The organism is Streptomyces sp. NPDC003456 (genome assembly GCF_042878735.1).
In the GTDB taxonomy this organism is placed as follows: Bacteria; Actinomycetota; Actinomycetes; order Streptomycetales; family Streptomycetaceae; genus Streptomyces.
This window is the reverse complement of the sequence record NZ_JBIAOK010000011.1, coordinates 1-55,327: the sequence shown is the minus strand read 5'-3', so window position 1 is coordinate 55,327 and position 55,327 is coordinate 1. Positions and strand designations below refer to the sequence as shown.

Genomic DNA, 55,327 nt, shown 5'->3' with positions numbered 1-55,327 from the left:
ACTCCCGGGCGAGGGCCTTCACCGCGGCGCCCTCGTCCTGGTAGGCGGCGACGATGGCGGCGGCCTGCTCGGAGCTGAGGCGGGCTGGCCTGCCCAGGACCTTGCCCGCGCTCCGCGCAGCCGCGACGCCGTCCCTCGTGTTTTCACTGATCATGTCCCGCTGAAATTCGAGCACCCCGGCGAGCATCGTGACGAACAGTTTCGTCATCGGGTCCTCGGAGGTGAGGTCCATCCCGGACCAGGCACCGGACGCAATGCGCAGATGCAGGCCGCGCCGCCGGAGAACGTCGCGGACATCGAGCACGTCCTGGACCGAGCGGAAGAGGCGCGCGGCGTCCGCCAGGCGCACGACGTCACCGACTGCCGCCTCGTCGAGCAGGCGCTGAAACCCGGGCCGCTTCAGCGGGTGCAGGCGGCTTGAGGTGGCCGGGTCCTCGTAAACCGGCGACCCACTGGCGAGGTAGGGGTCCATGTGGTGCTTCTGCCGCAGATTCGTCTGCTTGTCAGTCGAATGCCGCATATAGAGCCGGTCCACGATCGAGTCCCCTCCGAGAGCGGGCGGGCCGCAGGGCAGCAACGGCCGTTCCGAGCACTCTACGGGGGCGAAAAGGGGAGGCGCAAAGATGCCGCACGCCGCATTGGATTGATCACGGGATTTCCGTAAAGGCTGATTGGATCATCCAATCGCGACAGAAGGGGGCGCAGACGACCGTTTACGCCCCCTGGGCGTTACGGATTCCAGGCCCAGGGAAGTTCGACTGCGGCAGGAACGGGAGTACCCACGGCGTCAAGAAGCCCTTGCGGGGGTGACCCCGCTGCGGTGCCGAAGGACACCATGCTGCCGGAGAACGTCGCGCCGCCGAACAGCACCGTGCCGCCGGAGAAGTGCGCGTATTCGAAGGACACCCCGCCGCCGGAGAACAGCACGTCGCCGAAGGACACCGTGCCGCCGGAGAAGTTCGCGAAGTCGAAGGACACCGTGCCGCCGGAGAACAGCGCGCCCTTGAAGGACACCGTGCCGCCGGAGAACGTTGCGCCACGGAAGGACACCGTGCCGCCGGAGAACGTCGCGCCGTCGAAGACCACCGTGCCGCCGGAGAACCTCGCGCCGTCGAAGACCACCGTGCCGCCGGAGAACCTCGCGTCGTCGAACAGCACCATGCCGCCGGAGAACCTCGCGCCGTCGAAGGACACCCTGCCGCCGGAGAACCTCGCGCCCTTGAAAGACACCCTGCCGCCGGAGAACCTCGCGCCGTCGAAGGACACCCTGCCGCCGGAGAACCTCGCGCCGTCGAAGGACACCCTGCCGCCGGAGAACAGCGCGTCGCTGAAGTTCATAGGGCCGTCGATGATGACGTCGGTGAGGTCGAGGTCGTAGCCCTGCCAGGAGCGGTGGGTCCCCTGGGGGCGGCGGTAGTGGTCGCCGATGAGGCGCAGGATCGTGTGCCGGACTTTACGGAGGGCGAGGTAGCGGTGGTGTTCGTCTTGGTGGGCGGGGTCGTCGCCGGGGTCGGGGGTGAAAGGAAGCTGGAGGTAGGCGCACAGGACGTCGATGCAGGTCTGGCGCAGGCTGTGATCGGGGGCGTCGTCGGCGAGTCCGGCCAGGGCGTGGACGCCGCCGAGCTGGACGGCCGGGGAGTCCGAGCCGAGTTGCTCGACGGCCTGGGAGAAGCGTTCGGTGTGGAGCCGGGTGGCTTCGCGGTGGGCGCCGGCCTCGTCGACGCGCTGGCGGCGGTAGGCGACGACCAGGGCGACGAGCGCGCCGGCCCCGGCGACCACGCCGAAGGAGAGCTTCACCAGGTCGAAGAGAGTCTTGGCATCGAGTTTCTTGGTGGTGTCGATCGCCTGGAAGTCCAGCAGGTACACCAGGCCGTAGAAGACTCCACCGGCCACCAAGACCGCGGCCACGAAGGTGACGGTCAGGGCCCGGCCGACCTTCCAGAGCCGCAGCTCCCGGTCATCCGCGCTTGGCCGCGGCCGTCGGTTGGCTGTCATGAGGGGAAGGACGGAGACCCGCGAGCCCGCGGTTGCGGTGCTCACGGTTCAGGCGGAGCTGGCCGGACGTCCCCGTGGTGTCTCTGATCGCTCCTGTGAGTGATTGCGAGCCTGGCCGCGTACCCGCTCGATCGAGGCGCGGGTTAGCCGCTCATGCGACCTCTTGCGATCAAGTCGGCCGTCACCGCGGCGGCCACCGTCCTGCTGCTGGCCCCCTCGGCGTCCGCTGCGGTGCCGATGAGCGCGAACGACACCAACGAGGAGGTGACGATCTCCGTGAAAGGCCGAGGCCTGCACGTAGACACGATCACCGTCACCAGCAGCAAGCAACGCAACTACGAGGCCTTCCGCGTCTACCGGCACACCGGCTCGTCCGCCAGCCAGTCGAACGTCACCCGCTGGAAGACGGCCCGCTTCCACAACGCCGGCATGACCCGGCTCGCCGCTGCCTCCTGGAAGGTCAACCGGACTTTCCCGCACGGGACATGGCTGTGCGCGATGGCCAAGCAGTCGTCCGGCAGTCCCTGCATTCGTGTCCACCGTTGACCCGGCTCGCACACGAGAGCACCCGGCCCCGTAAGGCGGGCCGGGCGCTCGGTCAGGACCCGGGCTCATGACCTAGGCGTGCCCGGAGTCCTGCTCGCGCTTCCGCACGGGGGACGGCGTGACGCGATCACCATGCCAACGTCAGGGTCGTTCGACGCCTTACGGTCGGCACCTCAGGCGTTTCACCGCCTCGTCGGGGTACTGCTGCAGGGCACAGCGCCCTGTCCACGGGTACGGCCTCTCCGGGGGGACGCCCCTGCTGCGTGGCCGACCGCCGGGTGCCGTCCCGGTGTGACCATTCCACCCACATGGGCGGCGCTCGGAGGGATCCATCGACAGCGCCCCTTCCGGTACCGCTATCAGGACTGCATGGTCACTTTCGTGCTGCGCGGCCTGGCCGCCGCCCTCGTCGTCCTGTCCACCACCGTCGCCTCGCCCACCCACGCCGCCGACACGCTGCCCCTGACCGACGCGGTCGACCGGCTGTCGCTGGGGACGGAGTCGCGTGACGGCTATACCCGCGACAGCTTCCGCCACTGGAACGCCGGCCAGGACCCAGCGGACGGCTGCCACACCCGCGCCGAGGTCCTCCTCCACGAAGCCGTCGAGCCGCCCACGGTCGGTGCCGGCTGCCGTCTGGAGGGCGGCAGCTGGTTCTCTTACTACGACGGTGTCACCGTCACCTCGGCCTCCGGCCTGGACATCGACCACATGGTGCCCTTGGCCGAGGCCTGGGACAGCGGCGCCTCGGCGTGGAGCGCGCAGCACCGCGAGGCCTACGCCAACGACCAGGGCCAGGAGGCGTCGCTGGTCGCGGTCACCGCCCGCTCCAACCGCAGCAAGGCCGACCAGGACCCCGCCCAGTGGCTCCCGCCCGCGGCCGACGTGCACTGCCGCTACGCAGGCGACTGGGTGGCCACCAAGCTGCGCTGGAACCTGACCGCGGACGACGCCGAGCTCGCGGCCCTGCGGCAGCTGGCCGGCGACTGCCCGCTGCAGAACGTTGCCTACGAACCGACCGCCTAAGTAGGCGAGTCTCAGCGCTGCGGGGCGAGTTCCTGGCGTACGTCCAGGTAGCAGCGCAGCCGCACACCGGGCTCGCCCGGCACCCGCGTCGTCCGGTCGGCCGTCGCGGTCGCCCAGCGCCCGGCGAGCAGCTGCTGGATGGCGAACGCGGTCCGGTCGTCGCACGCCGCCACCTCGACGACGGCCAGACCCGGCTGGGCCACGTGAGCTTCGTTGATCGGTTGCATGCCTGGCATGACGAGGCCTTACCGGTGCGGGTTGCCGCCCGCCATGACGCTTCACTCGACCGAGTACTTGCAGCCGGGTCCGGCTAGGGATGAGCGGCGGACCACCCGGCACGGTGACGCCCCCGGCCCGACGGTCGGGGGCGTCACCGGTAGGTCAGCGCGTCGGCGAGGTGGTCAGCTCACCGCCGGCTGCTGTCGGTCAGCGGTGTCCGTGGCCGCCGCCGTGGCCGTGTCCGTGGCCGCCGTGGCGGTGGTGGCCCCAGGAGGCTTCGTCGATGAGGCGGTCGTTGTGGTTGCGCAGGGTGGCGGTGTCGGAGCGGTTGTCCCAGACGTAGTGGCGGCGGTCCTGATAGAGGTCGGTGGCGCGGTCGCGGCCGACGCCGGTGTGGATGCGGACCGTGGAGCGGCCTTCGAGGCGGTAGCGGTCGAAGGTGTAGGTGTGGCCGTCCTCGTCCTCGAGGGTCCAGCCGTCGAGATTGACCGCGCGGCGGGCGGTGTTGGTGATCTCCACCCACTCGCGGTTCAGGGAGCGGTTGGAGCGGTCGTCACGCCCGGGGGAGTCGTACTGGACGGCCGTGATCTGGACCTTGGGACGGTCGGGGCGGGCGTGGTCGGCGGCGGATGCCGGCAGCGTCACCACCGAGACCAGGGCGCCGGCGGTGAGCGCGGCGGCGGCGATACGGCGAGCGGTGACAGAAGCGAAAGCGGACATCAGGTCCCCTCACGGTGCGGACACCCTCCCCGGGGCCAGTAACAGTGACTGCTCCGGGGACGTTGGTGCGGTGTGCGATCGCGGCCGGCTGGCCGCACACACACTCTCGCCACGGCATGGAGAACCCGTGGGGAAAACATGACCCCTGTTACCTCTTGTCCAACTTTCTATGACTCTCAGATGCAATACCCACCTATTCGCCTCGGGCGCGAAGTTGACGCGACGACACCCCGAGGACACCTTGCGAGGACCGGGCTGTGCAGTTCTTCCGCCAGGATGCGCCACCCCGCAGCAGGTCAGGCCGTCACCCGAAAGTGAGTAACAGGCTTCCGCTCGGGTCGGTCCGCACCGTCGACTCTCGCCGGCCAGCACGGGCACGGCCGCATGCGCGGCCTCCTGCCGGGGCGGCGCAGCAGGCGGGTCCTATCCCGGCCAGGACACGGCAAGGCGTCGGCGAGACCGTTGGGCGGCAAGGTGCGGTGCGGTCGTGAAGTGCGGCGCACGGGTCGCTTTTGCCGACTTCCGCAGGCGCCATCAGATGGACGGAGGGCGTACCGAGTCTGCGATGGAGAGCGCACACGCCACAATTCGAACTGCGCTCCTCCAGATGAGGTGAGGGAACCTTAAAAACGGGAGTGGAATCCCTCCAGCGAGGGGTTTTCACTGATCCCTAACGGAAAAGCCCTCAGATCAGGGACTTTCACGAGGGCGCTTGGTGTTTCCTAGTCAGCGCTGGACACACGGCTTTTGGGAGCCCTCGCTCAGCACTGGCCGGCGGCCCGTCGGGGGTGGCTCCCCCGATACGGCCCCGGCCCAACTTCTTCCAGCGGCCGTTGATGATGCCGCATGAGAGGGCCCCGCCCAACCCACTGGGCGGGGCCCTCTTCGTTCGCCGGGCCGCGGAACGGCGGCGGCTGAGTCCTTCCGGACGCCGGTATTCCGGACTCCGCATATGGGCCGTCAGGAGCCAACCGAGTTTTATTCGTGACGGTCCTTCGGATTGTCACTTACAGGGAAACCCCTCACCACAGCACGAATTGTGGCCGGGTGACACCGATGGCGTAACATTCACGCTCAGCCGGTGACGGACTGTTAGCCGCAGTCCCGATGTCACTGGTCAGAGCGAGGTTTCCCAAAAAACCCGCGGTCGAGCTTCGGACATTCGATCGAAGCTCGACCGCCTCTTGAGAGAAGACGCGTGTGTTCAACGATGTCCACGTCGCGGTCATTTTGATCTTCGGGATCGTCCTGGCCGCCGCCTGCTACGCCATCCGCCGCCTGGAAACCAGGCCTGCCCGGATCGCTTCCGCTCTCGCAGCACTTGCCCTCCTCGTCGGAGCCCTGGTGCCCGTGGTGCGCATCCTGACCGAGTCGGCGTCCCCGTCCGCCGAGGTCGTCGCCCCCGCCCCTCCGGCAACCACTGTTTCCCCGACGGTGCCTGCTGCCTCCTCATCGACCCTGCCCGCCCCGGTGATGACGCCTCAGGGCCCGGGGAACTGACGATGGCCGCGACAACTAGCCGAAGGGCAAGCGAGGCCAGGGCCATCACTGACTTCTTCGCCCTGCATGGGCTGCCGCACTACTCCGCGGACGCCCTCACCGATGTCTCCCGTCTCCGCCAGCGAAACCGCGGCCGCCCCCTCGTACTCCCCATCACGAAGTCCGCCTTCTTCCTCGTCGACGGGCGAGTGTCGGAGCACGTCCAAGCCGGCAAAGTCCGCCTGTGGCGCGAGCTGATGCTCTTCGAGAGCATCAGCAGCACTGCAGTCTTGCCCAGCACGTACGGCGAGGAGAGGGTGAACGCGAACTCGAAGAACATGATCTCGGGCTCCACCCTGTCCCGGTGCGTCTTCGTGGAGGTCCCGAACTCGAAACTGAACGCGCTGGCGATGAGCGACCCCGCGATCGCCCTGATGCTGGCACGCATGGCGGCCAAGCGACACATCCTCACGGAACGGCTGTACACCGCGAGCAGGGCAACGCCGGCCGCGCGGGTGGCAGCCGTGCTGAACTATCTGGCCGAGCCCACGCGGAGGAACGTCATAAGGCCCAGAAGTGAGGACGGCGCCTTGGTCATGACCACCACGGAAGAGTTGGTCGCCTCCGGCCCGAGCCAGGCCGACCTGGCGGACGCCCTTTGCCTGGGCCGGGCAACCGTCGAGAAGGCCATCGCCGAACTCAGGCAACTGAAGGCGCTGAAATCGTTCGGCCCCGGGGAGCGGGCGAACCGCTGTTACCCGATCGAGGATCGGGACCTCCTACGGGGTATCGCCCTTGGCGGGTGAGGCACCCACTGCCGCACCACGCAGGCGATGTCATCTCGTCAGGCCAGGCCCGCACCGATGAGGTGCGGGCCTTCGCCTCGGCCTCCCCGCAAATGCCGGCCGCCCCTCTGCCGAGGGTCATCCGGATGCGGCGTGCCCAACTCTGAGCAAACGGCGCCCGGCGTGCCCCCGTGTGTCTCGAAAGGCCGCCCGCGCTAGGGCCTGTCTGACAAATGATCACGAGCTGGTTTCGCGGAGCCAGAGGATCAGCGAGGCCAGAACGACTCCGGCACGGTAGCGGTCGGCGAGCTTGTCGAATCTGGTCGCGATCGCGCGGAACTGCTTGAGGCGTGCGAAGCATCGTTCGACCACGTTGCGCTCGCGGTAGACCTCTGCGTCGAAGGCAGGCGGCCGGCCACCGAGGCGCCCTCGGCGCCGGCGGTTGGCCGCTTGGTCGCGGCGCTCGGGGATCGTGACGGCGATGCCGCGGCACCGCAGCAGGTGCCGGATCGCCCGGCTGGAGTAGGCCTTGTCGCCCAGGACTCGGGTCGGTGTCCTGCGCGGGCGGCCGGTGCCCACTCTCGGAACGCGGACCCCGTCGAGGACCTGGCCGAAGGCGGTGGCGTCGTTGACGTTGCCGGGCGTGAGCACGATGGACAGGGGCAGGCCCCGGCCATCGACGGCCAGGTGGACCTTGGTGGTCAGCCCTCCTCGGGACCGGCCGAGGGCCTGGCGCGTCTGCGAGCGGCCCGGATCTTCCAGTTCGTCCTCGTCTGTGGCCCCTTTTTGCGGGCGCCGGCGGCGTGCTGGTGGGCACGGTTGACCGTGGAGTCGACGGCGACGGTCCACTCCACCAGGCCCACCGCGTCGTCGCGGACCTGGACGTGTTCCAGCAGCTTCGCCCAGGTTTCATCCGCTTCCCAGCGGGCGAACCGCTCGTAGACGGTCTGCCAGGGCCCGTACCGCTCGGGCAGATCGCGCCACGGAGCCCCAGTTCGCAGCCGCCACAGCACCCCGTTGACCACCTGACGGTGATCACGTCACGGACGACCACGTCCATCCACCCGCGGCAACAGGGGCTCTATCCGCTCCCACGCCGCTTCCGTCAACTCGCCTCGACAAGCCACGAGATCAATGATCAGAGTGCTTGTGCTCGCACTCTCGCGCGGGGTCCGTCACGAAACGGCTCAGCCGGTAGGTAGTCGGTGCCGTCAAGCGTCCGCACAGCGTGTCGATCCGGATCATCGACCCGTCGACTCCGGCTTCCCGAAGACGGCGCAACCTCGTACGCATCTCCGCCTGGTCCGGAGTCTCAACGACCACTTCCCACTGTCCCGCGGCCGGCGCAGTGCGAGCAGCAAGCCGCTGCCGCGCGTCCTCTTGCCGCCGCCTTCTTTTCCCCTGTCCTGGCACCTGCCCAGAATCACTGGCTGGCGTCAGGACGGCAAGGCACATGATCACCGAGCACGCACACTCTCGGTGATCATTTGTCAGACAGGCCCTAGCCAACAGCCTTCGCCGACGCTCGCGCGACCCGCTTTCATCGGCTTCAGTCCTCGGTATGGGCCCAGGCGCTGGGCACCAGGCTGGGCAGGCGGTGGTTGATCTGGTGCTCGCCCTTGGTGCAGCCCTGGAACGGGCCCGTGGGCGCGCGTAGTTCTCGCAGGGCGGGGTCCAGGTGGTCACGGTGCCATACGGAGGGGCCGGTGTATCCGCAGCTCACGGGGTCTGTGAGTTCTTGCCAGGCGAGCCAGCAGGCGTGCAGGCGGGCGACGGCGACGGGGTGCTCGAACCACAGGTGGCACCAGCGGGCGTCGGCCGAGGGCTCTCCGAGGTAGCCGGGCACGAGCACGCCCTCGACCCACTCGATCAGGGCCCGCAGCTCGTCGTCGTACTGCGGCGGGTCGAGCAGCAGGATGAACGGCGGGTACTGCGGCTCCTCCTCCGTCTCCTGCCCGGCCGTCTCACTGGCCGGCTCCTCCTCGTCGGTGAAGGCCTCGCCCGGCCCGGCTCCCCCGTCTGCGGTGAGCGTCTTGACCAGGGCCGTGAGCTGGGCGACCTGGGCCTTGAGGTCTTCGATGTCCTCGAACATGCCGACCGGCACGTCGAACCTCGGCGCCTCGTCTGGTTCATCGGCCACTGCGTGCCGCCTTCCGCTCCTCGTACGCGGCGACCGCGCGCTTGGTGATGGCCTGCTCCTCGGCCTTCATCTGCGGGCCGATGTGGGCCATGAGCTTCTCCGCGTACCAGGGGCGCAGGCTGATCTGCGCGACCGGCATGCCGGTGGCCAGCAGCAGGGCGGTGCCCTTCTTCATGGCGCGGATCTCGGCCGGGTCCAGGACCTGCTCGCGCTGCTCGGACCAGCTGCGGCTGTGGCCGTCCTTGGACTTGGAGTAGGAGCCGCGCTCGACGTAGTGCGCGCCGGTCAGTGTGGAGACGTCCTGGGCGAACTTCGCGTCGTCCAGGCCGACGCCGATGATCTTCTTGGTGGCCGCGCTCCACATGGCGTCCATGCCGACCTCGCCCCACGCCTTCACGCCTTGGCGGTAGCTCTGGAGGATGACGAAGGGGGTGATGCCGCGGGATCCGAGGTGGGAGTACAGGTCGGGCAGGTCGGCGATCTTGCAGATGTTCGCGGCCTCGTCCAGGACGGCGCGCATCGGCTCGGGCAGGCGGCCGCCGTGGCGCTCGCCCGCTTCGGCGCCGGCGGTGAACACCGCGTCGGCCAGGGCGGCGACGACGGCGGAGGAGGGGCCGCCCTTCTTCGACAGCAGGTACAGGGTGTCCGTGCTGAGAGCGAACTCCTCGGGGTCGAAGCGCGGGTGGTGCTTGTCCGGGGTGACCCAGGAGAGGACCTTCTCGTCGCGCAGCGCGCTGACGGCGGTACGGGCGTTCTGGTAGATGCCCGACTGGGTCTCCTCGGCGATGTTGATGGAGCTGTCGACCTGCTCGGCCAGGACGGGCTCGTGGGAGTACAGCACCCGCAGCGGCGCCTTCTCCCTCGGATCGGCCAGCCACCGCATGACGTCCCGGACGGTGCCGCCTTCCCAGTAGGCGGCGCGGAACAGGCCCACCAGGAGGTCCCCGGCGGCCTGGGACCAGAAGGGGTCGGCCTGCTCCGAGGTGATCTGGTTGACGAAGTGGCTGGCCAGGCGTTCGGCGCCCTCCAGCGTCTCCGCCTGGGCGATCATGTCCCACCACATCTGCCGCTCGGCCTGGGCCACGCCCTGGGTGTCCAGGATCCAGGAGTGTCCGACCTTCGCCCGGCTGGCGAGGGTGGCGGCGTAGACGTCGGCCTTGTTGCTGGTCATCAGCAGGGCGCCGGGCGCCTCTTCGGCCACGGGGATGGCCAGCGAGGTGGACTTGCCGGCGCGCGGCGCCATGATGGCGACGTAGGTGTCCTCGTCCGAGCCGCGCAGCTCGACGCCGGAGGGCATGTGGTCGCCCAGCAGCACGCCCCGGTCGCGGGCCGGGAGCTTGGCGGGCTTGGCCTCTTTCAGGGAGGCGCGCAGCCGGGTGGCGGTGCGCGCGGCCTGCTTGGGCGTCAGTTCCCGCACCTGGTGCAGCGTCGCCAGGCTGGAGGGGTTCTTGAACCAGCGGAAGGCCCACCGCAGCCCCCACACGAGGAAGACGACGACGGCCAGGTCCGCCGCGGTGGCGCCGATGATGGAGGCGGTCTGCGAGTGCGGCCAGGCCGAGCTCCAGTCGGTGACCATCTGGAACGCGCCCACCAGGGAGGTGGGGAAGGGGGCGGCCTCGTCGCCGGTCAGCACAGCGCCGGCGGCCGCGCCGGACCACGTCGACACCGACAGCGTCACGGCGCCGCCGAGGAGGATGCCTCCGGCGGCCCATGCCCGGTCGTTCTCCGTCATCATCAGCGTCCGCCTCCCGTGGCGGTCATCCGGCGGCGGTTGTTGTCCGTGCGGTACAGCCGCAGCTCCGTTGAGGTCAGTTCCAGCGCGGCCGCGATGCCGGGCCGGGTGCCGATTTTGATGAGGTACTTGCCGCGGCCGGGGTGCCGGGCGCCCTCCTCCTCGACCGGGGCGGCGTGGTCGGCGTCGTCGTAGGTGGGGTCGATGTCGAGCCCGGTGCTGGTCGCCGACGACCAGGAGCCGATCATCATGCGTTCCTGCTCGGTGAGGGAGCGCTTGCCGGTGACCCGGCGCAGCTCCTCCTCGGAGGAGGCGCCGATCACCCAGGTGTCGCAGCGGTCCATCAGGCCGCGGGCCTTGGCCCGGTCGGTCTCGGTGGGCAGAGCCTCGACGTCCAACAAGGAGTGGGTGACGTAGATCGTCACGTCGTTGGTGGTCCGGTTCAGGCGGGAGATGGCGTCCATCGCGTCCACCAGGCCGGGGCCGGAGCGCAGGGCCCGCCACATCTCGTCCATCGGCAGCACCAGGGAGCGGTCCATCAGCCCGATGCTGCGGGCGGAGTCGATCGCGGAGTAGGTGTAGGCCCAGGTGGCGATCATGCCCGCGCTGACGACGTCGTTGCCGCGGGCCCGCAGGGCGGAGATGTCCACCGAGACCGCCGGGGCGCCGATGTCCAGGGGCGTGGTCGTGGGCCCGTCGAACAGGCCCTTGAGCGGGCCGCCGATGAGGTTGTCTAGTCCGGCGATGACGCTGCGGGTCAGGTCCTGGTAGCGCTCGCCGTCGGCGGCGAGCTTGGTCCGCAGCTCCTCGGGCGCACCGCGCAGGACAGCCACGACGTCGGCGACGACCGGGTCGCTGCCCGAGTCCTGGGCGGCGGAGGCGACCTGGACGGCCGTGTCCAGCGCGGAGCGTTCGATCTCGTTGGGGGCGCGGCCCAGTCCGTGCTTGGTGGACAGCAGCGCCACCAGCGTCTCCAGGCGCCGGCCGTTGAGGACGTCCAGCAGGGCCTCGCGCCGCTCGGCCGTCAGCGACTGCACGCGCCCCTTGAGCGGGCCGGAGTCGAGCGGGTTCAGGCGGCCGATGCCGTCGCCGATGCGCACCACGGATCCGCCGAGTTCGCGGATCATGTCGCTGTACTCGCCCTTGACGTCGCCGGGCACGCAGGTCATGAACCCGTACGCCGAATACACCATGCACATGCGCTTGACCAGGGCGGACTTGCCCGCGCCCGGCTGACTCATCACCCACACACCCGGGTTGGTGGTCAGCTTGCCCGTCCAGCCGGACGGGTCGATGCACACCAGCTCGCCGGTCAGCAGGTCCCGGCCGACCGGCACGCCGCGCGGCGGCAGGCCGCTGCCCAGCAGCCACGGGTAGATGCCGCCGGCCTGGCTGGTGGGGCCGGTGTAGACGGTGCCGGAGTCCTCGACCGGCACGCGGCCGCCGAAGCGGCCGCCCCACCCCAGCCGGGGGGCGAAGCGCCCCTGCAGCTTCTTCGCGGCCCGCCGCTCCTCACGCGTCGGGCCCTGCTCGACCACCTGGACCACGCGCTTGGGCGTGGTCACCACCGGCGCCTTGGGCTTGCGTGCCATCGTCGTCAGTCCTTCACCAGCGGGTTGTAGCCGATCGGCAGCCCGGCCGCGAACACCGCGGCCTGCGCGCCGTAGGCGCTGCGCATGCGGATGCCGCGGGTGGCCTTGACCGCCCGGGCCAGCTCCTGGCGGGCGGCGGGCAGGTCGGCGGTGCTGCGGGCGGTGGCGGTGACCATCAGCGTCCAGTCGACCACCTGGGCGCCTCCGGCCACCTGGGCGGCGGCCTTCTCCGCCCGCTGGGCATCGGCCCGCTGGCTGTACTTCGCGCGGCCCTTGACCTCCGCGGTCGCCTGCGCCCGCTGGTGGGCGTGGGAGATCTCGCGCTCCAGCACCGCCTCGCCCTCCATCGGGTCCAGCACCCGGTAGGCGATGGTGATGCGCCGCTGGTAGCGGCCCGGCGCCAGCAGCGGCAGCAGCACCGAGTAGGGGATGGGTCGGCGCGGCATCTCGCGCAGCACCCAGCTGACGGACACTCCCCCGTCGTGCGCGTAGGTCTCCCAGTCGTCGTCGGCGGCCTGCGGCCCGCACTCCGACCACGACAGCTCCTCGAACTCCTTATCGCGGGCGTTGAACACGTCCGGGTCGTAGGCGGAGCGGACGATGCGGCGCAGGTCGACGTCGGTCGCCCTGCGCTCGATGTCCGTGCCCGTGCCGGACAGGTCCAGGGAGTCCACCACCCGCAGCGCCTCGGCGACCTGCTCGGCCAAGTCGGCCGGCGGGTTGGCGGAGGCGTTCGGGTCGACCGTGACGCTCATCCACGGCGCCACGCTCGCGGTGGCGTGCGGGGTCGTGCGCACCAGCTCGTCGATGACCTGCTTGGCCAGCTGCGGCGCGCCCGGGTCCTTGCGGGCCTTCACGTCGTCCCCGAGCGCCTCCCCGGCGCCGGGCGTGATCTGGATGGTCACGCTCGCGCCCTTGACCTGCTCGTCCGTGCTCATCGCGTCCAGCACCGCCGACCAGGTGCGCAGGCTGCTCTGCACCGCCGCCGTGGGCGCCATGAGGCTGCCGCCCGGCGCGAGAAGGGTGGTGACGGTCATGTAGCCGGTCGCCCGGTCGTGCACGACCCCGACGGGCCGACCGGTGGTCGGGTCGTGCGCCTTGATCAGGGTGCTGCTCGCGCCGACGCCCGGCAGGTCCAGGGCGTACGGGTGGGGCAGCAGCAGCCGCCGGTAGGAGGTGGCGTCGAAGCGCGAGGCGCGCTTCCAGGCGAACTTGGCCCAGTAGTAGGCCAGGGCGGACATGCCGTGCCGCCGGGCGGCGGCCAGCCCGAAGAACGCCGCCGTCACCGGCAGGGTGACCAGCAGCGACAGCGGCATCTGCGTGGCGATCAGGCCGTCCGCCGTCAGCACCGTGGCCGCGATCATCGTCGCGCCCCGCGACAGCCCGCCGAAGCCGAAGCTGCGGCGGGCCCTGAACCCGTCGACCATCAGGGTCTTGGGCACCTCATGGGCCGTCACTGCTGCTCTCCCCCGCCCACCTGTCCGCTCGCGGACTGGATGCCGTCGTTGATGCCGTCCAGGACCTGGATGCCGCCGGCGACCGCGCCCGCCCCGGCCGCGGCCGTCCCCGCGGCACCGGCCACGCCCGCTCCCGCGGCCGCCGTGCCGCCGGCGCTACTCGAGGTTCCCGCCGCCGCGGCGTCGGCGCCTGCGGCACCGTCGGCTCCGGCCTGGCCCGGCACACGGGCCCCGGCCTCGTTGCGGGCGGCCTGCGCCTGGGCGTCGCCGCCCGGGCCGCCGTCCTGCCCGCTGCCACTGCCGCCGCCCTGGTTCTGGCTGCCCATGCTCTGCTCGACGTACTTGGAGTGGGACACCGCATCCGCCGGACCCGCATCGCCACCGCTGTCGCCGCCGCCGCTGTCCTTGGAGCCCATCTTCCCGCCGAGGTAGCTCCCGGCCGCCGACAGTGCGCCGCTCGCGCCGCCCGCGCTCATCCCGGCACCGGCCGCCGCCCCGAACGGGGCGAAGATCTTGGTGAGCGGACCCGGCGCGACGACCGCGAGCAGGAGCGTCGCGCAGCCGCGCAGCCACTCCACGAGCGTCTTGGAGTGCCCGAACTCGGCGAAGCCCGTGCAGATGATGACGGCCACGATCGGCTTGTAGGCCACGATGACCATGCCGGTCGTGATCAGCGTGGGCGCCCACTTGCGGGTGGCCTCACCACCGGCGCGGCCGCCGCCGGCCACGGGCAGCAGCAGGCAGATGATCGGGATGGCGGACTGCCGCAGGAAGATCATGACCATCTGGATGAAGCCGATCAGCAGCAGCACGGCGACCACGCACAGCACGGTGATCGGGTTGGAGATCCCGGCGGGCAGCATCACGGCGACGATGCGCTTGTAGGCGTCTCCACCGTTGTCGAACGTCGCGTTGACCAGGCCCGCGCTCAGCGCGTCGCCGAGGACGAGGAGCAGCGCGAACAGGCTCACGCCGAGGAAGGACAGGAAGAAGTTCTCCACCCAGCCGGTCATCGCTCTGCCTGCGTGTTTGGCCTGGCCGGTGACGGCCATCTTGCCAAGGTTCCAGATCACCCCGGCCACGGCGATCACCAGCCCCAGCCAGGTCAGCATGCCCGCGAGGGTGGATTCGCCACCCCACAGTCCGGTGCCCTTCAGGTCCACCGACGGGCCGAGCAGGGCGAAGGTGAGTGTCTTCTTGATGACCCACTTGGTGACGTCCTGGGCCGAGCGGATGACGTCGCCGAGGACGGAGTCCCACACGGCTTCCCAGGCCTTCTTGAGCTTCTCCGCACCGACTTTGCCGATGGCGTCGCATGCGTCGGAGCCGGTCAGACTTCCCGGGCGTCCGGGGGCTTTCCCGCCGCCGGGGATGATCGCGCCGATGATCGGGCCCGTGAGGGCTCGGCAGCCGACCTCGATCCCGTCGCTTATGGGGTTGTCGGCCCGGGCGGGCTGCGGTGCGGACACCGACACCCCGAGCACTGCCACGAGCGTCAGCAGGAGGGCGGCCAGGCGGCGCCTGATCACGATGCCTCCCGGATGGCCGTCCATCCGGCCTCGTTGAACGCGGCATCGCCCGGCGCGACGATCTTCGGCTTGGTCGGGTTGGCGTTGAGGGCGCGCTGGGTGGCCGCACCGGACAGCTTCCAGTCGCCGTCCTCCCACACCACGGCGTTCAGGATGCGGGCGTACTCGACGGACTCCTTGGCTGTCTCGCCGCCCTTCCGCGCCGACCGGGCCAGCAGCCACACACTGACCTCGTCGTCCGATTCGCGGATGACCTTGTAGCCGATGACGCTGCTGCGCATGTACGCCCCCGGCGGCAGCGGCTCACCGACCGGGGCGCTCAGCTCCTTGTGCAGGATCTTGTCCGTCTCGATCGCGGCCAGCTCGATCTCCTCGGCGTTCTCGTCGCTCTGGTCGACCTTGGAGACGTACGAGTAGTAGAGGCGCAGCTGCTCGTCCTTGGTGTCGCGATCGGCCTCCATAGCCACCGTGTTGGCAGCCGCCGCCATCGCCACGGCGCCCTCGGTGGTGTGCGGGAAGCCGACCTCGCTGCTGCGGTCGTCCGTGCGCTTCCCCCGCGGAAGCGCAACCCACCTGGTCGGCTCGGTCCAGTCATCCGGCTGCTCGTAGGAGGCGGACGGGCCTGGCGGGGCGGACACGGACGCGCTCGGGGTCGATCCGCCCTTGCCCGCGTCCGCGTCGTCGTCGCCGCCGTTGAGCACGGCGTAGCCCGTCAGCGCGAGCACGGCCGCGAGCGCGGCGCCCGCGAACCAGGTGCCCTTGGTGCTCCACGTTCCCCTGGTGCGTCCCATGTCCGCCGCCTCAGCCCGCGATGCCGTTGAGGATGGCGATGAGCGAGCTGGACAGGATCACCGCGGCCAGGCCGCCGCCCATCCACTTGAAGGGCTCGCTGCCGCCGCCGTTGCGGGACTTGTCCGACACGGCCAGCTTGTAGACGCCGAAGCCGACGCCACCGACGCCGGCCAGGATCAGCAGCCACAGGCCGTATCCGAAGATCTCGGACACCGGGCCGTTCATCCCCGGGATGGGGGTCGGCTTGGCACCCGGGATGAGCGCCGCGAGGTTCACCATGTGAGTCATTTCCCTTCGATCTCGCGCCGCAGCCGCGCGGCCGCGGTCTGGACGTCCTTGTACTGCAGGGCCTCTTCGGGGCCCTTCACCGCGCGCAGGACAGGCAGGTAGGGCAGGCGCGCCACGCCGGCCAGGCGGCCCTGCAGGGCCCGGACGGTGAAGCGGGCGTCCTGCACCGGACGCGTCGGGGCGTCGGCCACCCACACCAGCCACGGCCGCGGCAGCGGGCCCCAGCGCATGAGGGTCTCCTCCAGGCGCTGCACGCCGTACAGCGTCGTGTCGGTCACCAGCACCGGCACGGTCCCGTAGGGCAGGACCTCGCCCGGCGCCAGCACGCGCGCAGCGGCGCCACCGGAGCCGTTGTCGAGCATGGCGGCAACCGTCGCCACTGCAATGCCGTTGCCGTCGACGGGCATCAGCGCGTACCGGAGTGCAACCGGTGCGCCGGAGCCCGGGGTTGTCATCACCGGTTGGGCGGTCACGCCACAACTCCCCCCTGTACGCCTGAGTTTCAAATCACGGTATTGCGCTTCTTGGGACCACTGAGGCTAGCGTGACCCTCTGTCAGGCACAGATAGGGTTTTGGCGTAGCCGGAGGTCAGGTCACAGGTGCGGCTCTACAAGAGCGCGGAAAAGCGTGGGCTTTGCCCCCAATGGAGCAATTTCGGGAAAGGGTCGACCGCCCGGTTTCCTGTCAGCTCCCCTGCAATTGCAGCGCCAGCACGCATCAGCCACACCCCCGAGTCGCCAAAGACCCCCAGCGGACGCCCCGATTCCGCTGCACGCGGCGGAAGAGAGGGCTTTCCCGGCGCGAAGTCCCCCCGCGCGAGGCCGTCACGAACCCTACGCGAGCCGTGATCGCAGGCAGGGCCCGGCCCCATACGAATGCAGGCGCGCTCGCCGAGCGCCTCGTGATCTAGTACGGCGGACAGTCACGCAACCGGCACACAACAGATGAGAAAGAGCGCACGGGGGGATAGCGCGTGAAGGTACTCATTACGGCTGCCGCCGCGGTGATAGGCCTCGTCCTGGTGGTGACCCTCGGGATCGTGGGGGTGGTGATCGCCGACGAGGACGCCGAAGCCACCGAGACCAGCGACGGCGGCGGTGGCCTGCGCGGCGTGCCGGCCGAGTTCCGCGAGTGGATCCTCAAGGCCGACGCGGCCTGCAACCAACCCGCGATGGTCCCCTCGCTGCTCGCCGCGCAGCTCTACCAGGAGAGCAAGTTCAAGACCACCCGCGCGGAGGCCACCAGCCACGCCGGCGCCCAGGGCCCCGCCCAGTTCATGCCCGGCACGTGGGCGACCTGGGGCCGCGACGACGACGGCAACGGCGAGACCTCGCCCTGGGACATCGGCGACGCCGTCATGGCACAGGGCCGCATGATGTGCTCCCTGCTCAAGAAGGCGGAAGGCTCCGGCTACCCCGGCGACGTCCGGGCCCTGGCCCTCGCCGGGTACAACGCCGGCTGGGGCCGCGTCGAGCAGTACCGCGGCGTGCCCCCGAAGTCCTTCGCCGGCGGCGAGACCTACAACTACGTGCAGATCATCCTGTCGACCATGCCCCGCTTCGAGGGGCCCGGGCTGCTGCAGGTATCCGGCTCCGGCACGGGTGCCAAGGCCCTGCGCAAGGCGGCCACTCGCCTGGGCACGCCCTACTCCTGGGGCGGCGGCAGCGCCCACGGCCCCACGGTGGGCTTCTGCAGCGGCGGCAGCGGCTACCGCAACGGCAGGTGCGTCGCCGACGACACCGTCGGCTTCGACTGCTCCTCCCTCGTCCTCTACGCCTACTGGCCGGCCGTGAAGCTCCCGAGGACCGCAGCCGCGCAGTACGGCGCCACCAGCGACCGCGCCGTCTCCCGGCAGAACCTCAAGCCCGGCGACCTGCTGTTCTGGTCCCGCGGCGGCTCCAGCGCGATCTACCACGTCGCCCTGTACGCGGGCGACGGCAACGTCCTCCACGCCCCCCGCACCGGCAAGAACGTCGAGCTCGCACCGCTGACCTCCGCGATGCCGGACCGCGACTACTTCGGCGCCACCCGCCCCTGATCAGCCTGGACACCGCATGAGCTTCGTCATGAGCAACGAGTACGCGGCCCTCGTGGTCTCCGTGGACGCGGCCCTGCTGGTCGTGGGCGCCGTCCAGTTCCACGCGCTGGCCAAGGCGGCAGCCGCGAAGACCACCAGCCTTCTTGAGCGCCGCGAGGCCTCGATGCGGGCGCTCGCCCGTCGACTGCAGGCAGGCGAGGAGCCCACACCGGAGGAGCTGGAGGCGGCCGGGCAGCGAAGCGGCGCGAGCTTGTTCTCCACGGCGGTCCTGGGGCTTCTCGGCTCGACGTGGGGAGTGCTGTCGGTGGCGCTCGTGTTCGCCGTCGTCGCGACGGTCATCTGGGCCGCCTCCGAGGATCCTGACTCAGCACCCTGGCTGGCGACCTACACAGTGTGGGTCACCTTTGTCAGCGCCCACTTCCTCGTCCTGGAGGCCCTCGTCCGGTTCGTCGCCGTGGTGCGGTCGATACCCGAGGCCGACAGTGTGCGCTCGAACATCGGACCCGAGCTGTACGACCAGGCCATGCACAAGCTGAACGAGTACCGCCAGGCACAACGTCAGCCAGGCCCGGCTCCCGACCAGGAAGAGGTGTAGTCGCCCTGTACGCAACGTGTTGGACAGGACCTGCCTAACACCAGTGCGCCCGGCCCTACGGGGGAGGGGGCCGGGCGCGGTGCCAGGGCCCGGACCGAGGCAACGCCGGGGCACCCTGTTCGCGCAGTGCCGTGGGGGAACGGATTCATGACGCGATGCCCGGATCAACTACCGGCCGCACCCGCCCGTCACGCCCTCACACAACATCTGCACGCCACCCGCCCCTGACGTTGAACCGCCAGGGGCATCGGCGCCGGCTTAGCCGACGCCGACTGCGACCCCTGCAGAAGGGCTCCGCACCAGGATCAGTCAGAGTCCCGCCGGCGCCCGAGGGCACCGCGATCCGGGCTTTGCCCCAGGAACGCACCGGACCGGATCCGATCGATCAAGGTGCGTGCGAGTGCAGGTGAGCGGAGCAACCCCAGGGTTTCGCTGTCACGCAATTCCAAGCAGCGCCGACACGTCGCCACGTGTCTGAGCACCTCCTGAATCGCCACCTCGTCACCGGAGGCGAACCGGAGGAGCGCCGGGCAGCTGGTCTCCTCCGCGCACTCCAAATAGAGGGCAGCGCGGAGCCGATCCCCGATAGCTCGCAGGATGCGGTCAGCCAACTCGTCGTCGAAAGCGTCAGGGTGGTCCAGTGCGAGCGTCTCCATCCCCTGTGTCGTCTGGAGCTCGGCCCCCTTGAAGGCCCGCCTCACCGCACGGATCACCGATTCGCTCGCCGCCGCACGCTCATCATCGATCCGGCTGTAGCAGCGTGCGTGAGGGCGAGGGCCCTTGCGCCGACCTCGTGCAGTCACCGCTGCCCCTCCTCATTCAGAGGCTGCTGAACGCGCTCGGGGACCACCTGACGATGCACGCTCTGCTTCCCCTCCCGCAGGACGCGCATGATCGTGTCCGTCACGATCGGCACGTCCTTCTTGTTCGCGCAGCCGAGTGCCTTCCAGCCGAGGACGACAACGGCGAACACGACGAGTACGACTACAAGGATCCCGCCCCCGACGGCGATAGCCCACACATTCAGGTCCATCGTTCTAGTGCCTGTTCTGCTCGGGGAACGCAGAAGGCCCCCGAGCTATGCAGCTCAGGGGCCTAACACGTTCCGTAAACGACGAAAGCCCACCGAAAGGCGGGCTTCGATGTCGGGACGCACCTGTCCCCGACGACTTCCACGGTACTTTGAGCGATCCCTTGATCACAAGGAGGGTCGAGGGTCCGCTACGGCCGGACACAAACGGGCAGTCCCGCCGTCCGCCACGAGCTGTGCAAGTCACTCCGCTGGTGTGCCGCAGGGAGATGTCTGGCCTGCGGCACACCCATGCTTGCGTCTGAACTACCGACTTCGGCCACTCTTCACCGTGGGTCCGGCCTCCCGGTGCGCGGCCACGCCGGGCGTTGTCGGCGCCGCCCCCTTCGCGGCCTTAGTAGGGCCCATGCTTGGCGACGTCGACCGGGCCGCAGCCGTGCTCACCTTCAGTCCCGTCCCCGCCGGCGTACCCAGCGGCTTGCGCAGTGCGTCGACGGCGGCCTCGACCAGGCGCCGCCCCATCTGCGACTGCGGGCCCTCCTGCCATGAGGGGTCCTTCGGCAGCCGGGCCAGATGCTCCGCGACCGGCTGCCCCTTGCTCTCCATGTCCGCCATCCGCGCGGCGACCAACGGCCACTGACGCGCCGACACCAGCAGGTCCGCCTCCCGCTCCGCGCCGGGCATCGCCTCGCGCACCATGCGCACGAACTTCGGGTTCTCCGACTCGATGGCCAGTTGCCGAAGGGCCCGCTCTCGATCCCCCAGGTCGAGATCCTTGGGGATGTCCAGCCCGACCGTCAGCGGCCCGTACGACAGCGTCGCGTCCCGGCTCGTGGTCGGCACCTCCGCTGCCGCGAGCACCTTGGCGACGGCCATGTCGACGCCGACGCCCTCCTCGTGCGCGGCTGCGAGGATCGCCCGCACGTCGACGCCGCGCTCGTTCAACGTGGCCATTGTCTGGGTCATCTCCGGCCACGCCGGAGACGACAGGATCGCCTCGCGCACCGGTCCCGCCGGCAGCGTCTCCCGCAGTGCCTTCGCCCACTCGTCCGTACCCTCGTGGGCCGCTCGATGAGCGTTCGCCACGACCTGGTCCCGCACGGTCACGGCGATCTCCCCGACACGCGGGAGCATCGTCTCCAAGTCCACCCCAGCGCACTTGAGCCCGACCAGCTGCTGCGCAAGCTGCGGCCAGTCCGCGCCTTCCAGCAGGGCCGTGCGGATGTCCTCCGGGAAGTGTCTCTTCACCTCGGCCGCAGCCTCGATCGCCGACCCCTCAGCGTCGGCGAGCTCCTCCTCCTGCTCGGCCTTCTTCTGCTGCTGACGGCGCACCGCGTCAGCGATGGCCAGGATCAAGCGGACGGCCTTGGTGGACACCTCCACCGCTTCAGCAGCGGCCTGAATGAAAGCCTCCCCGGCCTGCTCCTCTGGCGTCGGTGTTGCCATGCTTGCTCCCCTCGTTATCGGGCCCGTGACGGACCCTTGTACTGCTCGTCACCCGGTGGCCGACGCGTCGGACCGGGCGCCCCCGTCTTGCCCGGCGTGCCGGTGCGCCCGGTGCCGCCCTTGGACGTCGGCGACGAACTCGTGCCGGGGGCGGCCGCGAGCGCTCCGCGCTGACGCTGCCACCCGTCCAGCCGCCAGGTAAGCACCTCGGCGACCGAGTCCGCTGAGCCCAACTCCCTGCGGGCGACAACCGCAGCAAGGACGTCGACAGGGTCCTCGCCAGCCTTCTCGACCGCCACCAACCGCGTCTGCAGCGCGGGCCACGCCGGGTCCGCGAGCACCGCACGTGCGTGGGCGGGAAGCGCCTCCTGCAGCACGCCAGCCATCGGCCTCTCCCCGTCGGCTCCCAGTGTTCGGCGGACGCCAGGCGAGCGGACGACTGTGCGCTTCGAACGCGGCCGGTACTCGCGAGCAGCGCTCGCGCCGGCGGTCACCTCGACCGCCTCGCGCAGCAGTCGACCCGCCCGCCCGGAGGCCTCCGCCTGGACTCGGTGCTCCTGCGCCTGGTGCCAGCGGCGGGACGCCTCGATCGCAAGCACCAGGGCGAGCAGAAAACCGAGTGCGGCACTCGCATCGTTGTGCCCGGCTGCGGCCGCCGACTGGGACAGCAACTGTGTCGATTCCCGGTACAGGCTGCGCGCCTGGCCCTCCAGCGCACGGTCGCCCGGCACGCGCGAGGCGCGCTCGAACTCATACGCCGCCTCCCGCAGCCGGTCGCGCACCATGCGCGGCGAGATCACCGCCGCGACGACGATGAGGTCGCCGAGCGCGGCGATGTCCCCGGCCCCCTGGTGCAGCCCACCCGCGCCGAGCTGGTCCGCGGCCGCGCGCACCCGCCGCTCCGCCTCCTGCCACATCGCCGCCGGCGCGACCCTCGGCACCGTAACGGGTCCTGCCCAGCGTTCCCGCACACGCGGAAGGGACAGATCGGAGGCGAGCCGGGTGCCAGAGAAGAAGACCGCCCGCTGCCCACCATCGCGGTCGCCGGGCAGAGCGACGGCGTACCCGGTGACGTTCCCGTCCGGCGCGACACGCTTGTTCACCCGGACCCCGGCGGCCGTGAGCCGGGCGAAGAAGTCAGTCTCGTTCGCGGCCGCGGCCGCGGCTTCCCGGACCGTCCGCTGAAGCGTCTCGCGCACCGGCTCTGACAGTCCGCGCCGGACGGCCTTCTCCTGCTCCCCGGTCTTCGGCCACTTCCGCGCAGTCTTGTCGCCGTGCTTCAGCTGGCGCAGCCCGAACTCGACCTCGAACTGGCGCGCGGCCGCGTGCATCTTCGGGATGTCCTGCCGCAGCCGCGGCTGCCGACCGTCCTGCCGGGCCTGCGTCGCAACGATGTGAATGTGGTCGTCAGCATGCCGGATCGCCACCCACCGACAGCCCTGATCGTCCCCGTGCTCGGCGATGCCGGCGGCGTGCATCATCTCGCGGGCGACCCTCGCCCATTCCTCGTCCGTCAGCAGTCGGTCCTCGGGCGCGTTGCGCACCGCAACGTGGTAGACGTGCTTGGCCGGTCGCTTCCCGAGCAGGGCGTGCACCGGGGCGTCCAGGATGAGCGCCAGGTCGGCGATCGTCATGTGCGGCGAGCGCGCCGGGTCCTCGACAAAGGGGTCGTCCCACGAGGCGACCATGTGCGGGTTGGTGTGCTCGTCGCGCTTGCCCGGACCGTACAGGTAGTCCAGCAGACCCCAGGTGTCCGTGCCGTCCCGGGCCTTCTTCGGCATCATGCGCGCGGCCGCCGCTCGCGCATCACCTGGCGCGTCGCCTCGTCCATGCGCTGCATCGCCTTGAGGATCGCGTCCAACGTGGCCGCGAGCTGAGCGCTGGTCACGGTGCCGTCGGCGTTCAACGCCTTCGCGATCTGGTTCAGGTTGTTGCCAATACGCGACGCCTGGTTGCGGGACTGGATGAGTTCGGCGAGGACGTCGCGGGCATCGGCCGAGACGGGCACGACCTTCTCCTTGGCCACCTTCAAGGCGGCGTCGCCGACCCATGCAGCCAGAGCCTGGTTGTCGCGGGCAGCGGCCTCGTTCACGATGGTCAACTCGGCATCGTTGTACGACACGAGGAACCGGTTGGTGCGGCGGCCTGCGGCCTCGCGCTCGCGACGACGCTTCGGTGCACGGCGCCGGCCGTCCGCTGCCGGTGGCTCTGCCACACCAACCCCCTTTCCAACCCCCCGGTCCGTGCTCGGACCAAAGATCACCGGCCGCCCACAGTAGTGGGCCAACAGCCGGGGGACCACGCTTACTGATATCAGTAAGCACTAACTCGCTTCTGTCTGTTACTACCTCCCTTAGAGGCACCGGTTGGTCGTGACGTGCGGTCAAAAGCGTTGCGACCCGCGGCGCTTCGGTGGATTCCTCGCGGCTGCCTGAATGCCGGGCACTACGATCACCGCATGCCAAGCGCTGATGAGATCTTGCAGAAGATGAGGGAACTCCAGAAACGTCGGGAGGCGGCCGCCAAGCCGCTCGTGGACGTCCTGGCCAAGCGGAGCAGGCTGCTGGAGCAGCTCGCCGAACTCGACGAGCCGTACGGCAAGGCGTACGTCGACGCCGAAGCGGCGGGGTGGACCGCGGAGGACCTGGCGAAGCTCGGCGCGGAGGAACCGTCACGGCGGCCGCGGGTCCGCACGCGGCGGCCGCGGTTGTCGGCGAAGAGGACCGACAACCAGCCTCCTATGGCGGCCTCCAACGGCTCCTCGCCGGCGCGGACGATCCCGACTCAGGACGGGGCGGCCGCGGACGCTGCTACCGCGGACAGCACCACCTCGTCCTGACCCGCTCCACTCCCCCGGAGGCACGCGAGGGGCCTCGCATCAGCGGGGCCCTTCGTCGTTGGTGCCTGGTCGCGGCTGCCGGTTAGATGGCGGGCGCCCGTAGCTAGCTCGAACGGATGCGGGCGCCCTTGGTTGCTGCGTGCGGTCAGCGCCGCTGCAGCCGCGCCCTTTCGCTGTTGGCGGCTGCGGTCCGCTTGGCGGTGGCTGCGATCTTGCTGGCGGCGGAGTCGGCAGCCTCGCCCTCGAACGAGATGAAGCGTCGCCCGCTGCAGACGGAACATCCGGGCCTGCTGTGTCGCTGGCAGATCACATGCAGCTGGTCCATGGCGTGGATCCTTTCCCTTGGCGGGGGCCTGCTGCCAGCGGTTGTGCAGGCGGCGGAAGGCGAAGGAGTCGGGGTCGGGGTCGGCGTCCTCGCCCAGTTCCTGCTTCCAGCGGCGCCAGGCGCGCACGGGGCACAGGTGGGCGCGGGAGCCGAAGGGGACTTCCACCGTACGGGGGGCGACCTTGGACACCCGCAGGTCGACGATGAGTCCGCGGCCTTCGGGGTCCTCGGTGGCGTCGCGTACGCGGAGCCAGGCCAGTTCGTGCTCGCGGCTGGCGACGGCGAAGTGCAGGGTCATCAGCGCCAGGTCGCGCACGCCGGCGCGGTTGCGGGGCAGTGTGGCCGCGACCTTTTCCATGTGCCTCACGAGCAGGGCGGGGCGGGGCCGCAGCCGCGTCGCGCGCCTGCCTTCTCCGTGGTCTTGACCTTGGCCTGCAGCAGGGCGCGGGCTTCCTCGGCGATGTCTTCGGGCAGGGCGAGGCAGTGTTGGCGGCGGGCGGTGACGACGATGCCGGACAGACGGTGGTCGATGGTGGTGGGGGCCAGCAGGGTGCCGGGCCTGCGGCCGGGTTGGAGCCAGCACCACTCGACGAAGAGCACTAGGGTGCCCCTGCGCACGGCGAGCGGGGGCAGGCCGGTCTCGTTGCAGTACTGCTGCCAGGCTTTCCAGTCGGCGGCGTAGGCGTCGCGGGTGCGCTGGGGGCGGTTCCTCGACGTGTCGGGTGGCAGCGCGGTCGAGCTGGTCCAGGCGGGCCGGGCCGGGCGCGCTGTCGACGGGGGCGGGCGGCGCCGTGGGCGGGGTTGCAGGCGTCCCCCAGGCGGCCAGGTCGCGTCCACTCCACAGGAAGCTGGAGCCAGGCCGGTGCTCGGCGCTGGCGATCGCGTAGCGCCGCCACAGGCGGGGGCCGGAGACGATGTGGGCCTCCCACCCGGTGGAGAACGTGCCGTCCGTGCGCCGGTAGCGCTGGACCATGCCCTTGACGCTGCCCTCGTGCTCGAACAGCTAGCGGTGCCGGTCGCCGTCGCCTGGCGCGCTGGGTCAGCGTCCAACTTCGCGGAGGCGTGGACGGTCCTGGTGCGGTGGGCAGGATGGTGCGTCAGCGGTGGTGCAGGAAGCGGAAGGCGAAGGCGTCGGGGTCCTCGCCCAGTTCCCGCGTCGCTCCGGGACGTAGCCAAAACTCACTTCGAGCTGTTCCATGAAAGCAGACGCGCAAGTTGATTGAGATCAACTAAAGTGATAGCACTGTCGGCACGCTTCGATGTGAAGCGCTGAACCGGAAGGGTCAGCCGCATGGATGTTCCTGTTTCCGCTTGGGCCGTTGAGTTGTTCAACGATGAGGAGACGGCGCGAGAGGTGCGCGACGGGATCGGCCAGGCGCTGGTGGATATGCAGGCCAACGCTCGCTCTTCCCAGCAGGACGCTGACGTGTCCTCCACTCAGGTCCACGGTGTTGCGCGCTACCGGGGGGCGTACGAGCGGGTCAGCGAGCGCCTGGCAGATCTGCCGGGCGCCCAGTTGGTGAAGCCCAATGGCTTCCAGTTCGAGCTGGTGAAGATCGGAAACGGCCTGCTGTTCCCGTTCTGCTTCTCCAAGAAGGACAGTAACGTCCGTGCCGCACGGATCCAGAACGTGTGGTCGGTGATCCGGGAGCTGTTCGCCTTCGCCCCGCCCTCGGAAGACCTCTTCGGCGGGTACGGGTTCGACCCGAGTGCCGTGCAGCTCCGGCCGAGACTCGCGGCCCTGCCGAAGGGCACGCGTCTGGTCCTCGTTCCCTTCGCCTGCAACGCGGCCGGGCTCCTCAAGCCCTACTGGGGCGTTGCGGCACTGGCGGACGAGAGCGGCACCCTGGAGTGGGTCATTGACCCCGAACCCCTGCCGTTGCCGGACGCTCCGAAGACGAAGCTGACGATTCCGCAGCAGCTGGCGGGACACCCGGGCTTCGACGAGGGCGAGCAGCCCATCGTAGCTCTCGCGCCCCGCCCCAGTGCGGAGCGGAAGCTGGACCTTCCTCCGGTGAGCGAAGTCGCCCCAATCGAACCCCTGACGAACGAGAACGATGAGAAATGACCACCCAGTCCTTCCCGGGCTGGAGGACCGCACCGCCACCCCCCGCGCGGTGTCCGATGCGTTCGACCCCGCGCGTCTGACCCAGGCTCGGCGCCTCGCCGGCCTGACCAAGAAGGACGTGGCCGAACACCTCGGGGTTACCCCTGCGGCGGTGGGCCAGTACGAGACGGGTGTCTCCCGCCCGCGTCCGGACCTCCTGCCACGGCTGGCGAAGGTCCTCAAGGTGCCGGTGGAGTTTTTCATTGCCGGGAGGCCGAGCCAGCGTCTCGACTCCTCGATGGCTCACTTCCGCAGCCTGCGCAGCACGCCGAAGGCTCAGCGCGAGCGGGCCCTGGCGTTCGCCGAGCAGGTCTGGGAGCTGACCTACGCGCTGGAGCGACGAGTGCAGTTGCCGCCCGTGGACCTGCCCGGTTTTGCCGGCGGCGAGGTGCATCCCGGACTAGCCCTGCCGTCGGAGCCCGTCGCTGCCGCGCAGGAACTGCGGCGCCAGTGGGGCCTGGGGGACGGCCCGGTCACCCATCTCGTCCGGCGCATGGAGGCGCACGGCATCGTGGTCGTCCTGCCGGCGGAGGCCGATGCGACCGCCGCGACGGTCGATGCGTTCTCCTCGCGCTCTGCGCGCCCGCTGGTGGTCCTCACCAGGAACCGGGCCAACGACGTTTACCGCCACCGCTTCACCGCCGCCCACGAACTCGGCCACCTGGTACTACATGGCGACGCCACCGGCGACAGCAGGCAGGAACGTGAAGCGGACGCGTTCGCCGCGGAGTTCCTCACACCGCAGGCGAGCATCCTGCCGCTGCTGCCGCGGCGGATGGACCTGGGGCATCTGGCGGGCCTGCGCCGTACCTGGGGCGTGTCCGTGCACTCCCTGGTGTACCGCTGCCGCGAACTGGGCGTCATCTCGGACGCCACCGCAAGCAGGACCTACCAACGACTCCGCGCCCTGGACGGCCAGCCCGGCTTCGCCGCCGAGCCGGTCAGCGGCTACCCGGGAGAGCAACCCGTCCTGCTGTCCCAGGCGTTCAACCTCGCAACCCAAGAGACCGGGCTGGGCGTACGGGACCTAGCCCAGGAACTGGCCTGGCCCCTGGGACGGGTCAGGGAGTTGTTGGGGATGCCGGACAGCCGACCGGCGCTGCAGTTGGTGTAGCCGCTCCGCCGACTCTGGCCCGCCTCGCTCGAGGTGGGCCAAAGTACTCGGCCTCGCCCACGACAGCCTGGCGACGTTTCGTGGGCGGAGAGCGTGACAGCGGGAATACGGCGGGCGGCCGACTTCCCGCCGACTTTAAGATCAGCGCCTACGACCGGCTCTCCGACCGCCAGCCCGCGTTAGACCCCTGGCCCGACTCACCAAATCATCAGCAAGGCTCTGATCAGCAAGTGGCGGAAGGCCGTCCTCAGTGCTGCAGCAGGATGGCTTCGTACGTTTGTCCTGCGGCGGATGCTCCAAGCCAGCCAGCTCATAGAGAAGGGTGTAAACGTCGATGTTCGGATCATCATCGCTGTGCGGGCCAACGATAACGATCGTGGCTTCGTCTTCAGCAGTGAAGGCTACGACCACTCGCAAAGCACGAACCAGATGCCTCACGCACAAGTGCTCGACCACCTCCCCAGTGAGTCTGTAACCGAGGGCCTTGCAGCCCTGGCTACGTAACTCATTCAGGAACTGGTCGTATGCAGCTCGCTGCGTGCGACGCAGTGTTGCGACCTGTTGCTTTGCGAGTGGTGTGATAGAGACCGTGACAGCCACTGGCGCAGCCTAGTGGGCTCGCGCCGCCGCTTCCTCGTCTTTGGTCAACGCCGGTTCAACCTCTCCCTTGCGCAGCTGTCGGAGGCTGGTCTTCATGTCCTCCCGATCAAGCAGGGCCGCGTCCTGCAAGCGGGTCCAGACAGCGTTGATGAGGTCTCTATTGCGCCCCGCGGTCCGCAGCTCTCTCACCAGGTGGAGCACCCGGTGGAGCTGTACCGGGTCCAATCGCTGAGGATGCTTGCTGGCCAGAGACAGCACCCCCTCATCAACCCAAGTCCTGACGGTACGGTCACTGAGGGCCAGTAGTGACGCTGCGATCTTCAAGCGGACTGGCTCAGCGGTGCAGAGTGCATCCTCAGCAACGCTGCGAAGCTCCAACGCTTCTTCCGGGTCCTGGCGCTCGATCCGTTCAGCTACCGCTTCCACCCGTTCTACGCGATCAAAGAGCGCTCTGACCTGCTCTTTCTCTCGTTCCAGTGTCTGCGTCATTACTGCCTCCTTCCATCGCCTGACTTCTAAATATGCCAGCATTTTCAGAAGCCGCAACAGGGGAAGCACGATGTGACGAAAACGTGCCCCTGCGTGCCCGCTGTGCCGCCCTGCTCTGCAGATGGCACATTCGCCGCTCGCTGGTACAAAGATCGAACCTGTCCAACGAGGTCAGCAAAAACTGACAGGATCGTTGCGCACAGAGAGTGATCACTTCCAGTTGCGTCACAGCACGCCGAGCAGGGCGTTGTCCTCCCACTGGTCGACGACTTCGAGGTAGCCGGCGAGGACCTTGGAGTGGGGGGCCCATCCGCCCTGTTTGGCGATGACGATCTGGTCGTGGCCCTTCAGGCGGGATGAGGTGGCGAGGCCGCGGCGGGGGCTGTGGCCGGTGAAGCGGAGCTCGATCCCGGCGCGTTCGCCGGCGCGGGTGATGACGTCGCCGATGGACTCGGGCTGCAGCCCGCCCTCCAGGACGGTGTGCCAGCGGTTGTGCAGTCGGCGCCATGCGTAGCCGTCCGACTCGGTGAGGCCGGCGGCCTCCTTCCACGCCTGCCAGGCGCGGACCGGGCAGATCGACGGCCGAGAGCCGTAGGGGACCGGGACGATGCGGGCTCGGACCTTGGACACCCGTAGGTCGGCCTGGATGCCGTCGGGGGTCTCGGTGTAGTCGCGGACCCGGTTGAAGGCGAGTTCGTGCTCGCGGCCGGCGACGGCGAAGTGCATGAGCACCAGGGCGCGGTCGCGGATGCCGGTCAGGTTGTCGGGGCAGGCGTCGCTGATCTTCACCAGGTGCTCGACGAGCAGCGGCGGGGCCTGGCCCCGGCCGCGGGTCTCGCCGTTGGCCTCCATCTCCTTCACCAGTTGCTTGAGCCGGTTGCGGGCGAGGCGGGCGACGCCGTCCTCCATCTGCACTCCGTGCTCGGCGCGGGCGGAGACCACGGTGCCGGAGAGGCGGCGGTCGATGGTCGACGGTGCCGTGCAGGTCCCCGTCTTCCCTCCGGGCTGGGTCCACAGCCACTCGACGAACATCACCAGCGTGCCAGGGGTGACGGCGAGCACGGGCACCTCGGAGGCGGCGCAGAACTTCCTCCAGCTCGCCCAGTCCTGGGCGTAGCTTCTGCGGGTGCTCGACGGGCGGCCGTCCGCGACGGTGCGCACGGCCTGGCGGTCGATGTGCTCCAGCGCGGCCCGGGTCGCGGTGTCGTACTCCTCCGGCCGGGCCAGTGCCGCCGGGACGACGACCGGTTCGACCGCATTCTGACTATCCGACATGATTGGCCCTGTTCACCGGATTTGAGCGACTTCCATGGAACCTGGATATGGGGAGCTTATCCGGGATTCAGAAGACAGCCCCGTCACCGAACACTCGAGCACCCGGGGAACGGTCTTGAGGGGTGATCGTTCCCCCGGTGCTTCTGCTCAGCGTCGAACAGCACGGTTGCGGAGGACTCCCCGCATGTAGCGAGAAGCCGCGCGGGCGAGGGGGCGGCTACCTGCCCAGAGCGCCCGGACAAACTGCTCGCGGGCACCGCCCGAGTCGGAGCCGCCGTGCTGCTCTCTGCCTCCTTGCTCAGGCAGGATCCCGAGCGCCTTCGCCACGGGCCCAAGCCACGAGCGCAGGCAGATCCGCCCGGACGCAGAAGCGGCCCATGCCAGCACAATGCTGCTGAGACCGGCCATGAAGAACACGATCGTCGCCACCATGTATGAACCGGGCAGCATCTCGGGGCCGGCCCCCGGGATCATCTCCTGCTTGCCCCGGACGACGCTCGCGGTGACCCACGCCACCAACGCCGCCCCTACCCCGGCGAGGGATGCACGCAGCGCCCTGACCGCCCGGCTGCAGTGGACGCTGATCGTCGCCGTCGCGGTCCCCAGCACCTTGCCTGCCTGCGCATGGGTCATACCGAGGTCGTGCGTCAGAAAGAACGCCCGCCGCTGCTGCAGCGGCAGGTCCTCGCATGCCTTGTCGATGACGTCCCGCTGGACTACCTCCTCCTCGAAGGACAGCACCACCGGCTCGTCCTCCGCCCTCACGTCGGCGTCGAGCGATTCGTATCCTTTGCCCTTGTAGTAGCGGCGGGCCGCGCGGCGGGCCTCCCGCCGGATGCAGGTGTACGTGTACTGGCGGATGAATCGGATCGGGCGGTCCTGGTCCAGCACGGACACGAGGGCGTTGTGCACGACGTCCTCGGGATCGGCGGACGACCGCGGCACTCCGTAGTTGCCCAGGTGGCCGGCGGCGTACCGGACCATCAACCCGTACCGGTCCGCCACCAGCTCACGCAGGGCCTCGGCGTTCCGCACCCGCGGCCTGTCCTGATCAGCCACGCCGTCCCTTCCTCGCCCGCCGCTTGCCGCGGGCCTTCCCCGACTCGGCCTTCGCACGGATCATCTCGGCTTTGCCCGCCGCGCGGTTGCGGAACGCCACGCTCTCCAGCACGCGACTCAGCGCCGACGAGAAGAGCAGCACCACGACCACCAACGCGACTCCAGCATCCGTCAGCTCCACCGGACCTCCTCCACTCTGCGGCCCAGCGCTCCACGGTGAAGCAGCGGCGGCCGTACGGATGCTGAGAGGCGTACAGCCGCCGGATCCTTTACACGGCACCGAAAAAATCTCGTCGGGGCGTCCTCTGTGCGCCGCCATGGCGCGTTCCTCGACGCTTGCCGGGAGAACCTGTCCACCACGAAGCGGTGGCAGCTGGTGCGCCGGTACAAGGAGCGGCGCTTTCTGCGGCAGCAAGCGGGCCGCTGATGGCGCCCGGCGGCGGCACTATCGAGGGGGAGTGGGTTTAGACCTCGGCGCTGACCCGGGCCGCGCTGGAGCGCTGGCTAAATGAACGAGGACGGCATCCTCGACGACGAAGGACGCACGGTGATCCGCCCGCGCGGGATGCCGCTGGAGGAGAACGGGCTGATCACGTCGTACAGGGTCGGCCGGCTGCGGTACGAAAGGCTGCGCCAACTGCTGCCCCTCAAGCTGGTGGCCCTGCGACGCGCGGTCGACACCGAACGCCAGTCTCTTTGAGCTGCCTGACCTGGCCTTTGTCTTGCGGGAGCCAGCCCACCAGAGGGCTTGTTATCAGCCGCCGTGAGGCGCTCTTCCGGGATGAGTCATCGCCGGATGTCCGTGCACACCCGGGTGCGGTGGCCGCAGTCGGAGGTTCCGAGGGAGCGATGAACACCCGTGGCGGCATCGTCGGAGGACGGACCTCCTGTTCGCTCTGGACTCCGTCCCGGCGATCTGTCTGCAGATGCCGCGACCGGTAGTGCTCCCGTCGGCCCATAGGTATCCGACTCGCTAGCCCGAAGGTGCGCCTCGACAGGGCGTCCCGATGCCGTGAGCAGGGAGGTGTCGGCAAGACCCAGACGACGCTGGACTACTGCGATCCGCCCGTCATCCTGTGCCCCGGCGAGCCCCCGTTCGCGGGCGCACCGCTCTCCACGCAGCTCGTTCCGGCCTTACAAAAACGGCTGACCAGGGCAAATACAAGAAGGAAGAGGACGAAGGGAGGGCACGGAGGACGACGACTCGGCGCGTTCGGCTAGGCGCATGCGTATGCGGCTTAAATCCCGAAATCGCCCCAATGGGGTGCACTACGCATCGGGTATGCCCAGGTCCCTGAAACGTGACGGTTGTGGGCGCTGAGCGTGCAGTGCGTATCGTTCCCCCAGACCAGCAACACCGGTAGCAGAACAGGGACATCAGCACCGCTAAGAGTCCGCCTGCGGAGGGTTCAGGCCCGAGCACGACGTCCTGTTGCAACCGACCGCGCCAACGGGTTGCTGGCCGACGCGTAGTCCGACGATCTCCGACACCCGGGAGGTAGGAACCGGCGGCCCCCCGCGCCAACAGGGGGCCGCCCGCGTAGTCCGAAAGCCGCTCCACCTCAGATCTGCGCTCTGCGACAAGACACTGACTGATAGGAGAGAAGCCATCGTCACCGCTATCGAGCCTAAAGGGCCGAGCATCCAGCAGTCGAGCTGCCGAACCCATGACCTGGAACTGCTGGTTCCAGGCAGCGCGCGGCCGATGACAAGTCTGCCGTTGATCGGCGCCCTCATCCTCGCGGATGCCGGCGTCTGCCTGGGCAAGGCCGTTCCAAGCTTCATGGACGAACACTTCAGCCCCCTGCGGGACCGGGACCCAGACGGCGACCGGAACTCGACCTGGGGCCTCGCCAAGAAGCTCGCCGCTGCCTGCGTCATCGTGGCTCCGCCGGACAGCTCGGCGGTGACCGGGTGAACGGGCCACTCGACCTGCGCGTCCTCGTCCTGCTGCTCGCCGGGGCGCTCACCGGGTACATCGCGTACCGCCACCCGGCTGTCGGGACCGCCGTGCTGATCAGCGCGGGGGTGGTGACGCTCCTCTACCTGCTGCTGGGGTCGGGACAGCGTGGTGGGCCACCGCCTCCTTGACCGACCCGGCCCCAGCCTCCCGCCGATAGAGCCGGGCCCGTCCCTCTCCGGGGGCTGGCCCGGACTCGAGGGGCGGGCAGCCTCATCAGCATGCAGAGAAGCGCGGGTTGCGCCACTGGTAGCACCAGCGCCCTTCGTCGTCCTTCGCCGGCCAGCTGTGGTCCCAGCCCGAGAAAGTCCGTAGGTGGGCCTCCGGGTCCGGCGTCAGCGATCCGGCCCCTCGCTCCTCCGATTCGGGTTCCACCACCACGTAGCCCGGGGCCAGGATCGTCTTCTCGCTCGCGCCCGGGGCCCTGCCGGCTCGGTACTAGGGGTCCCCTACGCACGCCGCCTCGGTGAGCGTCGCGGCGGTGGTGAACTTGCGCGGCTAACGCTTGGCGGAGTGGGCTTCGTCGCTGCTGTGCTTCGCGCTGTGCTGCGGTCAGCTCGCCAGCGCCTTGTGCCCTGCGGCCTTGAGCAGCGCCGCCACGTTCAGCTCGTCGCCCGGGGCGACGGCGCGGGTCGGACGAGCCTCGCTCGCGGCGACCAGGGCGTCGACCGTCCTGCTGGTGGCCTCGACCCGGGCGACCTCGGTGCGGTGTTCCCACACCTTCTCGGCGACACGGGTTTGCCCCTCGATCATGGCGACGACCACCTGGGTGTGCGCCTGGGTCTCCGGCAGGATGGCTCGGGGCGCTGCTCGCGTTCCAGACGGCGATCACCGCGCCACAGCGGGGCGCACACGGCGTAGACCGCTGCGGTGCCGACCAGCCGCAATAGGGCCCGCAGTGCGGAGTCCGGCGTCCAGGCGGCCACGCCCAGCAGAGCGACGGTCCAGATTACGCTGCAGCACGAGTCGGGCTGAGCGGGGTGGTTCCCTCGTTGGGCGGCAGGCGAAGCCCGATCGCGCCGTTCGTCGGACGTCCAGGATCGGGCTTGCCCGACCGCGAAGCGGCGCCCTTGGGCGTCCTGGATGGCCGGCGAGTGGTGCGATGCCCTCCGAGGGCCGTCCGACGAGGGGGCCGCACCGCGACCCACCACTCCACCACCCAACCACCCGCATCCAAGATCCCCTGCTCCCATCCTCCTCAGCAGGGTGGCCGGGGTGCGGGGCAGAGCCCTGCTCGGTTCTGACCCGTTCGCACCCCTCCTTGATCACACTCCGTGGTGCAGTGCAGACCCACTGTCAGTGCCTGCTGTCACTATGGCGGTCGTGTTCAACTGGCTTCGAGGGGGAGGCTTTTATGCCTTGGGTACGCCCATATGTGCGCTCTGATGGGACACCGGTCCTGGGACATTCGCGGTGGGCTCCGGGTGCCAGACGGGAAATGACGATCTTTGCCGGTTTCGCGTTAGCCGTGGTGGCGTTCGGCAACAGCGATGCGTCGGCAGGAGGTGGCGGTACGGTTCCACAGCCGCAGTCGACGGTGCAGTATCCGATTCGGTTCGATGACATTCCGCCGCCGCGTGTTCGGCCGCAGCCCACGGTGTCGTATCCGATCCGATTTGGGTCTTCGGACGGGAACCGATGACGCGTCGACGGCCGCCGGTGAGGCGGCGTGCGCGGCGTCGCGGCAAGCGCCAGCAGCAGAGAGAAGCCCAGTTGATCGGTTTCCTCACGGTGACAGCTGCGGCCATCATTCTGGTAGTGATGGTGGTCAACTGGCTGCTGGCGCACTGGTGGGTGCTTCTCGTCATCCTGGTCCTCGCGTTGCTCGGGGGTGCCGGCTGGCTCTACAACCGGCAGCAGCAGGCCCGGTGGGATGCTGTGCGTGCGCAGGGCCTGCGCTACGGGCTGCAGCAGCTCGACGCGCTGCATCACGCGCGGTTCGAGGATGCGGTGCGCGATTTGATGCACCGCGATGGTTGCCGGGACGCTCAGCGCGTTGGTGGGGGTGGTGATTTGGGCGCGGACGTGAAAGCGACTGACCCCTTCGGGCGGCGTTGGGTGATCCAGTGCAAGCACCGTCGCAACGGTGCGCAGGGTTCGGCTGTCGGTACGCCGGATCTCCAGGTACTCAACGGGACGGCGCGGCCGGTGCACGGGGCGGATGTCGCAGTAATTGTGACGAACGGCCGGGTGAGTGGGCCGGCCGTGAAGTTCGCAAGGGAGCAGCGATTGCATGTGGTTGACCGACAGACGCTGGCCTTGTGGGCGTCAGGGTCTAAGCCGCTGTGGGAGCTGCTGCGGGCAGTGCCGCCGCCTCGCCGTCCGTCGCAGTTGAGCTGAAGCGTGACGGCGCGGTACGTCCGTAGAGAGAGCTGAGGCCCACGTTGGGGCACTCGGCGATTCTGCTGAGTCCGCTCAACGACAGGGGTCGTCTCAGCTGAAATCGCGACTCCTTCAGGGGTGCGGCCCGCCTGCAAGTGGAACGGAGAAGGCCCCGAGTGCCCGGCTAGGCTGGGTACACGGGGCCTCTGGGAGCAGCTCAGGAGACGTTCGCCGACTGCTTCTTCCAGTGCTCATTGCACACGTCGAGCATCTTTTTGAACTCTTCCCGCGGCATTTTGAGGATCAGATACTCTGCGGCCTCTGTGCCGTTGTCATATGGGAATCGCTTGGGTTGCCGTTGTTCTGCTGGTCCAGTGAGTGCAGGGGGGCTCGGCTGCGGCAGCACAGCAACTGACGGCTGTGTTCTCGGGTCGACGGGCTGCTGATCGACTGCTGCGTATCGTTCTGTCGTTGCCATGGGTTCCGCCGCCGTGCGTTCCTGGCTAGGGGTGTATACCGCGGTATACGTCTCCGCTGGCTTCTGCGGCTCATGGGGTCCCGTCTTGGGCAAGGCCGGCTTCGGGGGATCAGGCTGCTCTTGGTCCCGCTTCCACGTCGCGTACTGCTCCTCCGGGGGCAAAGACGCGTATCGGCGCATGTCCCGAAACGCCGTCAGCTTGCCGGCGAACACGAGTTCCACCATTTGATCGGAGAGGCGCAGCAGCCCGATCCGCTGGTTGAACCACTGCTTTGACTTGCCCATAGCCCGGGCTGCCGCGGCCTGGTTGCCGTTGTGGAGGTCGAGCATGGCGCGTAGGCCGTCGGCCTCTTCAATGGGGTTGAAGTTGGCGCGCTGCACGTTCTCCGAGAGCACCGCTGCAAGGAAGCGGACGCGCGATTCGGTGAGGTCGTGCCGCAACATCAGGTCGAGGGTGTCGAGACCGACCTTGACGGCGGCCCGCCACCGTCGCTCCCCGGCAGCCATCACGTACCGGCAAGCGTCCGGAAGCTGATCGGCGTGTTCGGGGTAGAGCTTGAGGTAGGCGGCCTTGCCCACGGCTACGCAGGGCTGTAGTTGTCCGGACCGCATGTCCTCGCCCAGCTCCACAAGTTCGGTCTCGTCGAAGGTACGCCGCGGATTTAGTGGCGTAGGGGCGACAGTGTCCGGGTGAACGTGGATGAGGTCGGGGCGGCTGGCTCCGGGTACGGCTTCGACCTTGCTCTGTGCAAGGGAGGCGAGAGAGACGCGCTTGCCGGCCATCAGCGACGCCCTCCGTATCCGCGCTCAAGGGCAAGGCGCAGGTAGTCCTGGCGGGCCCGCAGGGTGGTGCCGTTGTCGGCGTACTGGGTTACGACTTTGCCTTCGGCCGCCGCCCGGGTGTGGATCTTGTAACGGCGGATGACGGTCTTGGCACGAGGCCAGCCCTTGGCGTCGATGTAAGCGATGGTGTCGTCGAGGTCGGCACGCCCATCGCGGGGGTCCCACGCATTGATGACTACCGTGTAGGGCAGGCCTCTGGGGACGACTACATGCTCGATAGTGCGAGCGGTTGGGTCAAACGCCAGAGGTTCTGGGGGCATAGGGATGAGGACGTCGTCGGCGACATCGAGGGCGGCAGCAAGGATGTGCTCATTCTCGAGGCTGCCAGGCGTGTCGATGAAGACGTGCTGCCGATCGTTGCTCTCGCCGAGGACGTCGTGGGCCACGGCGGCGAGGTTGACGGTGGTGGTGGTCTTGCCGACGCCGCCCTTCTGGTTGGCGATGACGTGAATCTGGGCGCCGAGGTTCTTCAGGTCCGCAAGGCTGTCTGGATCTTCATGAGCGGTGGCGAAGTCGAAGGGCAGGTCGTCACCGACGCGGTCGGCCCACCAGATCGTGGACCCCTGTGGATCGGTAGAGACGACGAGGACTGAGGAAGGCATGGTGCTCCACTCCGTGTGCTTCCCAGAGCGATGGGCTCCGGTACTCGGACTGGGGGTAGCTTCTCAGATCAGCCACGTGAGGTCATGTATTGGGCCTGGAGCAGTAGAGGCCGTCATGTCCGATATACCCAAGACATCATGGAAACGGCGAAGTCATGCGCCCGGTGTGGTGGCAGTCCGCGTAGCAAACGCCAGAAGGTCACGGCATCGACGAGCCCGCAAGGAGGGTGGCCCTCGGGTGGGTATACCGCGGTATACCCACCCGAGGCTGCTGGGGACATCGATCCAGGGACAAGCCTCAGACAGTCAGGCTCTTGAACAGTGCAGCGATCCGACTCTCGAGTCGGATCGCTGCACTGCGCTTCAACTTCCGACAGCTCGCAGGTGGCGTCCGGCGGGGCCGCGGTCCTCGAATAGGGAGGGGGCGAGCCGGAAGTGCTTTACGCTGCCCACACTGCCGGTAATCTCCAACCATCCTGCCTCGAGCAGCTCCTTGCGGGTGCGAGAGAGCACCGGCGGGGTCATCCCTGCAGTAGCGGCAAGCTCGCTGGCCTTGATCATGACCGTTCCGTCGGGCCGCTGCTCTGAGGATGCGTAGAGCATCACGACGATCCGCTGGTTGGGGCTCAGGACGCGTCCCGTCTTCCTCAGCAGGTACTGCACGTCTTCCGCGTCGTGAATCCTCATCAGGCCTCGCCCTTCTTCCGACGCCGGCGGTCACGGGGCTCGCGCACCCTGGTCTCTGGCGGGTTCCAGTCCTTGACAGCTTCACGGTGAGCGAAGCCCGTACCGATGAAGGCGAGGTAAGGCGTGCACCGGTAGAAGGTAGTCCGCCCGAGTCCGCCTGCCTCAACCAGCAGCCGAGCCTGCTTGAGGACCTTCACCACCCTGGATAGAGCATCCGGGCTCATCCCCAGTTCCGCCGCGATATCCGCACCCGTACGCATGATGGCTTCCTCGCTCGTCTCCGTGGCGAACCAGTACCAGACGAGGACCCGAAACTCCCTGTCGGTCAGGCCTGAAGCGGCCGAAGCCAGTTCCCGGCCCTTGCGGATGCCCACGTTGATGTGCGCTCCGTCGAACGCGTAGTTGGCGCGATACACCTCCTCGAACTCGCCTGTGTCCTGATCGACCAGGGCGAGGATCTTCCGCGCCTGCTCTGCCATGTGAAGGCCGTCCCTACAAGTCGGTATGGGGCTCGGTAAGCGATCAGACTCGGGGAACAGATCACTTACCAGGAAGAGCATTACCACATTGCTAAGCGATCCCGCTGGATAGTCGGATCGATGTGCCACATGAGCAGTTCGCTCAGGGGCACCTGATCCGATCCCAGAGTCGGGTTGACCCGCTTCTGTAGTCGGGTCAACCCGTTACCAGCATCGGATCAACCCGATCTGTGAGTCGCCAAAGGTGACTCCCCGATCGGGTATGCCGTCTCCTCGATCGGATCAGAACGGGTGTTTGCGCAGGTCAGCGGCGCGTTGAAGGCTGCGACTTCTTAGTGCATGAAGGACGTTAGGCTCGCGGATCTCCAGCAGGCCCTGCGGGCCGGCGCAAGCGCCGGTCCTCGGGCGTGTCGGCTACTCAGCTTTGATCAGTGCGGGCAAGTGAAGCCGCGCCAACGCAACAGCATGAAGCGTGGCTGGCGCTTTCTGTGGCTGAGGTGGCATACGCGCGCCTGAACAGTCAACCTTGCCACCGTCGTGGCGGACTTGCTGGGGCTGAGGTCTTGACGAGGGTAGTTGGGAGCTGTTGTGCAAAGTCGGCTCTCACCCACACCGTCAAGCGCGGCGCCTGGGTCCGCCTCGGGGTCGACGTCGCCGCGGACGGCGGCGACGAGTTCACCATCTACCGGTGCGTCGGCGACGCGATAGAGCACCGCCACCACTCCAGCGGCAACGAACGACAACCAGGTCAAGGTCGCCCAGCGGATCCTGGAGGAGATCGAGCAGGCGCAGCGCCTGGCCGACGCCCTCGGCTCCACCGCTCCCGTCCGCGTCAAGATCGACCAGAACGGCCTGGGCCACGGCGCCGTCGGCATGCTCAAGACCTGGGCAGAGAACGGTCGGCACCGCGCCGACATCGCTGGCGTCATGGTCTCCGAGTCCCCCGGCCACGACGATCCCGGCGCCGTCACGCGGCCCTTCAAGAAGCGCGACGAGATGTGGCTCGCCACCCGCGCGCTCCTGCAGCCCGACCCGGGCACCGGCGTCGGCCGGCTCCGGCTGCGCACCGACCGCAACGCCGCGATCCAGCTCACCACCCCGAAGCTGCAGTACAACAGCGGCGGCCACACGGTCATCGAGTCGAAGAAGGCGATGCGCGCTCGCGGCATGAAAAGCCCCGACCGCGCCGAAGCCGTCCTCCTGGCCGTGTACGAGCCGACCCCGATCATCCGCCGCGGCGGCGAGCTCCTGGTGTAACGGATCGGCCCGGACCGCTTGCCCCTCCTCATACCAAAATAGGACAAGGAGTCCGGGGAGGGCGCACGTCTGTGTGGCAGATCCGAAAGGGAGGGGTGGTGAGACACCGGGGATGGAGAGGGAGATGGCGCACCTCGCGGTCAGTTACCTAATCGTTATGAGAGAAGGTTCCCGGAGACCACCCGGAGGACGTCACGCAGAGTTACCACATCAAGTTGGTTCGATGACAACCATCTTGATACCTAGGCCAAAGGCTGACCGGTCGTCAAACCCCTTACACGGGACGCCGATCGCGGCCCCAGCAGGAAGTTCGGCACCCGTCGGTCTCGGTAGACTTGTCTCCAACGACAAAGGGACCCCTGCTACCCAGCACTCGGCCTGAGAAACCGTGCTGGTGGGGTCCCTATGTCGAGCTCACTCAGTCGCGAAACACAAGGAGCTTCAATATGAATCGTAATGCAGGTACCAGCGGCCGCGGCAACCCTCCGCCGCCGTGGTGGCAACCGGCTTCCGGCTGGTGGCGCCGAAACCGTAAGGCCATCCGTCGCCGCTTCGTCCTCGGGGTGGCCTATGGTGCTGGATCCGGTGTCGGCGGCTTCGTCATCGCCTGCCTGATCTGGCTGGTCCAGACCCGATAGCTCCTCCGCTCAAATGCACGGGGGCCCACCTGAAGCGGGCGGGCCCCCTCTTGCGTGCGCGAGGCGGCTCGACGTCCGCGAGCACGGCCTGAGCCTGTACGACCTGGGACCCGCTGCGAGATCGACAATCACCTGAAGCGAACCACCGGCGGCGAGGTCTCGACGCCCGCGTCGGGCCGGACGCGGCTGCCATCGGCTGCCTATCGGCAGCGGCCGCCATGATGGGTGCGTGGACTACAGCCTCGTCATCGCCGCCGCACACGCTGCCGGGCCCTGCCCGCCCGGCGAGGAACCCGCGTGGGGCCGCCGCGTGCACGCCCTCACCGTCGAGCTGCACCTAGTCGCTCAGCAGGCCGCGCAGGACATCAGCCGCCTGGAGAGCGCCTCGCGGTTCGTGGCGTTCCTGGAGAAGGTCGAGATCGAGGAGTCCAGCCGGCGGGGCCTGTTGACCCTGCGAAACCCGGCGGGGGACACGGAGCACATTCGCACCGAGCAGCAGGAGACCGACCGCGGCCGCGACCTGATCGAGCGGGCCCGCGCCCTGCAGGGCCGTTGGGTGCTGGTCTTCCGGTACAACGAGAAGGCCTCCGCCACCAAGCAGGTCCGCATGCTCGCCCACCTCATGGACCTGGGCGATGGCGCCATCGCCGTGAACCTCGCGAAGAAGATCCTCACCGACGACGCCGGCGGCGCCGTCCCCCGCGCGCAGGCCGCATGGGCGCAGGCTGGCCTGCCGGATGCCGGGGCCATCACGGTGGAGCAGTTGGAACAAGCACGCACGGCTCTGAAGGCGGGCTGATCCGCGCGCTCAGTTGGAGTCGTGCTCCTGGCCGTCCGCGTCGTCCTCATCCTCGGGGCCGGAGGCGTAGCGCTTCCAGGCCAGGTGCGCGGCGTACACCACGGGCGCCGCAAATGGGAGCTTCTCGGCGAACTCGTCGAGGAAGGCATCGGCGGTCTCGGACTGGAAGGACACCTGCATGAGCGCGAGGACCCACACCAGGCCGCAGAAGTAGACGAACGCCTGCATCTGCCATCTGCGCGGTATGAAGCCGGCCTGGGAGCTGGTGAAGTCGCGCACGGCGTCCGCGAGCGCGGCGACCTCCTCCTCGGTGGGCTCCTGCTGGGTTGAGACGGCCGACCGGTGGGCCTCGTTGAGAAGCTGGTTGACGCGTGCGCGGTCGTGGAGGGCCAGCGCCTGCATGAAAGGAAGCACGCTGCGGCCCATGGCCTCCAGCGTGGCCTGCGGGGGCACCATGGCCAGAAGGCCGCGGGACACCTGGGCGAAGCCCTCCCGGAAGGCTGGCCTGGCCATCGCGGCTTCCATCAGCGCGATGAGGGCGGGGTCCTCGAGGACGGAATCGGTCGCCATGGCGCTCACCTTCCCACAGACGCTTCACCCCTCGGTCTGTAACGCGAAAGCCCACTGCCCCGTCTGTAGGGGTGACGTCCCCGGGGAGGCAAGGAAATCGAGCAGTCTCCCCGCGGGCGCCGACCAAGCCGGACCTTGGATAACAGCAAGAAGCGCGGGAGGCCTCCGTGGGGCCCAGCCCCGCCCCCGGGTCGCCTTGGGGTCGTACTAGGACCGTATCGGGCCTGCACGGACCGACTTGGTCCGACACGGACCGAGACGAGACCCGCAGCTGGCCGGGGGAGGGGAGCCTGCTCGCTTCTTGCTGTTATCCAACTCGGTCCTCGTCACCCCCGTCGGACGGAGAGACATCGAGGGGCCGCTTACCAGCCGACGGCCGGCCCGGCGGCTTGTCGCCGGCGGGCATCCAGATCTCCTTGGAGACGAAGACGATGCCGGACGCCACAGTCACAGCCACTGTCGGCGAACAACCCGCGAGGATCAGCCCTCCGACGATCGCAGCCACCATGACCACGACGACAAGACGCTGACGTACTGACATCACGAACTCCCTGATCGAGGCAGAAACGGCGACGGGCTCGTCCTGCGCCCTGCAAGGGCCCGCCGAGTGATCACGACCGTGGACATCCGTCCACGAAACGCGGAATCTAAGGACTTCGAACCCGCCACGACAAAGCACCGCATCGTTCGTGCAGGTACTTGCCCTAGTACCGCGGGTAACAGCCTGCTTCAGCCTCCGCCTCGGGCGATCAAGACAACAACCAGCAACCTCTTCATGAGGGACATAGACAGATCCAGTCAGTGGTCCGGACGAGATGTACGGCTCACGCGCTTGCCGACGCGTAGATTGAGCCGCCCCCTACCCTTCATCAGCCCTGGTCGGCCCGTACATAGCTCTGACGGGTCATAGGACTTTAGGCCCGAAGGGGGTGTTGCACACGGCAGTTGACCTCTTAGCTTGCATCTAGCGATCGAGACGACTCCACAACGGTCCGGACGAGTCTGTGATCCCGGGGCTTGTCGTTGCCGCGATGAGCCCCGCCCCAGGTAGAAGCCAGTGCGTAGGGTGTCGGGCATGTCCCAGCCGAACTCGCGCACCACCGATGCCCTGCCCGTGATCGGCGCCTTCCTCCAAGCGCAGCAGGACGCAGGGTATGCCGCCGAGACCGTCAGGCTGCGTGGCACGCTGCTCACCGAGTTCCTGGAGCACATTCTCAACGAAGAGAAGGTCGCCTCCCTCACCGCCGAAGAGCTTGTCGAGCCCGAGCGCGCGGACTCCTGGCTCGACGCGGCCGACGCTGGCGAGACCAGGCGCCGCAACACCCTCACCGGCCCGGACGCCGCCGCTGCGTACGACTCCCAGCGCGCCCGCATCCAGACGTACAACGCGTTCGTTGACTACCTCGCCCTCTCCGGCCTGTCCCGGCCCTACCCAGCCTCCGGCCACGGCGACCGCCTGGAGGCGGAGCAGGCCTACAAGCTGCTGCGCACCCTCGCGGTACGGAGGCCCACCGGCGCCAACGCCGCCACCGCCATCCGCACCGCCGCGGTGGCCGCCCTCGTTGCCGCGACCGGCCGCTCCGTGCCCCAGCTCCAGCAGCTGAACGTGACCGACGTTGACCTGGAGCGCCGTCCCGTACCCGTGGTGAGGATCGCCGACTTCGACCACCCGCTCGACGCCCACAGCGTGGAAATCCTGCGGCGCTGGCTCGACGTGCGCGCGGGCATCACCAAGGCCCTGGAGGGCAGCGACCCGGGCTTCCTGTGGATCCCGACGAAGCCCGGCCGCGAGCGCGCCGGTGTCCAGCCGCCGAAACCAGGCCTGACCCGGGCCGCCGTGCGCACTCTGCACGCCGCGCACCGCTCCCTCGTCCTGCAGGTGATCGGTGTGCCCCTGCGGCCGTACGCCCTCCTCCCCCGCCGGTGACGCTGCTACCGTCGATCTTCTCCGAGAAGGTCTCCACCCGCGTCAAGACCCGGCCCGAGCTGCAGAAGGCTCTCAAGCTGGCGTACGACATCAAGGAGGCCGCCCTCGACCAGGAGGTCATCCTCACCGTCCACGAGCTCAAGCGCCTCGCCCACAACGCCGCCGAACTGATGACCCTCTCCGGCCAGCTCCAGGCCGCCGGCATGCAGCTCGAACTCCTTACCGGCCCGCTCATCGGCATCTACGACCCCAACGGAATGAGCGCGATGTTCTTCGCCGTCGGCGCGCACTTCATCGTCGCCGCCCGCACGGCCGCTGACGGCTGATCGGTCCCGGGCCGGTCTTGGTTCTCTCGGTTATACTGCGCCTTCACTCCCCGGAGAATCACTCTGAGCGAATAATCGAACACGTTCGAGCATGCTTCCCTACCCTGCAACTCCCCGTTGCGGCGACCGGACTATCTTCGCGATCTTCGGAGCTACTTCGATCTCCGCAGCAAATGACCCTTACGCGGGTGAGGTCGGGCTTCGCCTCTTCGGCGGGTGGCGGGATAACGGGCGGGCCGTTGGGTTCGGGGTCCACGACCGGCTGCGTCTCGGCCGCGGGCGGCTTGGTCTCCGGTGCGAGCTTGCAGGTGCGACCTGCCGTTCTCGGACAAAAGGGGACTATCGCGGTCGTCACCATTCCTCCGAAGCGCTGTGGGGTTGAGGCAAAGCGCAACCCCCTTCACAGCCCAAACGTCAACGGCCGCGTTCTGTTACACCCCTACGCTGTGCCGAGCGCCTGACTGGTTCCGGATCGCGGGAAGGCCCTGCTCGTCCACCGGAGGGGGCGGAAGAGCAGGGCCTGCGGTTCCGGCCTACCAGTGGATGCTTTGGTTTTCCGCTGTGACCTGGACGGTGGCCTCTTCCACCGCCGGCGTACCAGCGGCGTGCCAGCGGCCGAGCTGCTCCTCGACTGCGTCCCACAGGGAAAGTGGGCCGTTCTGGCGGACGATCCAGCGGCCGTCCTCTTCGTGAAGCGCGGCGAAGGAGCCGGATTCGGCGTCGACCAGGACCTCCTCATCGTGCTGGTCCAGGCGCAGCCTCAGTTGTTGCGCGGTCGGCACGGCGAACTGTGCGACGAAGCGTGTTGTCCAGTCGGTCAGAACGTGGGCGCCGATGGAGGCCTCGCGCTCCTTGCCGGCGCTGAGGTCCGGGAGGATGCCGAGCGTGGGTGGAAGGTGGGGGCGGGCGAGCATGAAGCTGACCTGTCCGCCCAGCACCGGCCCGGATGCCGTGCCGTCCTCGTGAACCGTCAGCCGGACCAGTTCGGACGCGTTCAGCCAGCCACCGATGGTCGTCAGGATCTGTCCGCCGGGCCGGGTCTGTTCGAGCCAGGGCGCAGGCACCGTGCGTACGGCGCAGGTGGCGATGATCCGGTCGTACGGCGCGTTGTCGTTATCCCCGAGGAGTCCGTCGCCCGTCAGGAGGTTGGGGAATCTACCGAGCCGGCCGAGGGCTTCCCGAGCCTGTTGGGCCACTCCCTCGTCGTACTCGATCGAGGTGACATGGTCGTCGCCCAGGCGCGTGCAGAGCACCGCAGTGGAGTAGCCGGTGCCGGTGCCGATCTCCAGTACCTTCATGCCCGGTTCCACCTGCAGTTCTTCCAGCATGCGCAGTACGAGCGATGGGAGCGTGCTGGAGCTGGTCGGCTCCCGCATGATCTCGCCGTGGATGTCCGTCGGCTTGATCGTGCCCGCGATCTGGGTCACCAGGGACTCGTCGGCGTAGCAGGCGGTGAGCCAGTCGTCCCTATCCTTGAGGACTGGAGCCCAGGCGGAAGGTGACGCGCCGGGCACCACGCGGAAGAACCCGCTGCGCAGGAACTCATGCCTGGGGACTGCTGCGGCGGCGCGCTTCCACGGCTCTGTGCGCAGGGAGCCGCTGGCCGTCATGGTGTCGATGAGCTGCCGCAGGAGCTGGTCGTGGTCGCTCACGGCTTCCTTTCCAGTAGGTCGGCCAGGGCTGCGCACATCGGCAGACCGGTTTCGGTCTCCAGCCAGTACCACTGGCCAGAGGGGTTGCATTCCAGGAACCACCATCGCCCTTCGGCATCCACCGCGAAGTCGAAAGCTCCGAAGAGAAGCCCGTAGTGGTCCAGGTACTCGTGGAGCGCCAGCTCGATGTCCGGGGGTGTCGGCACAGGGGTGTAGCGCAGACGGTTGTAGTCGGCCCGCCAGTCGAGGAGGCCGGAGTCGATCCGGACGCAGAACGTGTGCCGGCCTATGACGGTCACGCGGACGTCTGCCGTTTTCGGCACGAGCTTCTGGAACAGGTGAGCGGTGCCGGCTACCTGGTCGTCGATGTCTGCGGTTGTCACCTCGGCGATCTTGACGACAGAGGAGACGTTGTCGACCAGGTACACGGGGTTGGACAGCGGCTTGTAGATCACCGGGCTGTTCCGCTCGATGAACGCTCTCGCAGCGTCGGGGGCCGACGTGATGAGCGTGGGCGGTACCTTGAATCCGGCCTTCACCGCGGCGGTAAGGCCGGACGGTTTGAACTCGGCGTCCCCGATGTAGTGCGGGTGGTTCACGTACAGGCAGTCGGGAAGCGACGCGATCACCCCACCGAGGCCGTAGCGGGCCTGGCTGATGGCGAATCGCGCGTCCTGCTCGTCGAGGTGTGGGAAGGCGAAGCCGGTCGGGCGCCGATAGTAGAGCGCGCGCACGTTGGCCAAGTCGGCGGTGCGCGACGGAGTAGTCAGGCGCCCTCGAAGACCGTCCTGGGTGATCTCTGCCTCCACCGACAGTGATGCGGGGAAGTCCCCCGAGTCGAACCGCACGACCGGGACGCCCCGGTCGTGCAGCTCGCTGATCACCACGTCGGCAGTGGGGTCGTTCAGGCTGGTGACGACCAACACCGGACGTGAATCACTCACTGGTCGTTGTCGCTCCCGGTGTCGCTGTCCTGGGTGCTCCCGTTGCCGTCGGGGCTGGTGCCCGTGGCCGGCGAGGTGCCCGTGCTGGTGCCGTGGCCCGGCATTTCCATCACCTGCCCGGAGCCGTCGAAGAACACGGCGGTCTGGGTGCTCCGGTCCAGCTCGACCCGGGCATAGCCGGGGGCCATCGTCGGGTACGGCGCCATGCGGCCGATGCCCCACGGCTTCGGGGTGGTGGTGCCCTGCGGAACCGCTGTGCTCGCGGGCAGGCGGTCGGAGTGGACGAACATCACGTCTCCTCTGGGTCGCAGTTGCGATGGGTGAGCGGGCCCGCTGCAGAGGTGGAGCCGGGGGCGGCTCCGCGGGCCCGCCCAACGCCGGCCGCCTGTCCTTCGTGTGGATCGGCCGACGCGTCTGGCCCCGGCGCGGGGCGGTGACTGCTCCGTGGGGGACACGATTCGGTGCATCTCCCCGCGCCGGGAGTTGTTGCCTGCCCGGGGGCCGCAGAGCTGTAGTCATCACGGCCACCGGGCAGGGGTCTATGCGGCCGTCTCCAGCTCGCGCAGTAGGTCGTCCACAGTGAGTACGCGCACGGAGGAGAGCCGCCGCACGAGTTGGGAGGCGAGCACGCGCGGGGCCCGGGGGTCGTCGAACTTCAGCGGCTCGGCCGGCTGCTCTACGACCTCGACCCGGTTGCCAGGGGTGAGGCCGTAGACGGTGCCCATCACGCCGTACAGCGGCGCGCTTGCTGCCAGGAGCACCTTCGGCTCTCCGTCCATGTGCGGGCACAGTTTCTGCGTGGTGCGGACGTGCCGGGCGCACACGGGGGGCTGGTTCGTCAGCAGGAGCGACGACGCCGGGTCCTGGTCCTTGGGACCGGTGAGGAAGATCAAGCCGAGCGGGGTCCGGGCTGGCCGCGTGCAGACCTGGCAACGGCTCGCGAGCATCGTCGCCATCTGCCGGTACGGGTGCATGAACTTCCACTGCGGCTCGCCGGTCGGCATGCCGTTCTGGTCGAAGCTGAACGAGCAGCGCGCCCAGAGCATGTTGCGCACGGGCCGATCCCGCGGGTCCTCGTCGCCGTAGAACAGGCGGAGTTCGCTGCCGCCACGACGGCGGAGGAGGTACAGGTTCGCGGGCCCGGCGTCCTCCCCCTTGCGCTGGGTGATGAAGGGGATGACCTCCCGCTCGTGGGTGCTGCTCATCGGCGGGGGGAACGTGATCACGCCTGCTCCTTCGGGCGCCGGGCGGCGCCCACCTGTTCCAGTGAGTTCTGCACGACCCATCGCGCTGGTCACGACTCCTCCGGCAGGGGTGTGGCTGGGAGGGACTGGTTCTCCGGCTCCTCGGCGAGGCACTGGACCGCCACCAGGCGGTCGAGCAGTTCCTCGAGCGTCCACGCCATGCGTCGGATGTGCCCGACGGCCCTACGGTGGTCGCCGGGCAGCTCCTCGGATCGCACGGTGCGGGCCCGTTCGACGAGTTCCGTGACTCGCTCGTCTTGTGTGACCTGGGCTGCGTCGGCGAGGCGTACGAGCCGCATCAGGTGGCCGCGGAGTCGGAGGGCGCTGTCGTCGACCTCGGCCTCGGTCGGTGTGTAGTCGTCGACTACGCGCGCGATGTCGTCGAGTAAGTGGCCATCGACGTACGGGGCCCATGTCTGGACCTTCTGCAGAACCCAGCGCAGTCGATCCGGGTTGAAGCGGTCGGCTTGGGCAGGCCGGACGGGGTGGGTCCAGCGCGGGGCCTGGGCGGGGGCGCTCACGCTGCCGTCCCCGCGGGTAAGGCGAGGGTGCACCAGGTCTCGGCACCGCCCTTGCCGGTCCCCCAGGCTCCTCCGTGCTCCTCGACCAGGTGCTGGACGAGGAGGAGGCCGCGGCCCGTCTCGGCGTCGGGGTTGTCGTGGTGCTGGGGTGCGGCGGATCCCGGCTCACCGTCTTCGACGGTCACGCGCAGGTAGCCGTCTTCGATCTCCAGGCGCAGCGTGATTTCGGTGGTGCTCGTGTGCAGCAGGGCGTTGGTCCACAGCTCGGAGACGATGAGCATGACGTCCCCGACCAGGTCGCCGAGTCCGCAGAAGTTCAGCTTGGCCGCTGCGATCCTGCGCATGACGCCGACGCGCAGGGCGTCCTCGTGGCGGGGAGGGGCGCCGCGTCTGCGGGGGGCGACGGTGATCCGCTGGTGCAGCACGTTCCCGGCCGGTGCGGCCGGGCGGAATGTGGCGGTGCCGTCAGCGCGTCGACAGGTGCGCTGAGGGCCCGCGAGTGGGGTCGTCGTCATGGTCGGCTCCATGTCGCAGGTCGAGTGACGACATGCTGGCCCCACAACAAGGCCCCAACTAGCATGAGTTCAGGCTAGTTGGGGCCAATGGTTGACTCTGTGTCACTTCTGCGAGGTCAGCCAACTCCCGTAGGAGAGGAAGCTCTCCGGGAGGCGCCGGTGGGCCGCCTCGAGGCTGGCGTACGTGTCGCGCACCAGGGGGTGGTACTTGGCCTGCTGGGGTGCCGTCTTGCGGGCCTTCAGGAGGCTGGCGAATGAGGCGTCCAGGCGTCCCGTCCACATCTGCGCCCGCGCCACCTCGGCCCAGTGGTGACTCGTACGAGACTTCGGCCAGTCTCCGGGGATGACGAGGTTGTTCGCTGCTTCCACGGCCTTGTCGTACTTGTCAAGTTCGGCGAGGACCGCCACGCGGTGGACCCGTACGTTCGTGCCGCCGAAAGCCATCCAGAGCACCTTGGGAGACTCACCGGTCCGGGCCGCGATGGTCTCTGCCTCCTCGAGGTGGCCCAGCGCCTGGTCCTCGCTGTGGGCCCGGCCGGCCATCACAGAGCCGCCCAGGTGAAGCTGCCCAGTCACAACGTCCCGCTCCCACGAGGGGTCCGCCTGGTTGATGGTTCGCAGGCCGAGGTCGACGAGCCGCTGTCCGGTGCGGAACTTGCCCTCCCGCAGATACGTGAGGGCACGGAAGTACTGGTAGGCGCCGCCGAATACGGCGCTGCTTGCCCGCTGGGCGGCCCAGTCCATCCGAGTGAGCGCGAGCTGAGCGAGATCCGCGTAGCCCAGTTTCGTCGCCACGTCGTACGACGTGCGGTAGAGCGATGCGAGGACCAGCCAGCCGTCGCTGCTTCCGTGCGTGTGTGCGGCTGTGGTGGTCTCCTCGATGAGGCCGGCCACCTCGCTGGCGGCCTGCTTGATTTCGCCGGCGCGGACGGCGGCGCACAGCGCTTCGGAACTCTCGTGCAGCTCGGTGAGCGGGCGCGGCGTGATCTCGGGGTCGGCGCCCAGGTCGTAGACGTCCAGCGCCTCGCGGATCGGCGCTATCAGCACGTCGAGTTCATCAGCGCGCAGGTCCTCGGCGTAGGGCTGCCCGACGATGGTGGCGACTTCCACGCGCATGGCACGGGCGCAGCAGGCGACGACGTGAGGGGTGGCAGCCAGGCGGCCTTGCTCGACTTTGATCAGCGTGTTGTACGGGACTCCGGAGAGGTCGGCCAGCGCTCGTTGCGTGATGTGGCGTTCTCGTCGGAGACGCGCGATTCGCACGCCGGTGTGGTCTTGAGGGAGAGCGTGCATACTTATCTCCTGTTCTGCTTCGACACCAGAACAGTACCCGCGGTCGGCTCCGCGGGTCACGGACGAACCCCGCTCCCTGCAGGAGCGGGGTTCTTCGCTACAACTCCTTATTTAGTGGGGTGTTGGCTCAGCGAGACGGCCAAATCTTGGACAACGGCCGACCTGCGTTCCACAGCGAGCGGAAGCAGGCCGCCCGAGCAGTGCTCCAGAGGACACTGGACGCGTAGCGCAGCGTTTACCCACGCACGACGAAGGGCCCGGCGCGCCAGCCTCCCTAGGGCGATCCCGGCATCGTGTTCAGGGGTCATGGGGGTGGTCTCCTGGTCGCGGTCGGATGCGGCGGGCGGGTGGTCAGTTGAGGTTGGCGGTGGCGTTGTCCTCCCAGCCGTCGACCCGCTGGAAAGTAGCCGTTCATGGAACGGAAGTGCCGGGCCTATCCGCCCTGGTCGGCGATCGGCACGGCGTCCTTGCCCTTCTTGCGGGCGGTGGTGGCACGCCGATGCGAAGGGAGAGTGGCCGGTCCACGCGAGCGGGACGCCGGCGCGGACGCGCTGATCCGCTTGATAGCCCTGGTGACGGAGTCGGGGACCATGCCGCCGGTGACGTGGTCGTGCCGGTCGATGCCGACGAACGCGGGCGAGTCCGGCTCCGACCACCGCGGCGGGGCCTCGGCGGCGAGGCGGCCCCGGTACGCCTTCCACGCCTCCACCGGGCTGAACGTCGAGCGGGCGGCGCTGTACCTCACCTCCCTGCCGGCCAACGCGTTCAAGTTTGCCCGGCTGGTCGTGGAGGCCGACGGCCGCAAGAAGGCCGATGAACTGCGCACGGAGGTTTGACGGCGAACTGCGCGGCCTTACCATCGCTCTGTCCCGGGCGGTTCCGCGCGGCGTGCGCATGGGCTGGTGGCCAGAGGGCACCCAAGCGCCCATCACGCCCCAGTACGACCCCGACCAGCCGTCCTGGCAGAAGGCCATCGCCTACACAGTGACCAACGACAACGTGGCCGTCTTCCGCGCCGCCTTCCAGCGGCTGAAGGACGTCACACGCTGACCTGGAAACCGCGGCGGGCGCCCAGCTCCCCACAGGTGCGTCATTGTCCACAGAGCATCCGGCGTATCTGCACTTAGTGAGACGATCACTGCCCGACCGAACGAGATAGGGGGAGCGGAGTGTCCCTGCCAGAGATGTTTAAGTCCTTGAGTTCGGCCTTGGATTCGACGGACCGGTCCCGGGTCATGGTGGCCGCGTGGGAGACGTTCGACGTGGCCGAACGGGTCGCGGGGGCCGTCGCATTTGAAGAGGGCAGCGACGAGCTTCGAGCCCTGATCGCTGCACAGGCGAGCGCGGCCGGCCGGGATCTGCTGCCGCTGCCTGAGACCGGTCAGCCCATCGATGTGCCGTCTCCATCGCCCGGTGCGGAAGGCCTCGCGCCATACGTGCACCTGCTGCAGCATGCCCGTGAGGCTCTAGAACGCACAGCCGCCGGGCCCGGGCTGGCGGAAGAGGGCCGGGCGGTGATGCAGGAAGCCGCCGACAAGGCCGCGACCGCCGCCGAAGCGCTCCTCGCCACACGGGAGCGGTAGACATGCCCCCCACTCTGGGGGAGCTGTATGAGGCGGCCAGCCGGAACCTGCGGACGGCGGCCGCCGCTCCCCTCGCGCCTGACGACCCGCACAGGCAGGCCGCAGTGGTGCGACTGCTGGGCGAACTTGTCGGACACCTGCAGAGCGCACTTGAGCACGTCGGCGAGCGCCCCCGGCGGGTGAACCCGGGGCCCGCCACCCACCTGGCCGCGGCCCAAGGAGCCCTGCGCCGTACGGCCAGGCGGTTGCCTACGCCTGAGGACGAAACCCTGGGCAACACAGCGTTGGCCCGGACGGTGCAAGCCGTGGCCGCCGTGCAGGACCTCATCGCCAGCCACCGCGGCCAGGACGGCGCTCCGGTGACTCCGTACGCCCTGGCCTTCACCGAACAACCCGCCCGCGCCTACCTGGTGCACAGCACGGCGGACCTGGCCTGGGGTGCGGCTCGGGTGGCTCAGGCACTGAGCGAGGTCATCAGCAACGAGGGAACTGCAGTTCAGCTGTACGTCGCACGCGGAAGCCTTGACCAAGCCTCGGTGTTCGGCCGTGACGCCGGCAGACACAACAACTCTGCCCTGGCAGCGTTTCCACTCGCATTGCCGCTCGATCCCCGTCCAGCTCTGCCGACCGACGCCACCGGAACGATTCCCGCGCATCTCGCCGACGACTGCGAGCGCCTGTCGCGGGCCGCCTTCGAGTCCTTGCACGGCCGCGGTCAACCCAGCCTGAGCGGATCGGACCTGAAGCAGCTGGCCCGATGGCGCGCGATGAACAATCTGCTATGCGGCCGTGCCCTCCTCCAGGCTGCTGCGCACGCCGACTCGGAGACGGCCGAGGGACTGCGGCAGGCTGCCGACCGGCTACGGACAGCGGCGCAGGTCTGGGAACAGTCCGCGGCCCGCTGGGGCCGGATCGTCGATCTCGCCGATCCCCGCGCCCATCCCAAGCTGCCGCTGCCCAGCTACGACGTGGCACGCGGGGGCCAGCTCGCGCCAATGCCCAAGACGTCCCCGCACCCCGCCCTGCTCATCGCGCATGCGAGCGCGACTCGCATGGGGCAGCTGCTGTACGGCATGGCCTGGAACCCGGAGACGCCGGGCCGCCCGCTCGAGCGGGACGTCCGTGAGGTCCTGGCAGACGCCGGGGGTCTGGCCGAGCTGACACAGACGGTTTATCGGGCAGCAGCAACCGGGTGGCAGCTGGCCGTGGCCATGCCCGCCGCCATCGGGCGTATCAAGTCCACCCTGGTGACCGACGACATCGACCACAGGCCCCCGGACTCCGCATACCGCTTTTACCCGGTGCCCGATCATCAGGTGAGGCGACTCACTGAGCGCTACGAAAATGTGGCGCAGGCCGAGCAGGCGGCCGCCGCCAGCATCCTGCGTACGGCACCCGAGACGGGAATGGATACCGCGCGTGCCCAACTGGACGCGGCCGCCCACCGACAGATCCAATGCGGTCAGCCGTGGCTTCCCGGCGAGACGACAACGAAACAGCCGGAGAACAAGCGCCCCTCACCCCAGGCGGCTCGGTCACGGTCGACCACGGTAATCACGCCTGCCCGCCAGCCGACCGCGACCGCGAGGGACAACTCGACCACCCGGCGCGGGACGCCAGGGCCGGACGGCCCCACGCGGCAGGCACAGCACCTCCGGCGAAGCGAGACCGACCCAGGCGAAGGACACAAGTCCACCCAACGATGAGCAGGGGCCCTGCCTCCGGGCGGCAGGGCCTCTGCTCGATCAGTGTCAGCAGGTGGGGGTGGGGCGCGTGGGACGGTGCGCGCTCCCGCTGGTCACTTGATGAGGGTCCGCAAGGCGGCGGTACTGGCGCCAGCGGCGGTGAGTCCGGCGATCACGGCGGCAGCCGGGTGGGCGCCGGTGATGGCGGTAAGGCCGCCGATGATGAGGCCCAGGACGAGCGCGGTCAGCAGGACGACCGCGGTGTGCAGGGGGAGGAAGGGTCCGGAGTCGGCGAGCTGGGAGTTCTGTCGACGTGTCATGGATCGACCTTGCAGCATCGTGCGCCGCTGACCTGCACGGATCGAACGATGCGGATGACATGTGATCAGGTGAGGGCCAACGCGGCACAATCCAACAGTTCCACAGAACGACCGTCACCAACTCGATGCGTTCATGATTGTCCGTGCAAGTTCCGTCTTGTTCCGTGGATCGGCCTCTAGCCTACTGGGCACCGAGCAATAGGGGGCACCAGGCATGACGGACACCACCAACGCGATGCAGGGGTCAGGCACGTTCGATGCCCGGCTAGAGCAGCAGGCGCAGCACCTGCGCCGGCTGAAGGTGGAACGCGGTGACCCGTCCCTGCGCCGGATTGAGGCGCGGGCGAAGCAGATCGGCAACGGTGCAGAGTTACCCATCGCCACCCAGAGCGCTGCCTTCGCAGGTACAAGGTTCGTGACCCTGGACAAGGTCATGCTGCTGGTGCGGACTCTCATGTCCTGGGACACGGATGGTGTAGATATCCCCCCACCCGATCGTAGGCACCCGGCGCTCGAGGAGTGGCGCAGTCGATGGCGAGCTGCGGCGGAGCTGCGTCCCCGCCGAAAGAAGCCACGCAACGACCCCGCACCCGAACACGACAACGCCACGCCGACCCGCAGCTCGGGCCCCGAAACTCCTTCCGGGCGTCGCCCTGTCACCGTCAAGGCCGTTCTCCTGGCCCCTGGTGAAGAGCCGCGCATTGTAGAGGTAACGGGTCCTCGTGCAGCTCAGGCAACAGAGACAGCCGAGCCTGTCGGGACCCCTGCAGCCCATGGTCACGTGCATAAGCGCTCAGCAACCCCGCAGCTGGCGGAGCGATCACTCGCGGTCCGAGCAGTCCTTCATGCGGTGCAGGCCGGAGACCTTGCCTTGCCACCAATCAAGACCGGCTTACCGGTCTACGCCGTGGCGTTTTCGCCCGACGGCACCGCCCTCGCCGCTGTTGGCGATGGTGGCATGGTCTGGCTGTGGAACCCGGCAAAGCGGACACCCGTCGGCCAACCCCTCACCGGCCATGACGGGACGGCAAATGGGGTGGCGTTCTCACCCGACGGCACCCTCCTCGCCACCGCCGGCGACGATGGCACAGCGCGGCTGTGGAACCCAGCCACCCACACTCTCATCGGCCGACCCCTCACCGGTCACGACGGACCGGTGACCACGGTGGCGTTCTCACCCGACAGCACCCTCCTCGCCACCGCCGGCCACGACGGCACAGCGCGGCTGTGGAACCCAGCCACCCACACTCTCATCGGCCGACCCCTCACCGGTCACAACGGACCGGTGACCGCGGTGGCGTTCTCACCCGACAGCACCCTCCTCGCCACCGCCAGCAGCGACCACACAGTGCGGCTGTGGAACCCGGTCACCCGCACCCCCGTCGGCCAACCCCTCACCGGCCACAAGGCAACAGTGTTCACGGTGGCGTTCTCACCCGACAGCACCCTCCTCGCCACCGCCGG

Annotated in this window: 58 protein-coding genes and 1 pseudogene (1 of these 59 cut by a window edge); 22 read left to right on the top strand and 37 right to left on the bottom strand. The window is 68.9% G+C overall.

Going from position 1 to position 55,327, the window contains the following annotated elements:
* Both ACFYWG_RS33270 and ACFYWG_RS33265 read right to left on the bottom strand, forming a co-directional pair.
* A protein-coding gene (locus ACFYWG_RS33270) for a recombinase family protein (RefSeq protein WP_383503150.1) crosses the window boundary here: on the bottom strand, positions 1-535 show its 5' portion. Its footprint begins 398 nt before the window's first position; 535 of the gene's 933 nt are visible here — the first part of the coding sequence; its start codon is at positions 533-535; its stop codon lies off the left edge, out of view.
* A gap of 194 nt (positions 536-729) precedes the next feature.
* Positions 730-1,995 carry a pentapeptide repeat-containing protein gene (locus tag ACFYWG_RS33265; RefSeq protein ID WP_383503148.1) on the bottom strand — a complete coding sequence of 422 codons (1,266 nt, stop codon included), beginning with the start codon at positions 1,993-1,995 and terminating at the stop codon, positions 730-732.
* A gap of 153 nt (positions 1,996-2,148) precedes the next feature.
* Here ACFYWG_RS33265 and ACFYWG_RS33260 point away from each other — a divergent pair, with 153 nt between their 5' ends.
* Both ACFYWG_RS33260 and ACFYWG_RS33255 read left to right on the top strand, forming a co-directional pair.
* A complete protein-coding gene (locus tag ACFYWG_RS33260) occupies positions 2,149-2,541 on the top strand; it encodes a hypothetical protein (protein ID WP_383503146.1) in 393 nt (130 codons plus the stop codon).
* Positions 2,542-2,910: 369 nt separating this feature from the next.
* Positions 2,911-3,567 carry an HNH endonuclease family protein gene (locus ACFYWG_RS33255; RefSeq protein ID WP_383503144.1) on the top strand — a complete coding sequence of 219 codons (657 nt, stop codon included), beginning with the start codon at positions 2,911-2,913 and terminating at the stop codon, positions 3,565-3,567.
* A gap of 11 nt (positions 3,568-3,578) precedes the next feature.
* Here ACFYWG_RS33255 and ACFYWG_RS33250 read toward each other — a convergent pair whose 3' ends face one another.
* On the bottom strand, positions 3,579-3,803 hold the full coding sequence (locus ACFYWG_RS33250) for a DUF6207 family protein (RefSeq protein ID WP_383503142.1): 225 nt from the start codon (positions 3,801-3,803) through the stop codon (positions 3,579-3,581).
* Between the two features lie 190 nt (positions 3,804-3,993).
* A complete protein-coding gene (locus tag ACFYWG_RS33245; protein WP_383503140.1) occupies positions 3,994-4,506 on the bottom strand; it encodes a lamin tail domain-containing protein in 513 nt (170 codons plus the stop codon).
* 1,200 nt (positions 4,507-5,706) lie between these two features.
* Between ACFYWG_RS33245 and ACFYWG_RS33240 the strand changes: the two genes are divergently transcribed.
* Positions 5,707-6,006 (top strand): hypothetical protein, encoded by a 300-nt coding sequence (locus tag ACFYWG_RS33240; RefSeq protein WP_383503138.1) that lies wholly within the window; start codon positions 5,707-5,709, stop codon positions 6,004-6,006.
* A 2-nt stretch (positions 6,007-6,008) separates the two neighbouring features.
* Positions 6,009-6,791 (top strand): hypothetical protein, encoded by a 783-nt coding sequence (locus ACFYWG_RS33235; RefSeq protein WP_383503136.1) that lies wholly within the window; start codon positions 6,009-6,011, stop codon positions 6,789-6,791.
* Positions 6,792-6,985: 194 nt separating this feature from the next.
* Here ACFYWG_RS33235 and ACFYWG_RS33230 read toward each other — a convergent pair.
* The 9 genes and pseudogenes from ACFYWG_RS33230 to ACFYWG_RS33190 all read right to left on the bottom strand — a co-directional run bounded on the left by ACFYWG_RS33230 (position 6,986) and on the right by ACFYWG_RS33190 (position 16,773).
* A pseudogene (locus ACFYWG_RS33230) lies at positions 6,986-7,897 on the bottom strand (IS5 family transposase).
* Positions 7,898-8,319: 422 nt separating this feature from the next.
* Positions 8,320-8,910 (bottom strand): DUF4913 domain-containing protein, encoded by a 591-nt coding sequence (locus tag ACFYWG_RS33225; protein ID WP_383503134.1) that lies wholly within the window; start codon positions 8,908-8,910, stop codon positions 8,320-8,322.
* The gene (locus tag ACFYWG_RS33220) at positions 8,900-10,645 is read right to left on the bottom strand and encodes a type IV secretory system conjugative DNA transfer family protein (protein ID WP_383503132.1); all 1,746 of its coding nucleotides are present in this window, start codon (positions 10,643-10,645) and stop codon (positions 8,900-8,902) included. Before ACFYWG_RS33220 ends, ACFYWG_RS33225 begins: the two co-directional genes overlap by 11 nt.
* Positions 10,645-12,234 (bottom strand): ATP-binding protein, encoded by a 1,590-nt coding sequence (locus ACFYWG_RS33215; protein WP_383503130.1) that lies wholly within the window; start codon positions 12,232-12,234, stop codon positions 10,645-10,647. The genes ACFYWG_RS33220 and ACFYWG_RS33215 overlap by 1 nt, the downstream gene beginning before the upstream one ends.
* A 5-nt stretch (positions 12,235-12,239) precedes the next feature.
* Positions 12,240-13,691 (bottom strand): SCO6880 family protein, encoded by a 1,452-nt coding sequence (locus tag ACFYWG_RS33210; RefSeq protein WP_383503128.1) that lies wholly within the window; start codon positions 13,689-13,691, stop codon positions 12,240-12,242.
* Positions 13,688-15,220, bottom strand: coding sequence for a hypothetical protein (locus ACFYWG_RS33205; protein WP_383503127.1), 1,533 nt, complete (start codon positions 15,218-15,220; stop codon positions 13,688-13,690). The genes ACFYWG_RS33210 and ACFYWG_RS33205 overlap by 4 nt, the downstream gene beginning before the upstream one ends.
* The gene (locus ACFYWG_RS33200) at positions 15,217-16,011 is read right to left on the bottom strand and encodes a hypothetical protein (protein WP_383503125.1); all 795 of its coding nucleotides are present in this window, start codon (positions 16,009-16,011) and stop codon (positions 15,217-15,219) included. Before ACFYWG_RS33200 ends, ACFYWG_RS33205 begins: the two co-directional genes overlap by 4 nt.
* A gap of 10 nt (positions 16,012-16,021) precedes the next feature.
* Entirely contained in the window at positions 16,022-16,300 is a 279-nt protein-coding gene (locus ACFYWG_RS33195) for a hypothetical protein (RefSeq protein ID WP_383503123.1), read from the bottom strand.
* Positions 16,297-16,773: a hypothetical protein gene (locus ACFYWG_RS33190; RefSeq protein ID WP_383503121.1), complete on the bottom strand. Its 477-nt coding sequence runs from the start codon at positions 16,771-16,773 to the stop codon at positions 16,297-16,299. Before ACFYWG_RS33190 ends, ACFYWG_RS33195 begins: the two co-directional genes overlap by 4 nt.
* Positions 16,774-17,274: 501 nt before the next feature.
* Here ACFYWG_RS33190 and ACFYWG_RS33185 point away from each other — a divergent pair.
* Both ACFYWG_RS33185 and ACFYWG_RS33180 read left to right on the top strand, forming a co-directional pair.
* Complete coding sequence (locus tag ACFYWG_RS33185; protein ID WP_383503119.1) at positions 17,275-18,339, top strand: NlpC/P60 family protein; 1,065 nt, start codon at positions 17,275-17,277, stop codon at positions 18,337-18,339.
* A 16-nt stretch (positions 18,340-18,355) separates the two neighbouring features.
* Positions 18,356-18,934, top strand: a complete 579-nt coding sequence (locus tag ACFYWG_RS33180; RefSeq protein WP_383503117.1) for a hypothetical protein — start codon at positions 18,356-18,358, stop codon at positions 18,932-18,934.
* Between the two features lie 799 nt (positions 18,935-19,733).
* Here the strand turns inward: ACFYWG_RS33180 and ACFYWG_RS33175 are convergent.
* The 4 genes from ACFYWG_RS33175 to mobC all read right to left on the bottom strand — a co-directional run bounded on the left by ACFYWG_RS33175 (position 19,734) and on the right by mobC (position 23,625).
* The gene (locus ACFYWG_RS33175; RefSeq protein WP_383503115.1) at positions 19,734-19,967 is read right to left on the bottom strand and encodes a hypothetical protein; all 234 of its coding nucleotides are present in this window, start codon (positions 19,965-19,967) and stop codon (positions 19,734-19,736) included.
* A gap of 303 nt (positions 19,968-20,270) precedes the next feature.
* Positions 20,271-21,410 (bottom strand): hypothetical protein, encoded by a 1,140-nt coding sequence (locus ACFYWG_RS33170; RefSeq protein ID WP_389204452.1) that lies wholly within the window; start codon positions 21,408-21,410, stop codon positions 20,271-20,273.
* A gap of 14 nt (positions 21,411-21,424) precedes the next feature.
* Complete coding sequence (locus ACFYWG_RS33165) at positions 21,425-23,194, bottom strand: relaxase/mobilization nuclease domain-containing protein (protein WP_383503109.1); 1,770 nt, start codon at positions 23,192-23,194, stop codon at positions 21,425-21,427.
* Positions 23,191-23,625, bottom strand: coding sequence for a plasmid mobilization relaxosome protein MobC (gene mobC / locus ACFYWG_RS33160; protein ID WP_383503106.1), 435 nt, complete (start codon positions 23,623-23,625; stop codon positions 23,191-23,193). The genes ACFYWG_RS33165 and mobC overlap by 4 nt, the downstream gene beginning before the upstream one ends.
* A gap of 243 nt (positions 23,626-23,868) precedes the next feature.
* Between mobC and ACFYWG_RS33155 the strand changes: the two genes are divergently transcribed.
* A complete protein-coding gene (locus ACFYWG_RS33155) occupies positions 23,869-24,249 on the top strand; it encodes a hypothetical protein (RefSeq protein WP_383503103.1) in 381 nt (126 codons plus the stop codon).
* A gap of 145 nt (positions 24,250-24,394) precedes the next feature.
* Here the strand turns inward: ACFYWG_RS33155 and ACFYWG_RS33150 are convergent, their stop codons facing one another.
* Together ACFYWG_RS33150 and ACFYWG_RS33145 are read right to left on the bottom strand one after the other, a co-directional pair.
* Positions 24,395-24,574, bottom strand: coding sequence for a hypothetical protein (locus ACFYWG_RS33150; protein WP_383503100.1), 180 nt, complete (start codon positions 24,572-24,574; stop codon positions 24,395-24,397).
* Positions 24,575-24,937: 363 nt separating this feature from the next.
* On the bottom strand, positions 24,938-25,411 hold the full coding sequence (locus ACFYWG_RS33145; protein ID WP_383503097.1) for a hypothetical protein: 474 nt from the start codon (positions 25,409-25,411) through the stop codon (positions 24,938-24,940).
* Between the two features lie 454 nt (positions 25,412-25,865).
* Here ACFYWG_RS33145 and ACFYWG_RS33140 point away from each other — a divergent pair, with 454 nt between their 5' ends.
* The gene (locus ACFYWG_RS33140; protein WP_383503094.1) at positions 25,866-26,642 is read left to right on the top strand and encodes a hypothetical protein; all 777 of its coding nucleotides are present in this window, start codon (positions 25,866-25,868) and stop codon (positions 26,640-26,642) included.
* A gap of 49 nt (positions 26,643-26,691) precedes the next feature.
* Entirely contained in the window at positions 26,692-27,795 is a 1,104-nt protein-coding gene (locus ACFYWG_RS33135; RefSeq protein ID WP_383503091.1) for a helix-turn-helix domain-containing protein, read from the top strand.
* Between the two features lie 609 nt (positions 27,796-28,404).
* On the opposite strand, the gene ACFYWG_RS33130 is transcribed toward ACFYWG_RS33135, so the two are convergent.
* From ACFYWG_RS33130 to ACFYWG_RS33115, 4 genes are all read right to left on the bottom strand, one after another.
* A complete protein-coding gene (locus ACFYWG_RS33130; protein WP_383503088.1) occupies positions 28,405-28,884 on the bottom strand; it encodes a hypothetical protein in 480 nt (159 codons plus the stop codon).
* Between the two features lie 225 nt (positions 28,885-29,109).
* Complete coding sequence (locus ACFYWG_RS33125) at positions 29,110-30,159, bottom strand: integrase (protein WP_383503085.1); 1,050 nt, start codon at positions 30,157-30,159, stop codon at positions 29,110-29,112.
* Positions 30,160-30,306: 147 nt separating this feature from the next.
* Positions 30,307-31,218 (bottom strand): RNA polymerase sigma factor, encoded by a 912-nt coding sequence (locus ACFYWG_RS33120; protein ID WP_383503082.1) that lies wholly within the window; start codon positions 31,216-31,218, stop codon positions 30,307-30,309.
* Positions 31,211-31,399, bottom strand: a complete 189-nt coding sequence (locus tag ACFYWG_RS33115; protein ID WP_383503079.1) for a hypothetical protein — start codon at positions 31,397-31,399, stop codon at positions 31,211-31,213. Before ACFYWG_RS33115 ends, ACFYWG_RS33120 begins: the two co-directional genes overlap by 8 nt.
* Before the next feature lie 327 nt (positions 31,400-31,726).
* Here ACFYWG_RS33115 and ACFYWG_RS33110 point away from each other — a divergent pair, with 327 nt between their 5' ends.
* The 3 genes from ACFYWG_RS33110 (at position 31,727) to ACFYWG_RS33100 (ending at position 33,309) form a co-directional block, all read left to right on the top strand.
* Positions 31,727-31,918 carry a hypothetical protein gene (locus tag ACFYWG_RS33110; RefSeq protein ID WP_383503076.1) on the top strand — a complete coding sequence of 64 codons (192 nt, stop codon included), beginning with the start codon at positions 31,727-31,729 and terminating at the stop codon, positions 31,916-31,918.
* A gap of 1,005 nt (positions 31,919-32,923) precedes the next feature.
* A complete protein-coding gene (locus ACFYWG_RS33105; protein ID WP_383503073.1) occupies positions 32,924-33,136 on the top strand; it encodes a hypothetical protein in 213 nt (70 codons plus the stop codon).
* Positions 33,133-33,309, top strand: a complete 177-nt coding sequence (locus tag ACFYWG_RS33100; RefSeq protein ID WP_383503070.1) for a hypothetical protein — start codon at positions 33,133-33,135, stop codon at positions 33,307-33,309. The genes ACFYWG_RS33105 and ACFYWG_RS33100 overlap by 4 nt, the downstream gene beginning before the upstream one ends.
* A gap of 421 nt (positions 33,310-33,730) precedes the next feature.
* On the opposite strand, the gene ACFYWG_RS33095 is transcribed toward ACFYWG_RS33100, so the two are convergent.
* Positions 33,731-33,931 (bottom strand): hypothetical protein, encoded by a 201-nt coding sequence (locus ACFYWG_RS33095; protein WP_383503067.1) that lies wholly within the window; start codon positions 33,929-33,931, stop codon positions 33,731-33,733.
* A gap of 885 nt (positions 33,932-34,816) precedes the next feature.
* Here ACFYWG_RS33095 and ACFYWG_RS33090 point away from each other — a divergent pair.
* The gene (locus tag ACFYWG_RS33090; protein WP_383503064.1) at positions 34,817-35,518 is read left to right on the top strand and encodes a restriction endonuclease; all 702 of its coding nucleotides are present in this window, start codon (positions 34,817-34,819) and stop codon (positions 35,516-35,518) included.
* 199 nt (positions 35,519-35,717) lie between these two features.
* Here the strand turns inward: ACFYWG_RS33090 and ACFYWG_RS33085 are convergent, their stop codons facing one another.
* The 4 genes from ACFYWG_RS33085 to ACFYWG_RS33070 all read right to left on the bottom strand — a co-directional run bounded on the left by ACFYWG_RS33085 (position 35,718) and on the right by ACFYWG_RS33070 (position 38,589).
* On the bottom strand, positions 35,718-36,761 hold the full coding sequence (locus ACFYWG_RS33085; protein WP_383503061.1) for a ParB/RepB/Spo0J family partition protein: 1,044 nt from the start codon (positions 36,759-36,761) through the stop codon (positions 35,718-35,720).
* Positions 36,761-37,423 (bottom strand): ParA family protein, encoded by a 663-nt coding sequence (locus tag ACFYWG_RS33080; RefSeq protein WP_383503057.1) that lies wholly within the window; start codon positions 37,421-37,423, stop codon positions 36,761-36,763. Before ACFYWG_RS33080 ends, ACFYWG_RS33085 begins: the two co-directional genes overlap by 1 nt.
* Positions 37,424-37,786: 363 nt before the next feature.
* Positions 37,787-38,110: a replication initiation protein, RepL2 gene (locus ACFYWG_RS33075; RefSeq protein WP_383503054.1), complete on the bottom strand. Its 324-nt coding sequence runs from the start codon at positions 38,108-38,110 to the stop codon at positions 37,787-37,789.
* Positions 38,110-38,589 carry a helix-turn-helix domain-containing protein gene (locus tag ACFYWG_RS33070; protein WP_030837007.1) on the bottom strand — a complete coding sequence of 160 codons (480 nt, stop codon included), beginning with the start codon at positions 38,587-38,589 and terminating at the stop codon, positions 38,110-38,112. Before ACFYWG_RS33070 ends, ACFYWG_RS33075 begins: the two co-directional genes overlap by 1 nt.
* A 927-nt stretch (positions 38,590-39,516) precedes the next feature.
* On the opposite strand from ACFYWG_RS33070, the gene ACFYWG_RS33065 reads away from it, so the two are divergent.
* A complete protein-coding gene (locus tag ACFYWG_RS33065; RefSeq protein ID WP_383503051.1) occupies positions 39,517-39,846 on the top strand; it encodes a hypothetical protein in 330 nt (109 codons plus the stop codon).
* Between the two features lie 867 nt (positions 39,847-40,713).
* Entirely contained in the window at positions 40,714-41,283 is a 570-nt protein-coding gene (locus ACFYWG_RS33060; RefSeq protein WP_383503048.1) for a hypothetical protein, read from the top strand.
* Positions 41,284-41,292: 9 nt separating this feature from the next.
* Here the strand turns inward: ACFYWG_RS33060 and ACFYWG_RS33055 are convergent, their stop codons facing one another.
* Positions 41,293-41,853 (bottom strand): hypothetical protein, encoded by a 561-nt coding sequence (locus tag ACFYWG_RS33055; protein WP_383503045.1) that lies wholly within the window; start codon positions 41,851-41,853, stop codon positions 41,293-41,295.
* A 1,075-nt stretch (positions 41,854-42,928) separates the two neighbouring features.
* On the opposite strand from ACFYWG_RS33055, the gene ACFYWG_RS33050 reads away from it, so the two are divergent.
* Positions 42,929-43,780, top strand: coding sequence for a hypothetical protein (locus ACFYWG_RS33050; RefSeq protein ID WP_383503042.1), 852 nt, complete (start codon positions 42,929-42,931; stop codon positions 43,778-43,780).
* Positions 43,777-44,106 carry a recombinase family protein gene (locus ACFYWG_RS33045; protein WP_383503039.1) on the top strand — a complete coding sequence of 110 codons (330 nt, stop codon included), beginning with the start codon at positions 43,777-43,779 and terminating at the stop codon, positions 44,104-44,106. Before ACFYWG_RS33050 ends, ACFYWG_RS33045 begins: the two co-directional genes overlap by 4 nt.
* Positions 44,107-44,639: 533 nt before the next feature.
* Here the strand turns inward: ACFYWG_RS33045 and tgmC are convergent.
* From tgmC to ACFYWG_RS33010, 7 genes are all read right to left on the bottom strand, one after another.
* Positions 44,640-45,758 carry an ATP-grasp peptide maturase system methyltransferase gene (tgmC, locus tag ACFYWG_RS33040; RefSeq protein ID WP_383503036.1) on the bottom strand — a complete coding sequence of 373 codons (1,119 nt, stop codon included), beginning with the start codon at positions 45,756-45,758 and terminating at the stop codon, positions 44,640-44,642.
* The gene (gene tgmB / locus ACFYWG_RS33035) at positions 45,755-46,702 is read right to left on the bottom strand and encodes an ATP-grasp ribosomal peptide maturase (protein ID WP_383503033.1); all 948 of its coding nucleotides are present in this window, start codon (positions 46,700-46,702) and stop codon (positions 45,755-45,757) included. Before tgmB ends, tgmC begins: the two co-directional genes overlap by 4 nt.
* The gene (gene tgmA / locus ACFYWG_RS33030; RefSeq protein WP_383503030.1) at positions 46,699-46,992 is read right to left on the bottom strand and encodes a putative ATP-grasp-modified RiPP; all 294 of its coding nucleotides are present in this window, start codon (positions 46,990-46,992) and stop codon (positions 46,699-46,701) included. The genes tgmB and tgmA overlap by 4 nt, the downstream gene beginning before the upstream one ends.
* Before the next feature lie 249 nt (positions 46,993-47,241).
* Entirely contained in the window at positions 47,242-47,928 is a 687-nt protein-coding gene (locus ACFYWG_RS33025; RefSeq protein WP_383503027.1) for a hypothetical protein, read from the bottom strand.
* A 68-nt stretch (positions 47,929-47,996) separates the two neighbouring features.
* Positions 47,997-48,467 carry a DUF6415 family natural product biosynthesis protein gene (locus tag ACFYWG_RS33020; protein ID WP_383503024.1) on the bottom strand — a complete coding sequence of 157 codons (471 nt, stop codon included), beginning with the start codon at positions 48,465-48,467 and terminating at the stop codon, positions 47,997-47,999.
* Complete coding sequence (locus ACFYWG_RS33015; RefSeq protein WP_383503021.1) at positions 48,464-48,982, bottom strand: ATP-binding protein; 519 nt, start codon at positions 48,980-48,982, stop codon at positions 48,464-48,466. The genes ACFYWG_RS33020 and ACFYWG_RS33015 overlap by 4 nt, the downstream gene beginning before the upstream one ends.
* Positions 48,983-49,084: 102 nt before the next feature.
* Complete coding sequence (locus tag ACFYWG_RS33010; RefSeq protein WP_383503018.1) at positions 49,085-50,275, bottom strand: helix-turn-helix domain-containing protein; 1,191 nt, start codon at positions 50,273-50,275, stop codon at positions 49,085-49,087.
* A gap of 512 nt (positions 50,276-50,787) precedes the next feature.
* On the opposite strand from ACFYWG_RS33010, the gene ACFYWG_RS33005 reads away from it, so the two are divergent.
* From ACFYWG_RS33005 to ACFYWG_RS32990, 4 genes are all read left to right on the top strand, one after another.
* Positions 50,788-51,111, top strand: a complete 324-nt coding sequence (locus ACFYWG_RS33005; protein WP_383503015.1) for a hypothetical protein — start codon at positions 50,788-50,790, stop codon at positions 51,109-51,111.
* Positions 51,112-51,169: 58 nt separating this feature from the next.
* Positions 51,170-51,325, top strand: a complete 156-nt coding sequence (locus ACFYWG_RS33000) for a hypothetical protein (RefSeq protein WP_383503012.1) — start codon at positions 51,170-51,172, stop codon at positions 51,323-51,325.
* Between the two features lie 158 nt (positions 51,326-51,483).
* Complete coding sequence (locus ACFYWG_RS32995; protein WP_383503010.1) at positions 51,484-51,858, top strand: hypothetical protein; 375 nt, start codon at positions 51,484-51,486, stop codon at positions 51,856-51,858.
* Between the two features lie 2 nt (positions 51,859-51,860).
* Positions 51,861-53,564, top strand: coding sequence for a hypothetical protein (locus ACFYWG_RS32990; protein ID WP_383503007.1), 1,704 nt, complete (start codon positions 51,861-51,863; stop codon positions 53,562-53,564).
* Positions 53,565-53,656: 92 nt separating this feature from the next.
* Here ACFYWG_RS32990 and ACFYWG_RS32985 read toward each other — a convergent pair whose 3' ends face one another.
* On the bottom strand, positions 53,657-53,863 hold the full coding sequence (locus ACFYWG_RS32985) for a hypothetical protein (RefSeq protein WP_383503004.1): 207 nt from the start codon (positions 53,861-53,863) through the stop codon (positions 53,657-53,659).
* A gap of 214 nt (positions 53,864-54,077) precedes the next feature.
* On the opposite strand from ACFYWG_RS32985, the gene ACFYWG_RS32980 reads away from it, so the two are divergent.
* The coding region (locus ACFYWG_RS32980; RefSeq protein ID WP_389204451.1) for a WD40 repeat domain-containing protein at positions 54,078-55,327 on the top strand (1,250 nt) is incomplete at its 3' end.

Coding starts and splice junctions, on each gene's coding strand:
- ACFYWG_RS33265 (WP_383503148.1), bottom strand. CDS start 1,995: ATGACAGCCAACCGACGGCCGCGGCCAAGCGCGGATGACCGGGAGCTG.
- ACFYWG_RS33260 (WP_383503146.1), top strand. CDS start 2,149: ATGCGACCTCTTGCGATCAAGTCGGCCGTCACCGCGGCGGCCACCGTC.
- ACFYWG_RS33255 (WP_383503144.1), top strand. CDS start 2,911: ATGGTCACTTTCGTGCTGCGCGGCCTGGCCGCCGCCCTCGTCGTCCTG.
- ACFYWG_RS33250 (WP_383503142.1), bottom strand. CDS start 3,803: ATGCCAGGCATGCAACCGATCAACGAAGCTCACGTGGCCCAGCCGGGT.
- ACFYWG_RS33245 (WP_383503140.1), bottom strand. CDS start 4,506: ATGTCCGCTTTCGCTTCTGTCACCGCTCGCCGTATCGCCGCCGCCGCG.
- ACFYWG_RS33235 (WP_383503136.1), top strand. CDS start 6,009: ATGGCCGCGACAACTAGCCGAAGGGCAAGCGAGGCCAGGGCCATCACT.
- ACFYWG_RS33220 (WP_383503132.1), bottom strand. CDS start 10,645: ATGATGACGGAGAACGACCGGGCATGGGCCGCCGGAGGCATCCTCCTC.
- ACFYWG_RS33215 (WP_383503130.1), bottom strand. CDS start 12,234: ATGGCACGCAAGCCCAAGGCGCCGGTGGTGACCACGCCCAAGCGCGTG.
- ACFYWG_RS33200 (WP_383503125.1), bottom strand. CDS start 16,011: ATGGGACGCACCAGGGGAACGTGGAGCACCAAGGGCACCTGGTTCGCG.
- ACFYWG_RS33195 (WP_383503123.1), bottom strand. CDS start 16,300: ATGACTCACATGGTGAACCTCGCGGCGCTCATCCCGGGTGCCAAGCCG.
- ACFYWG_RS33180 (WP_383503117.1), top strand. CDS start 18,356: ATGAGCTTCGTCATGAGCAACGAGTACGCGGCCCTCGTGGTCTCCGTG.
- ACFYWG_RS33175 (WP_383503115.1), bottom strand. CDS start 19,967: ATGGACCTGAATGTGTGGGCTATCGCCGTCGGGGGCGGGATCCTTGTA.
- ACFYWG_RS33170 (WP_389204452.1), bottom strand. CDS start 21,410: ATGGCAACACCGACGCCAGAGGAGCAGGCCGGGGAGGCTTTCATTCAG.
- ACFYWG_RS33165 (WP_383503109.1), bottom strand. CDS start 23,194: ATGATGCCGAAGAAGGCCCGGGACGGCACGGACACCTGGGGTCTGCTG.
- ACFYWG_RS33155 (WP_383503103.1), top strand. CDS start 23,869: ATGCCAAGCGCTGATGAGATCTTGCAGAAGATGAGGGAACTCCAGAAA.
- ACFYWG_RS33150 (WP_383503100.1), bottom strand. CDS start 24,574: ATGGACCAGCTGCATGTGATCTGCCAGCGACACAGCAGGCCCGGATGT.
- ACFYWG_RS33140 (WP_383503094.1), top strand. CDS start 25,866: ATGGATGTTCCTGTTTCCGCTTGGGCCGTTGAGTTGTTCAACGATGAG.
- ACFYWG_RS33130 (WP_383503088.1), bottom strand. CDS start 28,884: ATGACGCAGACACTGGAACGAGAGAAAGAGCAGGTCAGAGCGCTCTTT.
- ACFYWG_RS33125 (WP_383503085.1), bottom strand. CDS start 30,159: ATGTCGGATAGTCAGAATGCGGTCGAACCGGTCGTCGTCCCGGCGGCA.
- ACFYWG_RS33110 (WP_383503076.1), top strand. CDS start 31,727: ATGAACGAGGACGGCATCCTCGACGACGAAGGACGCACGGTGATCCGC.
- ACFYWG_RS33105 (WP_383503073.1), top strand. CDS start 32,924: ATGACAAGTCTGCCGTTGATCGGCGCCCTCATCCTCGCGGATGCCGGC.
- ACFYWG_RS33095 (WP_383503067.1), bottom strand. CDS start 33,931: ATGATCGAGGGGCAAACCCGTGTCGCCGAGAAGGTGTGGGAACACCGC.
- ACFYWG_RS33090 (WP_383503064.1), top strand. CDS start 34,817: ATGACGCGTCGACGGCCGCCGGTGAGGCGGCGTGCGCGGCGTCGCGGC.
- ACFYWG_RS33085 (WP_383503061.1), bottom strand. CDS start 36,761: ATGGCCGGCAAGCGCGTCTCTCTCGCCTCCCTTGCACAGAGCAAGGTC.
- ACFYWG_RS33080 (WP_383503057.1), bottom strand. CDS start 37,423: ATGCCTTCCTCAGTCCTCGTCGTCTCTACCGATCCACAGGGGTCCACG.
- ACFYWG_RS33075 (WP_383503054.1), bottom strand. CDS start 38,110: ATGAGGATTCACGACGCGGAAGACGTGCAGTACCTGCTGAGGAAGACG.
- ACFYWG_RS33070 (WP_030837007.1), bottom strand. CDS start 38,589: ATGGCAGAGCAGGCGCGGAAGATCCTCGCCCTGGTCGATCAGGACACA.
- ACFYWG_RS33065 (WP_383503051.1), top strand. CDS start 39,517: ATGGTCTCCGAGTCCCCCGGCCACGACGATCCCGGCGCCGTCACGCGG.
- ACFYWG_RS33055 (WP_383503045.1), bottom strand. CDS start 41,853: ATGGCGACCGATTCCGTCCTCGAGGACCCCGCCCTCATCGCGCTGATG.
- ACFYWG_RS33050 (WP_383503042.1), top strand. CDS start 42,929: ATGTCCCAGCCGAACTCGCGCACCACCGATGCCCTGCCCGTGATCGGC.
- tgmA (WP_383503030.1), bottom strand. CDS start 46,992: ATGTTCGTCCACTCCGACCGCCTGCCCGCGAGCACAGCGGTTCCGCAG.
- ACFYWG_RS33015 (WP_383503021.1), bottom strand. CDS start 48,982: ATGACGACGACCCCACTCGCGGGCCCTCAGCGCACCTGTCGACGCGCT.
- ACFYWG_RS33010 (WP_383503018.1), bottom strand. CDS start 50,275: ATGCACGCTCTCCCTCAAGACCACACCGGCGTGCGAATCGCGCGTCTC.
- ACFYWG_RS33000 (WP_383503012.1), top strand. CDS start 51,170: ATGGGCTGGTGGCCAGAGGGCACCCAAGCGCCCATCACGCCCCAGTAC.
- ACFYWG_RS32990 (WP_383503007.1), top strand. CDS start 51,861: ATGCCCCCCACTCTGGGGGAGCTGTATGAGGCGGCCAGCCGGAACCTG.
- ACFYWG_RS32985 (WP_383503004.1), bottom strand. CDS start 53,863: ATGACACGTCGACAGAACTCCCAGCTCGCCGACTCCGGACCCTTCCTC.